At 62.3% G+C, this 55,025-nt stretch carries 56 protein-coding genes (2 of these 56 cut by a window edge); 23 read left to right on the forward strand and 33 right to left on the reverse strand.

Going from position 1 to position 55,025, the window contains the following annotated elements; all coding sequences use genetic code 11:
- The 9 genes from rnc to folK form a co-directional block, all read right to left on the reverse strand.
- Window positions 1–107, reverse strand: partial view of a ribonuclease III gene (rnc, locus tag ABEB22_RS03035; protein ID WP_339114326.1) — the beginning only. The gene continues 580 nt to the left of window position 1, outside the view; 107 of the gene's 687 nt are visible here — the first part of the coding sequence; the start codon lies at window positions 105–107; its stop codon lies beyond the left edge, outside the window.
- Window positions 104–892, reverse strand: coding sequence for a signal peptidase I (lepB, locus tag ABEB22_RS03040; protein ID WP_339114325.1), 789 nt, complete (start codon window positions 890–892; stop codon window positions 104–106). The genes rnc and lepB overlap by 4 nt, the downstream gene beginning before the upstream one ends.
- Before the next feature lie 56 nt (window positions 893–948).
- Window positions 949–1,374, reverse strand: a complete 426-nt coding sequence (gene acpS / locus ABEB22_RS03045; protein ID WP_339114324.1) for a holo-ACP synthase — start codon at window positions 1,372–1,374, stop codon at window positions 949–951.
- Window positions 1,371–1,814, reverse strand: coding sequence for an ABZJ_00895 family protein (locus ABEB22_RS03050; protein WP_406870791.1), 444 nt, complete (start codon window positions 1,812–1,814; stop codon window positions 1,371–1,373). The genes acpS and ABEB22_RS03050 overlap by 4 nt, the downstream gene beginning before the upstream one ends.
- Before the next feature lie 18 nt (window positions 1,815–1,832).
- On the reverse strand, window positions 1,833–2,576 hold the full coding sequence (locus ABEB22_RS03055; protein ID WP_406870792.1) for a pyridoxine 5'-phosphate synthase: 744 nt from the start codon (window positions 2,574–2,576) through the stop codon (window positions 1,833–1,835).
- Window positions 2,577–2,654: 78 nt separating this feature from the next.
- The gene (locus ABEB22_RS03060; protein WP_406870793.1) at window positions 2,655–3,404 is read right to left on the reverse strand and encodes a DUF2062 domain-containing protein; all 750 of its coding nucleotides are present in this window, start codon (window positions 3,402–3,404) and stop codon (window positions 2,655–2,657) included.
- A gap of 76 nt (window positions 3,405–3,480) precedes the next feature.
- A complete protein-coding gene (locus ABEB22_RS03065; protein ID WP_339114320.1) occupies window positions 3,481–5,598 on the reverse strand; it encodes a bifunctional (p)ppGpp synthetase/guanosine-3',5'-bis(diphosphate) 3'-pyrophosphohydrolase in 2,118 nt (705 codons plus the stop codon).
- A 34-nt stretch (window positions 5,599–5,632) separates the two neighbouring features.
- Window positions 5,633–5,995 (reverse strand): DNA-directed RNA polymerase subunit omega, encoded by a 363-nt coding sequence (gene rpoZ, locus ABEB22_RS03070; RefSeq protein ID WP_339114319.1) that lies wholly within the window; start codon window positions 5,993–5,995, stop codon window positions 5,633–5,635.
- A gap of 73 nt (window positions 5,996–6,068) precedes the next feature.
- Window positions 6,069–6,653, reverse strand: coding sequence for a 2-amino-4-hydroxy-6-hydroxymethyldihydropteridine diphosphokinase (folK, locus tag ABEB22_RS03075; protein WP_339114318.1), 585 nt, complete (start codon window positions 6,651–6,653; stop codon window positions 6,069–6,071).
- Window positions 6,654–6,803: 150 nt separating this feature from the next.
- Between folK and ABEB22_RS03080 the strand changes: the two genes are divergently transcribed.
- The gene (locus ABEB22_RS03080; RefSeq protein ID WP_339114317.1) at window positions 6,804–7,358 is read left to right on the forward strand and encodes an NYN domain-containing protein; all 555 of its coding nucleotides are present in this window, start codon (window positions 6,804–6,806) and stop codon (window positions 7,356–7,358) included.
- Window positions 7,359–7,463: 105 nt separating this feature from the next.
- Window positions 7,464–7,913: a YqaA family protein gene (locus tag ABEB22_RS03085; RefSeq protein WP_350936206.1), complete on the forward strand. Its 450-nt coding sequence runs from the start codon at window positions 7,464–7,466 to the stop codon at window positions 7,911–7,913.
- On the opposite strand, the gene ABEB22_RS03090 is transcribed toward ABEB22_RS03085, so the two are convergent.
- From ABEB22_RS03090 to ABEB22_RS03100, 3 genes are read right to left on the reverse strand one after another with little or no spacing between them, the layout of a single operon-like run.
- Window positions 7,910–9,226 (reverse strand): MATE family efflux transporter, encoded by a 1,317-nt coding sequence (locus ABEB22_RS03090; RefSeq protein WP_406870794.1) that lies wholly within the window; start codon window positions 9,224–9,226, stop codon window positions 7,910–7,912. The genes ABEB22_RS03085 and ABEB22_RS03090 overlap by 4 nt on opposite strands.
- Window positions 9,227–9,238: 12 nt before the next feature.
- A complete protein-coding gene (locus ABEB22_RS03095; RefSeq protein ID WP_339114314.1) occupies window positions 9,239–9,745 on the reverse strand; it encodes a PaaI family thioesterase in 507 nt (168 codons plus the stop codon).
- Complete coding sequence (locus ABEB22_RS03100; RefSeq protein WP_339114313.1) at window positions 9,742–10,164, reverse strand: PaaI family thioesterase; 423 nt, start codon at window positions 10,162–10,164, stop codon at window positions 9,742–9,744. The genes ABEB22_RS03095 and ABEB22_RS03100 overlap by 4 nt, the downstream gene beginning before the upstream one ends.
- A gap of 187 nt (window positions 10,165–10,351) precedes the next feature.
- Between ABEB22_RS03100 and ABEB22_RS03105 the strand changes: the two genes are divergently transcribed.
- The 3 genes from ABEB22_RS03105 to ABEB22_RS03115 all read left to right on the forward strand — a co-directional run bounded on the left by ABEB22_RS03105 (window position 10,352) and on the right by ABEB22_RS03115 (window position 11,746).
- Window positions 10,352–10,720 carry a MerR family DNA-binding transcriptional regulator gene (locus ABEB22_RS03105; RefSeq protein ID WP_406871115.1) on the forward strand — a complete coding sequence of 123 codons (369 nt, stop codon included), beginning with the start codon at window positions 10,352–10,354 and terminating at the stop codon, window positions 10,718–10,720.
- Window positions 10,721–10,934: 214 nt separating this feature from the next.
- Window positions 10,935–11,333, forward strand: coding sequence for a MerR family DNA-binding transcriptional regulator (locus tag ABEB22_RS03110; RefSeq protein WP_339114311.1), 399 nt, complete (start codon window positions 10,935–10,937; stop codon window positions 11,331–11,333).
- 200 nt (window positions 11,334–11,533) lie between these two features.
- Window positions 11,534–11,746, forward strand: coding sequence for a hypothetical protein (locus tag ABEB22_RS03115; protein WP_339114310.1), 213 nt, complete (start codon window positions 11,534–11,536; stop codon window positions 11,744–11,746).
- Window positions 11,747–11,815: 69 nt separating this feature from the next.
- On the opposite strand, the gene ABEB22_RS03120 is transcribed toward ABEB22_RS03115, so the two are convergent.
- Together ABEB22_RS03120 and ABEB22_RS03125 are read right to left on the reverse strand one after the other, a co-directional pair.
- Entirely contained in the window at window positions 11,816–12,415 is a 600-nt protein-coding gene (locus ABEB22_RS03120; RefSeq protein ID WP_406870795.1) for a Hint domain-containing protein, read from the reverse strand.
- 257 nt (window positions 12,416–12,672) lie between these two features.
- Complete coding sequence (locus ABEB22_RS03125; RefSeq protein ID WP_406871116.1) at window positions 12,673–13,326, reverse strand: sulfotransferase family 2 domain-containing protein; 654 nt, start codon at window positions 13,324–13,326, stop codon at window positions 12,673–12,675.
- Between the two features lie 138 nt (window positions 13,327–13,464).
- Between ABEB22_RS03125 and ABEB22_RS03130 the strand changes: the two genes are divergently transcribed.
- Window positions 13,465–14,484 carry a hypothetical protein gene (locus tag ABEB22_RS03130; protein ID WP_406870796.1) on the forward strand — a complete coding sequence of 340 codons (1,020 nt, stop codon included), beginning with the start codon at window positions 13,465–13,467 and terminating at the stop codon, window positions 14,482–14,484.
- 47 nt (window positions 14,485–14,531) lie between these two features.
- Here ABEB22_RS03130 and ABEB22_RS03135 read toward each other — a convergent pair whose 3' ends face one another.
- From ABEB22_RS03135 to ABEB22_RS03155, 5 genes are all read right to left on the reverse strand, one after another.
- Window positions 14,532–16,049 (reverse strand): SPOR domain-containing protein, encoded by a 1,518-nt coding sequence (locus tag ABEB22_RS03135; protein WP_406870797.1) that lies wholly within the window; start codon window positions 16,047–16,049, stop codon window positions 14,532–14,534.
- 68 nt (window positions 16,050–16,117) lie between these two features.
- Entirely contained in the window at window positions 16,118–16,750 is a 633-nt protein-coding gene (gene upp / locus ABEB22_RS03140) for a uracil phosphoribosyltransferase (RefSeq protein ID WP_339114305.1), read from the reverse strand.
- 57 nt (window positions 16,751–16,807) lie between these two features.
- Window positions 16,808–18,043, reverse strand: coding sequence for a phosphopentomutase (locus tag ABEB22_RS03145; RefSeq protein ID WP_339114304.1), 1,236 nt, complete (start codon window positions 18,041–18,043; stop codon window positions 16,808–16,810).
- Window positions 18,043–19,350, reverse strand: coding sequence for a thymidine phosphorylase (locus tag ABEB22_RS03150; RefSeq protein WP_406870798.1), 1,308 nt, complete (start codon window positions 19,348–19,350; stop codon window positions 18,043–18,045). The genes ABEB22_RS03145 and ABEB22_RS03150 overlap by 1 nt, the downstream gene beginning before the upstream one ends.
- Complete coding sequence (locus ABEB22_RS03155; RefSeq protein ID WP_339114302.1) at window positions 19,350–19,742, reverse strand: cytidine deaminase; 393 nt, start codon at window positions 19,740–19,742, stop codon at window positions 19,350–19,352. Before ABEB22_RS03155 ends, ABEB22_RS03150 begins: the two co-directional genes overlap by 1 nt.
- Window positions 19,743–19,948: 206 nt before the next feature.
- On the opposite strand from ABEB22_RS03155, the gene ABEB22_RS03160 reads away from it, so the two are divergent.
- The 3 genes from ABEB22_RS03160 (at window position 19,949) to ABEB22_RS03170 (ending at window position 26,081) form a co-directional block, all read left to right on the forward strand.
- On the forward strand, window positions 19,949–22,225 hold the full coding sequence (locus ABEB22_RS03160) for an NADP-dependent malic enzyme (protein WP_339114301.1): 2,277 nt from the start codon (window positions 19,949–19,951) through the stop codon (window positions 22,223–22,225).
- A 235-nt stretch (window positions 22,226–22,460) separates the two neighbouring features.
- Window positions 22,461–24,356 carry a propionyl-CoA synthetase gene (locus ABEB22_RS03165; RefSeq protein WP_406870799.1) on the forward strand — a complete coding sequence of 632 codons (1,896 nt, stop codon included), beginning with the start codon at window positions 22,461–22,463 and terminating at the stop codon, window positions 24,354–24,356.
- Between the two features lie 339 nt (window positions 24,357–24,695).
- Window positions 24,696–26,081 carry a sigma-54-dependent transcriptional regulator gene (locus ABEB22_RS03170; protein WP_406870800.1) on the forward strand — a complete coding sequence of 462 codons (1,386 nt, stop codon included), beginning with the start codon at window positions 24,696–24,698 and terminating at the stop codon, window positions 26,079–26,081.
- Window positions 26,082–26,085: 4 nt separating this feature from the next.
- Here the strand turns inward: ABEB22_RS03170 and ABEB22_RS03175 are convergent, their stop codons facing one another.
- Window positions 26,086–26,847 (reverse strand): NAD kinase, encoded by a 762-nt coding sequence (locus ABEB22_RS03175; protein WP_406870801.1) that lies wholly within the window; start codon window positions 26,845–26,847, stop codon window positions 26,086–26,088.
- Between the two features lie 182 nt (window positions 26,848–27,029).
- On the opposite strand from ABEB22_RS03175, the gene glyA reads away from it, so the two are divergent.
- The gene (gene glyA / locus ABEB22_RS03180; RefSeq protein ID WP_350936229.1) at window positions 27,030–28,322 is read left to right on the forward strand and encodes a serine hydroxymethyltransferase; all 1,293 of its coding nucleotides are present in this window, start codon (window positions 27,030–27,032) and stop codon (window positions 28,320–28,322) included.
- A gap of 96 nt (window positions 28,323–28,418) precedes the next feature.
- Here the strand turns inward: glyA and ABEB22_RS03185 are convergent, their stop codons facing one another.
- Entirely contained in the window at window positions 28,419–28,790 is a 372-nt protein-coding gene (locus ABEB22_RS03185; protein ID WP_406870802.1) for a hypothetical protein, read from the reverse strand.
- 97 nt (window positions 28,791–28,887) lie between these two features.
- On the opposite strand from ABEB22_RS03185, the gene ABEB22_RS03190 reads away from it, so the two are divergent.
- Window positions 28,888–29,649, forward strand: a complete 762-nt coding sequence (locus ABEB22_RS03190) for an alpha/beta fold hydrolase (protein WP_406870803.1) — start codon at window positions 28,888–28,890, stop codon at window positions 29,647–29,649.
- Here ABEB22_RS03190 and ABEB22_RS03195 read toward each other — a convergent pair.
- The 4 genes from ABEB22_RS03195 to ABEB22_RS03210 all read right to left on the reverse strand — a co-directional run bounded on the left by ABEB22_RS03195 (window position 29,646) and on the right by ABEB22_RS03210 (window position 32,269).
- Window positions 29,646–29,984, reverse strand: coding sequence for a hypothetical protein (locus tag ABEB22_RS03195; protein ID WP_406870804.1), 339 nt, complete (start codon window positions 29,982–29,984; stop codon window positions 29,646–29,648). The genes ABEB22_RS03190 and ABEB22_RS03195 overlap by 4 nt on opposite strands.
- Before the next feature lie 68 nt (window positions 29,985–30,052).
- On the reverse strand, window positions 30,053–30,907 hold the full coding sequence (locus ABEB22_RS03200; RefSeq protein ID WP_406870805.1) for a metallophosphoesterase family protein: 855 nt from the start codon (window positions 30,905–30,907) through the stop codon (window positions 30,053–30,055).
- Window positions 30,904–31,875: a diacylglycerol kinase family protein gene (locus tag ABEB22_RS03205; protein WP_339114292.1), complete on the reverse strand. Its 972-nt coding sequence runs from the start codon at window positions 31,873–31,875 to the stop codon at window positions 30,904–30,906. Before ABEB22_RS03205 ends, ABEB22_RS03200 begins: the two co-directional genes overlap by 4 nt.
- 82 nt (window positions 31,876–31,957) lie before the next feature.
- Window positions 31,958–32,269 carry an antibiotic ABC transporter gene (locus ABEB22_RS03210; protein WP_339114291.1) on the reverse strand — a complete coding sequence of 104 codons (312 nt, stop codon included), beginning with the start codon at window positions 32,267–32,269 and terminating at the stop codon, window positions 31,958–31,960.
- Window positions 32,270–32,578: 309 nt separating this feature from the next.
- Here ABEB22_RS03210 and ABEB22_RS03215 point away from each other — a divergent pair, with 309 nt between their 5' ends.
- From ABEB22_RS03215 to ABEB22_RS03230, 4 genes are all read left to right on the forward strand, one after another.
- Entirely contained in the window at window positions 32,579–33,718 is a 1,140-nt protein-coding gene (locus tag ABEB22_RS03215) for an efflux RND transporter periplasmic adaptor subunit (RefSeq protein WP_406870806.1), read from the forward strand.
- Between the two features lie 12 nt (window positions 33,719–33,730).
- The gene (locus ABEB22_RS03220; RefSeq protein ID WP_406870807.1) at window positions 33,731–36,799 is read left to right on the forward strand and encodes an efflux RND transporter permease subunit; all 3,069 of its coding nucleotides are present in this window, start codon (window positions 33,731–33,733) and stop codon (window positions 36,797–36,799) included.
- 212 nt (window positions 36,800–37,011) lie between these two features.
- Window positions 37,012–37,422: a hypothetical protein gene (locus tag ABEB22_RS03225; RefSeq protein WP_350936243.1), complete on the forward strand. Its 411-nt coding sequence runs from the start codon at window positions 37,012–37,014 to the stop codon at window positions 37,420–37,422.
- Window positions 37,423–37,609: 187 nt separating this feature from the next.
- On the forward strand, window positions 37,610–37,771 hold the full coding sequence (locus ABEB22_RS03230) for a hypothetical protein (RefSeq protein ID WP_339114287.1): 162 nt from the start codon (window positions 37,610–37,612) through the stop codon (window positions 37,769–37,771).
- Here ABEB22_RS03230 and ABEB22_RS03235 read toward each other — a convergent pair whose 3' ends face one another.
- Entirely contained in the window at window positions 37,772–39,385 is a 1,614-nt protein-coding gene (locus tag ABEB22_RS03235; RefSeq protein WP_406870808.1) for a GMC family oxidoreductase, read from the reverse strand.
- 211 nt (window positions 39,386–39,596) lie between these two features.
- Between ABEB22_RS03235 and ABEB22_RS03240 the strand changes: the two genes are divergently transcribed.
- From ABEB22_RS03240 to ABEB22_RS03250, 3 genes are all read left to right on the forward strand, one after another.
- Window positions 39,597–40,907, forward strand: a complete 1,311-nt coding sequence (locus ABEB22_RS03240; RefSeq protein ID WP_406870809.1) for a 3-deoxy-D-manno-octulosonic acid transferase — start codon at window positions 39,597–39,599, stop codon at window positions 40,905–40,907.
- Window positions 40,908–41,003: 96 nt separating this feature from the next.
- Complete coding sequence (locus ABEB22_RS03245) at window positions 41,004–41,483, forward strand: NUDIX hydrolase (protein ID WP_339114284.1); 480 nt, start codon at window positions 41,004–41,006, stop codon at window positions 41,481–41,483.
- A 145-nt stretch (window positions 41,484–41,628) separates the two neighbouring features.
- Window positions 41,629–42,069: a DUF1178 family protein gene (locus ABEB22_RS03250; RefSeq protein ID WP_339114283.1), complete on the forward strand. Its 441-nt coding sequence runs from the start codon at window positions 41,629–41,631 to the stop codon at window positions 42,067–42,069.
- A gap of 10 nt (window positions 42,070–42,079) precedes the next feature.
- Here the strand turns inward: ABEB22_RS03250 and ABEB22_RS03255 are convergent, their stop codons facing one another.
- Window positions 42,080–43,591 carry a pyruvate kinase gene (locus ABEB22_RS03255; RefSeq protein ID WP_406870810.1) on the reverse strand — a complete coding sequence of 504 codons (1,512 nt, stop codon included), beginning with the start codon at window positions 43,589–43,591 and terminating at the stop codon, window positions 42,080–42,082.
- A 211-nt stretch (window positions 43,592–43,802) separates the two neighbouring features.
- Between ABEB22_RS03255 and ABEB22_RS03260 the strand changes: the two genes are divergently transcribed.
- Both ABEB22_RS03260 and ptsP read left to right on the forward strand, forming a co-directional pair.
- On the forward strand, window positions 43,803–45,065 hold the full coding sequence (locus tag ABEB22_RS03260) for an aspartate kinase (protein ID WP_339114281.1): 1,263 nt from the start codon (window positions 43,803–43,805) through the stop codon (window positions 45,063–45,065).
- Between the two features lie 56 nt (window positions 45,066–45,121).
- Entirely contained in the window at window positions 45,122–47,362 is a 2,241-nt protein-coding gene (ptsP, locus tag ABEB22_RS03265) for a phosphoenolpyruvate--protein phosphotransferase (protein WP_350936253.1), read from the forward strand.
- Between the two features lie 77 nt (window positions 47,363–47,439).
- Here the strand turns inward: ptsP and ABEB22_RS03270 are convergent, their stop codons facing one another.
- A complete protein-coding gene (locus tag ABEB22_RS03270) occupies window positions 47,440–48,210 on the reverse strand; it encodes an EcsC family protein (protein WP_406870811.1) in 771 nt (256 codons plus the stop codon).
- 58 nt (window positions 48,211–48,268) lie between these two features.
- The gene (locus ABEB22_RS03275; protein ID WP_339114278.1) at window positions 48,269–48,769 is read right to left on the reverse strand and encodes an N-acetyltransferase; all 501 of its coding nucleotides are present in this window, start codon (window positions 48,767–48,769) and stop codon (window positions 48,269–48,271) included.
- Window positions 48,770–48,871: 102 nt separating this feature from the next.
- Here ABEB22_RS03275 and ABEB22_RS03280 point away from each other — a divergent pair, with 102 nt between their 5' ends.
- Genes ABEB22_RS03280 through ABEB22_RS03290 form a run of 3 tightly spaced genes read left to right on the forward strand, consistent with a single transcriptional unit; the run spans window position 48,872 to window position 50,910 of the window.
- On the forward strand, window positions 48,872–49,474 hold the full coding sequence (locus ABEB22_RS03280) for a flavin reductase family protein (RefSeq protein WP_406870812.1): 603 nt from the start codon (window positions 48,872–48,874) through the stop codon (window positions 49,472–49,474).
- 10 nt (window positions 49,475–49,484) lie between these two features.
- On the forward strand, window positions 49,485–50,351 hold the full coding sequence (locus ABEB22_RS03285; protein WP_339114467.1) for an S-methyl-5'-thioadenosine phosphorylase: 867 nt from the start codon (window positions 49,485–49,487) through the stop codon (window positions 50,349–50,351).
- Window positions 50,352–50,379: 28 nt separating this feature from the next.
- Window positions 50,380–50,910 carry an adenine phosphoribosyltransferase gene (locus ABEB22_RS03290; protein ID WP_339114276.1) on the forward strand — a complete coding sequence of 177 codons (531 nt, stop codon included), beginning with the start codon at window positions 50,380–50,382 and terminating at the stop codon, window positions 50,908–50,910.
- Window positions 50,911–51,047: 137 nt separating this feature from the next.
- On the opposite strand, the gene ABEB22_RS03295 is transcribed toward ABEB22_RS03290, so the two are convergent.
- The 4 genes in view from ABEB22_RS03295 to thrC are tightly spaced (at most 23 nt apart) and all read right to left on the reverse strand, a layout consistent with a single transcriptional unit that may run on beyond the window.
- The gene (locus tag ABEB22_RS03295; RefSeq protein WP_406870813.1) at window positions 51,048–52,451 is read right to left on the reverse strand and encodes an FAD-binding oxidoreductase; all 1,404 of its coding nucleotides are present in this window, start codon (window positions 52,449–52,451) and stop codon (window positions 51,048–51,050) included.
- Window positions 52,452–52,474: 23 nt separating this feature from the next.
- Window positions 52,475–53,059 (reverse strand): GNAT family protein, encoded by a 585-nt coding sequence (locus tag ABEB22_RS03300; protein ID WP_339114274.1) that lies wholly within the window; start codon window positions 53,057–53,059, stop codon window positions 52,475–52,477.
- Window positions 53,059–54,318, reverse strand: a complete 1,260-nt coding sequence (locus ABEB22_RS03305; RefSeq protein WP_406870814.1) for a M16 family metallopeptidase — start codon at window positions 54,316–54,318, stop codon at window positions 53,059–53,061. The genes ABEB22_RS03300 and ABEB22_RS03305 overlap by 1 nt, the downstream gene beginning before the upstream one ends.
- Window positions 54,315–55,025, reverse strand: the 3' portion of a protein-coding gene (thrC, locus tag ABEB22_RS03310) for a threonine synthase (protein ID WP_406870815.1). Its footprint extends 687 nt past the window's final position; only the last 711 of its 1,398 coding nucleotides appear in the window; the start codon falls outside the window, past its right edge; the stop codon is at window positions 54,315–54,317. The genes ABEB22_RS03305 and thrC overlap by 4 nt, the downstream gene beginning before the upstream one ends.

A 55,025-nucleotide genomic window follows, 5' to 3' on the forward strand; every position in this document is an offset into this window, starting at 1 on the left:
TTGGTGGAGATCGACGCATGGGTCAATGCACGAATAATCAGCTCGGGCTTATCAAACTGATGCCCGAGCCGATCCATGAAGTCTGTTATGTCGCTTGAGATTTTCACTCGATTGCCTTGAAGAAACGATCCGGACGCCAGGTCCAGAAGAAGAAGAGCGACCGCCCTGCCGAAGAGAACATAATCCGGTCGGCGCGACCGATCAGATATTCCGCAGGCACGAAGCCCACACCGCCTGCGCGCACCGGCACGCGGCTGTCTTCGGAATTGTCGCGGTTATCCCCCATGAAGAAATACTCGCCTTCGGGGACGGTGAAGACTTCGGTGTTATCCACAAATCCCTGGGTGGTGATGTTGAGGATATCATGCGTCACGCCATTGGGCAGGGTTTCGCGCTGGCGCTCCTTGACGCAGGTGCCGCCCGTGCCCACCGGATCATTGGCGCAGCGCGGGGTCAGGCCCTGCGGACCTTGCGGCTCCTTGATCTCGGTAAAATCGGGGGCGCTTTCCAGCTTCACGGCCTTGTCGTTGATATAGAGCACACCGTCGCGCACTTGGATACGGTCGCCCGGCAGGCCGATCAGACGCTTGATGAAATCGACGCCTTTGGTCGGATGGCGGAACACCACCACATCGCCGCGCTGTGGGTCATGCGCGAAGATCCGGCCATTGATCGGGCAAGCCGAGAACGGGCAGGAATAGCGCGAATAGCCATAGGCCATCTTGTTCACGAACAGGAAATCGCCGATCAGCAGCGTATCCTTCATCGACCCCGACGGGATCCAGAAGGGCTGGAAGAAGAGCGTGCGGAACACGCCCGCGATGAGCAAGGCCCAGAAAACCGTCTTGATCGTCTCGATGATGCCGTTCTGGGGCTTCGACTTGGCTGCCATGCGGGGCGTGCTCCTTTGTAGCTTGCGCCCTTCCTTCGCGCGATGTGCGGGCGCTGTCAAGAAAGGCCAGCGCCGGAAGGGGTAGAAAGCGGTCGTGCTTCGATCACAACAAAGGCCTGTGCCCAGGGATGGTCATCCGTCAGGGTCACATGGATCACCGCCTCGTGACCGGCAGGCGTGATCTGCGCGAGCCGCTCGGCCGCCCATCCAGTGACCTCCATCACCGGCTGGCCGGTGGGCAGGTTGGTCACCGCCATGTCCTTCCACGAGATCCCCATCCGCAGCCCCGTGCCAAGCGCCTTCGAGCAAGCCTCCTTGGCCGCCCAGCGTTTGGCATAGGTGCCCGCGATATCGGCGCGGGCCTCGGCCTTGGCCTGTTCGACTTCCGTGAACACGCGATTGCGGAACCGGTCCCCGAAACGGTCGAGCGTATTCTGGATCCGTTCTATATTGGCCAGATCACTTCCGATACCGATGATCATGTCTTTGCCTGTCTGGCGGCGCGTTTCGCCTGCGCCTTCAGCGTCGATTTGGCAATATTCCGGAAAATGAAGCGCGAGGCGACCGCTGTCAGCACGAAGATGGCGCCCAAGGCGGCCAGCACATAGACCGCGAATTGTGCAAGCGTCAAGCCGGTGAAGCTCTCGGGCACGAGCCAGTAGAAGGCCGCGCCTGCAAGACATTGCAACACCATAACGACCATCCCCGCCTGCAGACCGAAACGCCATGCGTCACCTTTTGTCGGAAGGCGTTCGTGCTTCTGCGCATAGCATTGGCCCTCGACGAAGGCCGCGATGATGACGGGGATGAGCGCGATTGATCGGGCTTCGATATAGATGCCCGCCATGGAGAGCCCTGTTAGCAAGACGCCCAGACCGAGCATCGTGGCCACAAGAACCAGAATATATCTTTTGAAGTTCATACGTTTCTCATCGACCCCTCAACCGCGGGCCGCATCCATCAGATGGCGCATATGCTCGACAGCCGGCCGCAGACCGAGGAAGACAGCCTCGGCAATCAGGAAATGCCCGATATTGAGCTCCTTGATCTCCTTGATCGCGGCAATGGGCGAGACGGTGTCATAGGTCAGCCCGTGACCCGCATGGACCTCGAGCCCCAGCGAATGCGCATAGGCGGCTCCGGCGGCCAGCGCCTCGAGTTCGAGATCACGCTCGGCAAAACGGCCCGTAAAATGCATATCGCAGTAATGGCCGGTATGCAGTTCGATCACCTGCGCGCCGATCTTGGCCGAAGCCTCGATCTGGGCCGGCTCGTGGCCGATGAACATCGAGACACGGATACCGGCATCGACCAGAGGCTTGAGATATTCGGTCAGGCGCGCCTGATCGGCGGCGACATCCAGCCCGCCCTCGGTCGTCACCTCCTCGCGCTTCTCGGGCACGATACAGCAGGCATGCGGGATATGGCGCAGGGCGATGGCCTGCATCTCGGGAGTGGACGCCATCTCGAAGTTCAGGGGTGTGCTCAACTCGGCCCGCAGCGCCTCGATATCGCTGTCGCGGATATGACGGCGATCTTCGCGCAGATGCGCCGTAATGCCGTCAGCCCCCGCCTCTTCGGCCAGTTTAGCCGCACGGACAGGGCTCGGATAGGACGAGCCGCGGGCGTTACGGATCGTAGCGACGTGATCGATATTCACGCCAAGACGGAGTTTCTTCGACATTTATGGGCCAACCTTCAAGGCAATCAACTTGCCCCGAGTATGGCCCGTCTCACGGGCGGATTGAACCCCAATATGACGTCAGCTCTCGCGCTTTGCGGCCTTGTCGCTGGCGCGGCGTTCGGTACGCTCGCGCGAGCGGGCGGCAAGCTTGGCGCGGGCCTGTTCGAGCCGCTCCTTGAGCCGCGCGCGACGACGGTTCTGATAGGCCGAGATGAAGGGCAACGTAACGTAATACATCACGATCCCTGCGATCAGCCCCGGCAGAAGCCCGCCTACCAGATAGGGCAGCCAGACATCCTCGAAGAACTGTCTCAGCCCGCCCCATTCGGTCTGCGCAGGCGTGAAGACCGAATAAAGGTTATGCACCAGATCATGGCCTGCCCGGGCAAATACCTCGCCCAGCGTGGTCGCGGCCTGCGGATCGGGCGAGAGGATTGATCCGCCCTGCCCCAACTCCGTCTGATGCGGATGGTCCTCACCCAGAATGAACCGCCCGAACTGGGTGGCCGAGACGGCGATGATCGGGAAGGTCAGCGGGTTGCCGAAAAATGTGCCGAGGATCGAGGCGATGATATTGCCCCGCAAAATCCACGCCAGAGCCGCAGCGCCGAAGAAATGCAGTCCGAAGAAGGGCGTGAAAGAAATGAACACCCCAGCCGCAATGCCCCGCGCGATACGCTGCGGGCGGTCCGGCAGGCGGTTGATGCGGTGTTTGACATACTGGAAGGCACGCGACCATCCCGTACGCGGCCACAAAGCATCCCGCGCGGCGATCAGGACAGGTTTTTTATCACGCCGCTTGAACACGTTGAACTTACTTCCCTTCATCCGCTGACACTGGCTGTGCGCGGATTACCACGCAACCATCAAGGCCCGCTTACAAGGTAGACGCAACCGCCAATCGTCAGGGCTTATGCGATAAATCGCGCCAGCGTTCCACCTGTGCCACATCTGTTTCGGCTTCGAGCGCTGTCAACAGGCGGTGGAGATGCTCCATATCCCGCAACTCCACCTCTATGATCAAAGAGTAAAAGTCCGGTTTCCGGTCCACGAAATTCAGATCCGAGATATTCGCCCGTTGCTGGCCGATCAGGGTGCAGATATGCCCCAGCACACCTGCATCGTTCGAGATCGTGACCTTCAGCGAAGCGGTATAGACCGGCGGATGCTGGCCGCCCTGCCAATGCAGATCGACCCAGCGCTCGGGTTCGCTCTCCACATCCTCCAGCGCCGGGCAGTCGATCGAATGGATGACCACGCCCTTGCCGCGATAGGTGATACCCACGATCCGCTCGCCCGGAAGCGGCTGACAACAGCCTGCGCGGGTGAAGCTCTGATCGGCGCCGAGGCCGATCACGGCACGCGTCGGCTCGATGGTCTCCTCGCGGCGATGGATCAGTTCAGGGTAAAGGACGCTGATCACCTCGCTCGAGGTGATCTCCGCCGACCCCAGCCGCGCTAGCACCTCGGTCTCGTCGGTCAGCCCCAAAGCCTTGGCGGCGGTGCGCAGCGCCTTGTCGGAGACCTTGCGCCCCACATGCTCGAAGGCCACACGCGCAAGCTCGGAGCCCAGTTTGACAAAGCGGGTCCGGTCTTCCTCGCGCAGGGATTTGCGGATGGACGCCCGCGCGCGTCCCGTGCCCACGATATCGAGCCATGTCGCCTGCGGGCGCTGGCCGGAGGCCGTAATCACCTGAACGGATTGGCCATTTTTCAACCGCGTCCACAAAGGCACGCGGATACCGTCAACCTTCGCGCCCACGCAGGAATTGCCGATCCGTGTGTGGATGGCATAGGCGAAATCGATGGGGGTGGCGCCTTTGGGCAGCTTGACCACATCGCCTTTTGGGGTGAAGCAGAAGACCTGATCGGAATACATCTCCAGCTTGACGGTCTCGAGGAATTCCTCGTGATCGCCCTCGCCGAAACGCTCGGTCAGGGTCGCGATCCACTGCGCCGGATCGACCGCGAACGGGTTCGACGAGCGCGCCCCGTCCTTATAGGCCCAGTGGGCGGCCACACCCGATTCGGCAACCTCGTGCATCTGGCGGGTGCGGATCTGGACTTCGACACGTTTGCCATCGCGCCCCGATACGGTGGTATGGATCGAGCGGTAGCCGTTGGTTTTGGGCTGGCTGATATAATCCTTGAACCGCCCCGGCACAGCGCGCCAGCGATGGTGGATCAGCCCAAGCACGCGATAGCATTCGGCCTCGGTCTTGGTGATAACCCGGAAGCCGTAGATGTCGGACAGGCGCGAGAAGGCGAGCTGTTTCTCCTCCATCTTGCGCCAGATGGAATAGGGGCGTTTGGCACGGCCAAACACATCGGCGTCGATTTTCGCCTCTTCGAGCAGCAGACGGATGTCGCCCGAGATCTTGGGGATCACATCCCCCGTCTCTTTCTGCAGCCCGACAAAGCGGCGGATAATCGAAGTCCGCGCCTCGGGGTTGAGCACCTTGAAGGCCAGATCCTCCAGCTCCTCGCGCATCCACTGCATCCCCATACGCCCTGCCAGCGGCGCATAGATCTCCATGGTCTCGCGGGCTTTCTGGGCCTGCTTCTCGGGCTTCATCGACTTGATCGTGCGCATGTTATGCAGACGATCCGCCAGTTTCACGAGAATAACCCGCAGATCCTTCGACATCGCCATGAACAGCTTGCGGAAGTTTTCCGCCTGCTTGGTCTCGGAAGAGGACAGCTGCAGATTGGTCAGCTTGGTCACGCCATCGACCAGCTCGGCGATAGGCTCGCCAAACAGCCCTGCGACCTCCTTGTAGGAGGCGCGGGTGTCTTCGATCGTGTCATGCAAAAGGGCGGTGACGATGGTCGCATCGTCGAGGCGCATCTCGGTCAGGATCGCGGCGACCGCAACCGGATGCGTGAAATAGGGCTCGCCGGACCGGCGGAACTGCCCTTCGTGCATCTGTAGCCCGTAGCTATAGGCGGCACGGATCAACCCGTCATCGGTCTGCGGGTTGTAATTGCGAACGAGCGCGATCAGGTCTTCGACATCGATCATTTACGCTCGTTCCGCATTTTCTCGTAAGTTCAGATTACTCGCGGCCTTGCGCTTCCATCAGCGCGCGCAGCATCCGCTCTTCGTTCATGTCATCATCGGCGGGCTTGTCTGCCGTGGCGGGCTCGCCCGACATCAGCTGTGCCATCTGATCGTCTTCGGGTTCGTCGACTTCGATCTGGGTCTGGTTCGCCTCGATCAGACGCTCGCGCAGATCATCTGCGGATTGGGTCTCGTCGGCGATTTCGCGCAGGGCGCAAACCGGGTTCTTATCGTTGTCACGATCAACCGTCAGGGCAGAACCAGCCGCAATCTCGCGTGCACGATGGGCAGCAAGCATCACCAGTTCGAAACGGTTCGGGACTTTGTCAACGCAATCTTCAACCGTCACGCGGGCCATATGTCACTCCAGTCGGATCTCGGGGAATGTCTGAACCGCCTACATAGGCAGAAACGTCACGATTGACAAGCGCTCATTCACACAACTGCGCCGGATCGAAGGCCGTGAGCCCCTCGGTCTGCGCGGCAGGCAGCTCCGCGATCATCTGACGGACCGTCTTCAAGGTCAATGGATGACGCCAGTTCGGGGCGACCTCGGCCATGGGAATCAGCACGAATCCGCGGTCTTCAAGACGTGGATGGGGCAGGATCAACTCCTGCGGGGTGGCGATCTGCTGCTCTTCGAAGGGAAGCCCTCTCCAGTGACGCAACGTCATTTCTTCCGGCAAGACCCTGTCACCATAGGCGATCAGGTCCAGATCGATCACCCGCGCGCCCCATCGCACCAGTCGCGTCCGTCCCAGCTCCGCCTCAATTTCATGCAATAAATACAATACGTCATAAGGGCTGCCGGATACCTCGAAACATCCACAGGCGTTGACAAAATCCGGACCGCTTCCCGCCGGATAGGCAGGCGACCGATAAAAGCGAGACATTGCCGATGGGCGAAGTGACGCATCACATAAGCGCTTGAAGGCTTCCTTGATTGCATCAGATGGGCTACCGAGTGCAGAAGGAACATTGGCCCCAAAGGCGATGATAATCGTGTTACTATCCATTTAGACAGATACCCATGATCATATTGCATTGCTATCTGACAGCGATATCACTCGCGAAGTCTAATGAGTAGATGAGTTTCGAGCATCTAACCACACCACTCTAGATGCTTTTGGTTGTAGCGAGTGTGAAATAGAAAGGAATTTGATTTCATGTTCTACAAAGACGAACGGCTTGCGCTGTTCATTGACGGCTCGAATCTTTACGCAGCGGCGAAATCGCTCGGGTTCGACATTGATTACAAGCTCCTGCGTCAGGAATTCGAACGTCGCGGGAAGCTGGTACGCGCCTTCTATTACACCGCGCTGCTGGAAAACGAGGAATACTCCCCGATCCGCCCGCTGGTCGACTGGCTGCATTACAACGGCTATGCGATGGTAACCAAACCCGCCAAGGAATACACCGATTCCATGGGTCGCCGGAAGGTGAAGGGCAATATGGATATCGAGCTGGCGGTCAATGCGATGGAGCTTGCGCCCCGTCTCGACCATGCCGTGCTCTTCTCCGGTGATGGCGATTTCCGCCCGCTGGTCGAGGCACTACAACGTCAGGGCGTGCGCGTCTCGGTCGTTTCGACAATCCGTTCGCAACCGCCAATGATCGCGGACGAGCTGCGCCGTCAGGCCGATAATTTCATCGAGCTGGATGCGCTGCGCGATGTTGTCGGCCGCCCCCCGCGTGAGCCGCGCGAAGACGACCAAAGCTGAGCCGGACCACCACTCACGGAACCAGTTTGACGGGCGAGGCATTTCCATGCCATCGCCCGTTTCAGTTTAGCGGCCTCACCTGACCGCCATCGACAGGACCATTGCATGTTCGATCTCACCGCCTCCCTTGCCGGCCTGTTCTTCTCCGGCCTGCTGGCGGCGACCCCTATCCCTGCACAATCCGAAATCGTGTTTGTCGCAATGCAGACGGCTGATGCCGCGCCGATCGGCCTGATGATCGTGATTGCGGGCATCGGGAATACGCTTGGCGCGCTGATTACCTATTACATCGGTGCGGGCGTCACCCGCTGGCGCGACCGGAAATGGTTTCCCGCCAGCGAGAAACAGCTCGAGCGCGGGCATCGCTGGTTCGAGCGCTGGGGCAACTGGCTGCTGTTTCTCAGCTGGGCGCCGGGCGGTGATCTGATCTGCCTTATCGCGGGCATCTTGCGGAAATCGTTATGGCAGTTCATTCCGATCGTGTTTCTGGCCAAGACCGGTCGCTATGCCGTTGTCGCGCTCATTGCCGCCAAGACGATGGAGATCGTCCACTAACTCGTGGCCACCCGCCGCTCGAGCCCCGGATAGAGCCCGCCCAAAGTGAGCGCGCGCAGGAAATTCAGCACCATCAGCGCGCCCCAGAGCCCGTGATTGCCCCAGAGCGGCACCATCACATACAGCAGACTGGCATAGATCGTGACGGTCACGATCATCGCATTGCGCATCGCCCGCGTCTGGGTCGCCCCGATGAAGATCCCGTCAAGGATATAGCTGCCGACACTCACCAGCGGCATCACCACAAGCCATGGCAGATAATCCCGCGCCACGCTGCGCACCTCTCCGGCCTGTGCCATGACGTCGATGAGTTTCCCGCCCGCAACCGCGAAGACCAGCCCCAGCGCCAGCGAGAAGCCAAGCCCCCAGATTCCGCTGATCCCGCCTGCGCGACGCAGCCGCGCCACGGAGCCCGCGCCCACCGCTTGCCCCACAAGGCTCTCGGCAGCAAAGGCGAAACCGTCCAGTGCGAAGGACGTAATCTGCAGGAACTGCAAGAGCACCTGATTGGCCGCCAGCGCCACATCCCCCCGCCCTGCCGAGAGGAACAGGAAGGTGGTAAAGCTCGCCTGCAGCAGCACGGAACGGATCATGATATCGGTATTGACCCGGAGAAGCTTCATGAGTTCGACCCTGTCGAAGAGCCGCGCAATCCGCATTGCGGCAGGCACGAAAGCCCCGCGTGCCAGCCAGAGCGCCCCGAGCGCACCAAGCACCTCCGAGATCAGCGTCGCCCATGCCACGCCCTCGACGCCCCAGCCAAGCCCCAGCACGAAGAGGAAATCCAGCCCCACATTCAGCGCATTCATCGCCACCTGTATCAGCAGGATCGAGCGGGTGCGTTCCAGCGCGATCAGCCAGCCGATCAACCCGTAAAGCCCGATCGTGGCGGGCGCCCCCCAGATGCGGATCGCGAGATAGTCACGCGCAAGGCTCTCGACCGCGTCGCTGGCAGGCGCCAGACGGAACGCCAGTTCAAAGAGCCATCCCTGCAATGCGATCAGCACCAGACCCGCGACCAGCGCGATCAGGAGCGCGCGCAAGAGCCCTGCGGCGGTTTCCACCCTGTCCCCGCGCCCATGCGCCTGAGCCACGAGCCCCGTCGTGCCCATTCGCAAAAACCCGAAGACCCAATAAAGCGAGGACAAGATCACCGCCCCCACCCCAACAGCCCCGATCGGCGCGGCCTCACCCAGCTGCCCCACGACCGCCGTATCGACAAGCCCCAGAAGCGGCACCGTCACATTGGAGAGGACCACCGGCAGGGCGATGGCCAGAACGCGGCGATGCGTGATCGCTTGGGAACCTGTCACGGAGGGCGTCTCTTATCGGGCCAGATCGGCAGGTTCGGGCATCAGGAAATGGCCCGTTGCCTGTGCGAAGGGACGCGCGCGGTTATCCTGCCACGCCTCGACGAAGACGCTGGCATAGCGCCGCCCCGAACGGGTGACCCTTGCGCGCGCATAGGCATCGCGCGGCAGACCGGGCCGCAGATAATCCATCGTGATATCGATGGTCTTGGGCATCGGCGGGATACGGTCGAGCGTGACCTTCTCCTTCTCGAATTCCGGCCAGAGCGTGGACCAGCTCAGCTCGATGATCGCGGTGATCTCCATGAAGGCCGCCGTTGCACCACCATGCAATGCAGGCACCGAGGCATCCCCGATGAGGCTGTCCTTATAGGGCAGGATCGCGGTCAGCTCGTCTCCACGGCGGTCGAACTCGACGCCGAGGAAATTGATATAGGGCACTGCCGCCACCAGCTGGCGTAGCGCCTCGTCGCGGCGTTTCTTGATGACCTGAACGGGTTCGGGGGACAGACGGGTTTTCATTGGGCCGCCTCCTCGGGCAGATAGACCGTGAAAGCTGCGGTCGCCTGCGCCACAGGCACATCATCGGGCCCGCCACTCTCGTCGCGGGCGATCGCGCGCACGAACGCCACACTGCGCGAGATGCGGTAAACCTCGGCCGAGGCGGTGATCGTCTGCCCCGGAACGGCCGGGCGCATATAATCGATCCGCAGATCGAGCGTCGCGGTGCTCTGGGGGTTTGCGGGATGGGCCATGACCGCCGTTGCACAACAGGTATCCATCAGCACGGAAACCGCGCCCCCATGAACAACGCCGGTCTCCGGATCTCCGATCAATTTTTCGTTATATGGCAACGCCATACGTGCCTTCCCTTCGGAGACCTCGACCATCCGCATATCCAGAGATTTGCAGTGGGGAAGGCCCTCAAGGAAAGAATTCATCAAAAAATTGCTGCTTTTGCCATCATATGTTGGCTTATTATTATCGGTCATGGACTGTCTCCATCTTTTTCTCGCGGACAGTATCTGCCCCCGCGCGCCCAATACAAGGGCCTTCACCTCCGGGATGCTACCGCTGATTGCGGTTGAAATAACGGCCAGTGCTGTTAGCGTATCGCCACTGAGACGAATGGGGAGGCGTATGCTCAACCTGAAGGAAATGTGTGCAAAATTCGACGTCACTCCTCGAACGCTGCGCTATTACGAATACATTGAACTGCTCGCGCCCATGCGTGAGGGGCGTAAAAGGTTCTATGGTCCAAGGGAAGTCGCAAGGATGACGATCATCCTGCGCGGGAAACGGTTCGGCTTCTCTCTGGAGGAGCTGCGCCAGTGGCTCGAGATATATGATACCGACGGAACGGACGAGCAAAGACGTGTCTTTCTGGAGCTTTCCGAGCGTCAGTTGGTGGTTCTGGAACAGCAGCGCAGCGAGCTGGACAAGACGATTGACGAGTTGAGGAACCTGCGCGAACAAGCGCTTACCCAGAGTAAGTAACATGAAAGAAACTTGATCTTTTACCCTTGGGAAGGCATATCGCCTCTAGGTGGTGCTCCGGCTTTCACCTTATATTCAAAGCCTTTTATATGTCACGACATTCTGTCCAGTCGGGCATAACGCGCTGCACCACAAGCGCATTTTTTTCAAATATCGAGTAACGCATAGGTGGAAATTTCTCTGCTACCTGTGCATTAGACTGTGTGAGGCACGGATGGAAAATGAAGTAATGACGATCCGCGAGATGTGCGACGCCTTCGAGGTAACCCCGCGCACACTCCGGTTCTATGAGAGCAAGGAACTCCTGTTCCCGATACGAGAAGGCCAGAAGCGGCTCTTTACCCGCCGCGACCGGGCCCGTCTCAAGCTGATCTTGCGGGGGAAGCGTTTTGGCTTCAGCCTCGAGGATATCCGGCAGCTGCTGGATCTCTACAGCATCGGCGACAATCAGGTGACCCAGCTAACCGAAACACTGAAGCTCGCGCGCGTCCGCCTGCAGGAAATGCAGCGGGAACGCGACGAACTGGCCGCGGCGATCAACGAGCTGGATGCGGAAATCTCGGCAGGCGAAGGCAAGCTGCAGGAACGCCGCGCGGAGAGCTCGGCCGCCTGAGCTGGCCTGCAAGACAAGACAAAGGTAGGGGCGCCGTCCACCGGTCCGACCCATTTTCCACGGCCGGCCGCCATCCACTCTGGCAAAGCCGAAAGCCCAGGATCACCGGACCCGCCCCTACCACTCCGGCCTTCTTCTGTCCATGCACTCAAAATCTTGCCATATTCTCCGGTTAACGAGAGAAAAACAGCAGGATCGCAATGCCCAAACGCCTCAGACTAACCCGCCGCTTCCCTGCCGCCATGACCAATGACGGCTATCGCCGCCTCCAGCGTTTTGCGCAGGAGGCGGGGCTGTCGCAGGACGAAGCGCTTACATTCATCTTCGAGAATTTCAGTTCGGTTTTCCGAGAGGATAATCTGTCGGCCCGCCTGAGCCTGTTCAAGGCGGAACTGGTCGAGCGCAAAGCCTGATCATCAGCAAAAGGCATGCCGGAGGGAGGTGGCAGCCTTGCCCTCCGGCATAAACCAACGCCGCGCTTTTCAGAGCGCGGCGTCATCCTCTTGGCCGGCTTCATCCCCTTCCTTGAGCGCGTCAATCACGGCACGCGCCGCCTCGACAGGAAGGGAGATATAGGAGGGCAGATTGCCCCCGATCAGCTGTTCTAGCCCTGCGGTCGAAGTGCCGCCGCAATGCACCAGCCCCGCCCCGTTAACATAGATGACCTCGTCATCGGCAAATTGCAGCGTGTAGACGGACAGGCGCTGTGCAGTATCGGCCCGCGCGATACCGCGATAGCCGGTGAGCGCATGGGCAGGCACCAGAACGAAGGGATCGCCAAACGCATCCTCGGCCATATCGCTCTCGATCATCACATATTGGTTTGGCTGCAAGACGATCGCATCGCGATTACCCAAAGCCTGTGCCGGAACCGCAACGAGCTGTCCGTGATCGGGACAATCCGCGCTCCCCGCCAAAGACAGCGACCGTGCGATCCGGCGCAAGGGTCGATATCCATGATCGAACGTCATGACCTCGTCATCGGCCTGAAGCGTCTCGACCGCGCGCCACCCGAATTTGGTCAGCACCAATGTCCCTTCACAGAGCCCTTCTGTCTTGCCTTCCGAAGATGCGGCGAACATCTGCCGTGCATTTGGCCGCGTGTCGAAGGCAGACCGCACAGCAGGATTTTTTACTTCCGAACCAGTTCTCAACCCAAACACAACCAAACTCCATCGCTAAGTCCCTCAACTCCGAGGGGAACTGACGCTAGTTTCAACCTTGCGTAGTGGAAATACGACGGCGCAATTAAGGTTAATTAAAGGCGAAACCTTACGGAAACCCTTCTCTTTAAAGACAAAAGCTTCGAAATGAGGCATCCATTTAGAAATTCAGTCCGTTAACGATTAAATTTATAGTTGAATTGCGCGATATCCTCGGCGCAGATCTCGGCCACAAGATCGACCGAGGAAGAATCATAATACCGACGGTAATCCGCCTCGCGCTCGGAACGGTTGGCGACAGGCAAGACGCCAAGCGCAAACCCCAAATGCGCCTCCAGCGCCGCTACATCCTCGACAAAATGCTCGAGCCGGATGAAGCTGCTACAGCACAGCCCTCCATCGGGCAGCCGCATATAGCTGGCGTAGGAATGCGCCTGAAGGCTGCGCCGGATCAGCGGTTGGGCAAGAAACGCCCCGAAACCATAGGTCTTTGCCGCATACACCGCCCCATGGTCGAATCCCTGCCCCCGCAGCCAGTGATAGTAGCTCACCAACCTGTCCCACGGGTTGCGCACCAGCGTGAAGGTAAAATACCGGCGCGCTTCCTCGGGCGTATAGAGACCGATCCCGTCCGACAGTGTGGCATGTTTCCACTTCCGCCCCGCCATCCGCATCCCGTCCACACGCTTGCGGCGACGCAGGGCCTTGGGCGTGTCCCCGATCATCAGATCATCGGCCATCGCCCGCGCCTCCAGCGCGAGCGCAAGCGCCGTGCCTGCAGTCTTGGGAATATGGACGAAGATATAGCGGCGGCCATGCGAGACGATCATTCCCCCAATCTGCCGCACAATGCCGGCTTTGGGCAATGGGATTCGCCTCCTTCCCATAAGACACGGCAATCAACCTGATTGACCCTGCACCGCGTTCGTCTATCTTTAATGGCAATGATAAGAACAGAAACGTAGCAGATGGTTTCCCTACCGAAATATGATCGCCTCGAGGCGACTGGTCGCTGGACACAAAGTGCCGAGGCCGCTCCGCAAGAGGTCATCCTCTCTTTCGGTCGCGCCTCTCTGGTCCTGTCCGAGGTCAAGGAAACCCGCTTCATCTCGCATTGGTCGCTGCCGGCAATGGTCCGGATCAATCCGGGCAAGCGTCCCGCCATCTATGCGCCCTCCGAAGAGACCGATGAACGCCTCGAGATCGAGGAAGAAACGATGATCGACGCCATCGAGCGCGTCCATCAAGTGATCGCCGCGCGCAAACCCCATCCTGGACGGCTGCGCGGCGTGCTCTATGCCAGTCTCGCGGTGGCTGTGCTGGGTGGGGGGGGCTTCTGGCTCCCCAGCGCACTGATCAGCCATGCGGCCTCCGTGGCCCCGCCCCCGACACGTCAGGAGATCGGTCAGCATCTGCTACGCGATCTCGTCAAACGCACAGGCGCCCCCTGTGGCGGCGAGGCAGGCAACGAAGCCCTGCGCAAGCTGGCCGCCCGCATTCCCGGCACCGCAGGCATTGCCGTTCTGCCCGAAGGTGTGAGCGGTGTGCGCTGGTTGCCCGGCGGGATCGTGATCATGGGTCAGGATCTCTTGGAGAAATACGATACCCCCGAGGTGGCCGCAGGCGCGATCATCACCGCCGAGGTCGATGCTCAGGCGCATGATCCGCTGCGGCGGCTGCTCGATTGGGCGGGGATCGGCGCGGCGTTCCGGCTCCTGACAACGGGGGCATTGGGGAGCGATGATCTGACGGGCTATGACAGTGTGATGCTGAATCAATCCGCACCACTGCCCGACAGCACCGCGCTGCTGGCGGCCTTCAAGACGGTCGGCGTCTCCTCGACCCCCTATGCCTATGCGCTCGATCCCTCGGGCGAAAAGGTGCAGCCCCTGATCGAGGCAGATCCGTTCAAGGGCGCCCCTGCCCCGATGCCGCTTCTCGATGACAGCCAGTGGGTCGCATTACAGGATATTTGCAACACCGAATGAAAAAGCCGGCCTCACGGGGCCGGCTTTCTTACAGATCGGTCGAACCCTTAGCGGATATAGGCGTCGCGAAAACCGGCCTGACGGGCCGTGCCCAGAGCACCGGAAATGGAACCGCCATCGAAGGGACCCGCATAGACGATCACCAGCCCTTTGGACGTGCGGCTCGAGGCCACCGGCAGGCCGCTGGCCCGCAGGCGGGCCTTGGCCGAGGCCGCATTCGAGGCATCCGCATAGGCCCCAACCTGCACGAAGCGCCCCGAGGCGACCACCTTGCGCGTTTTCGGCGCGGGTGCGGTGCGCGGGGATTTTGACGAGACAGAGACCTGCACGGACGGCTGGGGGGCTGCATAGGCCGTAGGATAGGGGATCAGCTTGGCGGGCACGGAGTCATCCCAGAGCTGACGCATCTGCGCATCGCCCGAGGTCGTGCGCGGCCCGCGGAACGGGTTCAGGCGACCATCATCGAAGGCGGGCTCGTATCCACCCGGGTTCGAGGAGGAAATCGCCACCGGCGCGAGGCTTACCGGCGCATTCGGCGTCTTCACATAGACCTCGCGCGGGATCGCATAGGGCGAGCTGGCGGCATAGGCTTGCTGCGAACTGGCCCCGACCGTCACGGTCTCGGTGCTGCTCGGCACCGGTGCGGGCAGACGGGTGGTGTTATGGTTGATCTTGGCGCGCGACGGAACCGGGGCGTTTTGTGCCACCGCCACACCACCGGCGACATAGGGCGACTGGTAACCGCCCGACGGGTTGCTGCTCGTCCGGACTGTCAGGTTGCCGACATTCGCGGTGTTGATGAAGCTGGCCGGATCCTGCACCGGAGCGCCACAGCGCAACACGGAGCGCCCATCGCTGAGCATATAACGGGTGGCCTGGGCGGGGCTGTTGGGGCAGCTCGTCGTCGCGCCTGCCACCACCTGCGTGCTGGCAATGGTCACCGCAGGCGCGGCGCCCTGCACCATATAGGGCGAGACATAGCCGGAGGCCGGTGCGCTGCTCTGTGCCACAATCGTGGTGGCGACGCGGCTCGGCATGGCGTTCTGGGCCGTGGCAACGGGGGCGGGCACCTGACCTGCGGCAGGCACGGGCTGCGCTGTCGCAACCGCACGTCCGATCCGCGGCGGAGTGGTGGTCAGCGCGATGGTGGGCATCGGCGCATTCCGCCCGCCGGTATAGCCTGCCAGAGGATCGGACGCGGGCTTGGCGGCGGGTTTCGCGGCAGGCGTGCTGGCGGCCATTTTCGGCGCGGGCGCGGGTTTCTCCACGGGCGCAGGCGTGGCCTCGGGCGCGGATTTCGCGATATCGAGAACCTTCTCATTGCTGCCGAAAGTAGGTTTGTAGTTACAGATCGGCGTGCGGTCACGATTCACGCGCGGCACCCAGCGCACCACATTGCCAAAGCCACCCCGCACGAAGACGCAGCCCTGACTATCCACATATTGCCGCCCCTTGTAGGAGGCAGGAGGAAGTTCGGCGGGGGCGCTCTCTTGGGCAAAAGCGGCTCCGGCCGTGCCCAGAACCGCTAGGATCACAGTGCTCGTCAACAGGCGGCCCATACGCATATTCCATCCTCGAGGTAGAAGTTACCTAAAGATGAATGAGGACGGGCCGCAAGTAAAGCTCAAACGGCTTATTTGGTGCCAAAGATACGGTCACCCGCATCCCCTAGACCCGGCACGATATAACCGTGGTCATTGAGGCATTCGTCGAGCGCCGCCGTCACAACCGGCACATCGGGATGGGCTTCCTTCATGCGGGCCACGCCTTCCGGGGCTGCCAGCAGGCAGAGGAAGATGATGTTCTTGGCACCCTTCTTCTTGACCAGATCGATGGCGGCGACCGAGGAATTGCCCGTGGCCAGCATCGGATCGACCACGATGGTCATGCGCTCTTCCAGAAGGTTCGGCAGTTTGGAGTAATATTCCACCGGCTGGAGCGTCTCGGGGTCGCGATACATGCCCACAAACCCTACGCGCGCGGCGGGGATCAGCTCGAGGATCCCGTCCAGAAGCCCGTTGCCCGCGCGCAGGATCGACACCAGTGCCAGCTTCTTGCCTTCGAGGATCGGCGCATCCATCGGCTGCATCGGGGTGTCGATGCGCAAGGTGGTCAGTTCCAGATCGCGGGTGACCTCATAGGCCAGAAGCAGGCTGATCTCGCGCAGCAGCTGGCGGAAGGATGCGGTGGAGGTATCGGCCTTGCGCATGAGCGTCAGCTTGTGCTGGACGAGCGGGTGATCGACGACGGTGAGATGCTGGCCCATTGGCCTCTCCTTCTTGTGGCTTTCCCTGCGGAACGGTTCGGTCTGTCCCTTATGCTATCAAACGGGACTGTGCAAAAGGAAGCTGTTCCCCGTTTTTTGCATAGCTGGCACGGAAAGGCCCAGATGGCCGGCAACCGAGGCCGCCACATCGACAAACCCCACCTGCCCCAGCGCCCGCACCCCGAGCCCCGCCGCGAGCACGGGCACCCGCTCGCGGGTATGGTCGGTGCCCGCCCAGGTCGGGTCATTGCCATGATCGGCGGTGAAGATCGCCAGATCGCCCGGACGCAGCGTCTCGAGGAAGCGCGCCGCCCCCCGGTCAAACCATTCGAGCGCCCGCGCATAGCCCGACACATTGCGCCGATGCCCCCAGAGACTGTCGAATTCGACGAAATTGGCAAAGGTCAGACTGCCCTCTTCCGCCTCTGTCCCCAGCCGCACCAGATGATCCATCAGATCGGCATCATTCTTGCCCTTGTGCAGATGGGCAATGCCACGATGGCTGAAGATATCGCCGATCTTACCAATTGCATGGGTCGTGCGGCCCGCATCGTGCGCCCAGTCCAGAAGCGTGGGGGCGGGCGGAGCAATGGCGAAATCGCGGCGGTTGGGTGTACGGATAAACCTGCCTTCGCTGCCGGTGAAGGGCCGCGCGATGACCCGCCCGATTTTCATCCCGTGCAGACGCGGGGCGATGTCGCGGCAAAGCTGCAGAAGACGCTCGAGGCCGAAGGTCTCCTCATGCGCCGCAATCTGGAAGACGCTATCGACAGAGGTATAGCAGATGGGCCAGCCCGTGCGGATATGCGCGTCGCCCAGATCCTCGATGATATTGGTGCCCGAGGCATGGCAATTGCCCAAGATCCCTTCCGTGCCCGCGCATCGCGCCACGAAGTCCACCAGATCCGGCGGGAAACTGTCCTGTTTGTCGGGGAAATAGCCCCAGTCCCATGGCACGGGAACACCCGCCAGCTCCCAATGACCCGAAGGAGTGTCCTTACCCTTGGAGATCTCGCTGGCCGCGCCCCATGCCCCTTGCGGTTCGGCCCCAAGCCCGGGGGCCACCTCGCCCGAGGCGAGCCGCACCGCCGCCCCCAGCCCCAACCGGTCGAGCGTTGGCATCCGCAGCGGGCCAGAGCGCCCGTCTTCGGCACGCCCCTGCGCACAGGCCTGCGCGATATGGGCGAGCGTATTGGCGCCGGTATCGGGTGTGCCATCATTGAAAAACGCATCGGCATCGGGGGCACCACCAATCCCCACACTGTCCATCACGATCAGGAAGGCGCGGGTCATCAGGCAAGCCTCTCATGGATCAGCGGTGGCTCTTCGGGGCGGCTGTCGCTCAGCTGATAGGCGGCCTGCACCCGCGCAACCGCGCGTTCGGCGGCCTCGGGGGTGGCGGCATGAACCATCGCCAGCGGCTCGTTCGGCTCGCGGTCCTCGCCGATCATCGCAAGGCTCGACAGGCCGACGCCCGGATTGATGCGATCGCCCGCATTCATCCGCCCGCCGCCCAGCTGCACCACCGTCTCGCCCAAGGCGCGCGTGTCGATCCGCGCGATATAGCCACGGTGCGGTGCCGGCACAGGACGCATTACCGGCACAGAGGGAAGCCGGTCGAGATAATGTTCGACGAAATCATTGGGCCCGCCAAGCCCAGCCACCATCCGCCCGAAGACCTCGGCCGCGCGCCCGCTCTCGAGTGCGGCATCAATCCGCGCCGATCCCTCATCGGCTGTCTTGGCCAGCCCCGCAAGCAGCAAAGCCTCGCCACCTAGGGCCGAGACCACATCCCACAGCGCCTCATTGACCTGATTGCCGGTCAGCGTTTCCATCACCTCGATGATCTCGAGCGCATTGCCGGCCGCGAAGGACAAAGGCTGGTTCATATCGGTGATCAGCGCCGAGGTGCGGCAGCCCGCGCCATTGGCCGTATCGACCAGCGCCTGCGCCAGACCGAGGGACTGGTCATGCCCCGCCATGAACGCGCCCGAGCCAGTTTTTACATCCAGCACCAATGCATCAAGCCCCACCGCCAGCTTCTTCGACAGGATCGAGGCGGTGATCAGGTCGATGCTTTCCACTGTGCCGGAGATGTCGCGGATCGCATAAAGGCGCTTGTCTGCGGGCGCGATCCGGTCATTGGCGCCGATAATCGCACAGCCGACCGCGGCCACCAGATCGCGGAAGCTTTCTTCGTCGGGATTGACCGTATAGCCCGGAATGGCCTCCAGCTTGTCGAGCGTGCCGCCCGTATGGCCCAGACCCCGTCCCGAAATCATCGGCACATAGGCGCCGCAGGCCGCAAGCGCCGGTGCCAGCAGGAGCGAGGTGCAATCACCCACACCGCCTGTCGAATGTTTGTCGACCACCGGCCCGCCCAAATCCCAGCGCATGACGCGGCCGCTGTCGCGCATGGCCTCGGTCAGCGCCACCCGTCCCGAGGTGCCGATCCCGCGACACAGGACAGCCATCGCAAAGGCCCCTGCCTGCGCATCTCCAACCGAGCCGTCCACCAGCCCGCGAGTGAACCATTCAGCGGCCTCCACGCTCAGGCCACAGCCATCGCGGACCGTCTCGATCACACGGCGCGCATCCATCAGGCGTTGTCCATATGGCTCTTGTCGAATTGGCCGGGCAGCAGATCGCCGATTGTCGTCTTCAGCGTGGCACCCGACAACGTGCCCAGCGTAACCGGCGTGTCTTTGGCGCCGAATTCGGCCAGCTTCTGGCGGCAGCCGCCACAGGGCGGGACGGGCGTCGGACTATCGGCAATGACAGCGACTTCGGCCAGCTCGGTCTCGCCTGCCGCGACCATTGCCGCAATCGCGCCCGCTTCGGCGCAGGTGCCTTCGGGATAGGCCACGTTCTCGACATTCACGCCCACATAGACCGTTCCCGAGGCCGTGCGTAGCGCCGCCCCGACCTTGAAGTTGGAATAGGGCACATAGGCATTTTCGCGCACCTTGCGCGCAGCATCGAGAAGCGTCATCCCATCATCTCCGGGTCAGCAGACTGTTTGACCGGACTCTGCGCCGAGTAGACAGGCGATGCAAGGCCCCGCCTCCCCGCACAGACGGCCCGCCCCCACGCCGAAGTGATGCGGCCCGCGCGAGACCTGCGACAATTCGCCCCAACAGCCATTTGACCCCACGAGAAAATAGTTTAATACCAAACCAACTCTCATCGGAGGCAAGAATGGAAGACATCCGGTCCGACAAGCCGCGCCATCCGGCGCTCGACTACCACGAATTCCCCAAGCCCGGTAAGCTGGAGATCCGCGCAACCAAGCCCATGGCAAACGGTCGCGACCTTTCCCGTGCCTATAGCCCCGGCGTGGCCGAGGCCTGCCTCGAGATCAAGGCAGAGCCGAAAGATGCCGCCCGCTACACCGCGCGCGGCAATCTTGTGGCCGTGGTCTCGAACGGCACCGCCGTTCTGGGCCTTGGCAATATCGGCGCGCTCGCCTCGAAACCCGTGATGGAAGGTAAGGCGGTTCTGTTCAAGAAATTCGCCAATATCGACTGTTTCGATATCGAGCTGAACGAATCCGACCCCGAGAAACTGGCCGAGATCGTCTGCGCGATGGAGCCCACTTTCGGCGCGATCAACCTCGAGGACATCAAGGCCCCCGACTGTTTCGTGGTGGAAAAGATCTGCCGCGAGCGGATGAATATTCCGGTCTTCCATGACGACCAGCACGGCACCGCCATCGTGGTGGGCGCGGCTGTCACCAACGCGCTGAAGATCGCGGGCAAAAAGCCCGAGGATATCAAGATCGTGTCCACCGGTGGCGGGGCTGCGGGCATTGCCTGCCTCAACATGCTGCTCAAACTCGGTGTGAAGCGCGAGAATGTCTGGCTGTGCGACCTTCATGGTCTGGTCCATGAGGGCCGCAACGAAGACATGAACCCGCATAAGGCCGCCTATGCTCAGAACTCCGACCTGCGGACCCTCGACGAGGTGATCGACGGTGCGGATCTGTTCCTCGGCCTGTCGGGTCCGGGTGTCCTGAAGCCCGAGATGGTCGCGAAGATGACCAAACAGCCGATCATCCTCGCGCTGGCCAACCCCACCCCCGAGATCATGCCCGAAGAGGTGCGCGCAGTGGCGCCCGATGCGATCATGGCCACGGGCCGGTCGGATTATCCGAACCAGGTCAATAACGTGCTCTGCTTCCCCTTCATCTTCCGCGGTGCGCTGGATGTGGGTGCGACCGAGATCAATGACGCGATGAAGATCGCCTGCGTCGAAGGGATCGCTGAACTGGCGCGTATCACCACCTCTGCCGAGGCGGCCGCGGCCTATCAGGGCGAAAAGCTGACCTTCGGGGTGGATTATCTGATCCCCAAGCCCTTCGATCCGCGTCTGATGGGCATCGTGGCGACCGCTGTGGCAAAGGCCGCGATGGAAACCGGCGTGGCCGAGCGCCCGCTGCCCGATATCAAGGCCTACAAGCAGAAGCTCGATAGCTCGGTCTTCAAATCCGCCCTGCTCATGCGTCCGGTCTTCGAGGCCGCGGCCCAGGCCTCGCGCCGGATCGTCTTTGCCGAGGGCGAGGACGAGCGCGTGTTGCGCGCGGCGCAGGCGATGATCGAGGAAACCACCGATACGCCGATCCTGATCGGCCGTCCGGAGGTCATGCAGATGCGCTGCGAACGGGCGGGCCTCACGCTGGATCTCAACCAGACCGAGATCGTGAACCCCGAGAACGACCCGCGCTACCGCGATTACTGGGGCACCTATCACGAGCTGATGGCGCGCCGTGGCACCACGCCCGATCTGGCGCGGGCGATCATGCGCACCAATACCACCGCGATTGCGGGCGTGATGGTGCATCGTAACGAGGCGGATTCGATGATCTGCGGCACCTTCGGCCAATATGGCTGGCACCTGAAATATGTGCGCGAGATCCTTGCGCGCGGGGGCCTGCATCCGGTGGGGGCGCTGTCGCTGATGATCCTCGAGGACGAGCCGCTGTTCATCGCCGATACGCATGTGCACCATTCGCCCACGCCGCTCCAGATCATGGAAGCGGTGATCGGCGCGGCTCGCCATGTGCGTCGCTTCGGTCTGGAGCCGAAGATCGCGCTCTGCTCGCATAGCCAGTTCGGCAATCTCGACACCGACTCGGGCCGCCGGATGCGCGAGGCGATGGATCTGCTCGAAGCGCATGAGGTCGATTTCTGCTTCGAGGGCGAGATGCATGTGGACGCGGCACTCGACGCATCGGTCCGCGAGCGCCTGCTGCCCAGCTCGCGTATGCAGGGCGCCGCCAACGTGCTGGTCTTTGCCAATACAGATGCGGCCTCGGGTGTGCGTAACATCCTGAAGATGAAGGCCAACGGGCTCGAAGTCGGCCCGCTCCTGATGGGCATGGGCAACAAGGCCCATATCGTGACGCCGTCGATCACCACCCGCGGTCTTCTGAACATGTCGGCCATCGCGGGCACGCCGGTCGCGCATTACAGCTGATCGGCACCGGTTTCCGGAAAGCGGGGCGCTCTCGGGCGTCCCGCTTTTTCATGCGCTTTGCAAATATCGACAGAATTTACAGGGCCCACCTTCCCCTTCGTCAATTTGCAAATTATTCTCGTATTTCCGCGCATGACTATGCAAATATTTTCGGCAAAGGCGCAACTTCAGCGGTAACATTGTTGCTAGGGTTCGTCCTGCATCCTACCAAATAGGGAGGTAGGAGGAGGAACCCATGAATTATAAAGAGGTCTATGAGGGCTGGAAGGCGGATCCGGACGGGTTCTGGATGCAGGCCGCCCGCGGCATCGACTGGGAGAAACGCCCGAGCAAGGCCCTGTTCGACGAGAAGGCCCCCGTTTATGAATGGTTCAGCGACGGGATGGTGAATACCTGCTGGAACGCCGTCGACCGCCATGTGGAGGCAGGGCGCGGCGATCAGATTGCGATCCAGCACGAAAGCCCGATCACCCATTCGACCAAGGGTATCACCTATAAGGAATTACAGAACCGCGTTGCCTCGCTTGCAGGGGCCTTGCGGATGCGTGGCATCGAAAAGGGCGACCGCGTCATCATCTATATGCCGATGATCCCCGAAGCCGTGATCGCCATGCTCGCCGTGGCACGGCTGGGCGCGATCCATTCGGTCGTCTTCGGGGGCTTTGCCGCCACCGAGTTGGCGGTAAGGATCGATGATTGCACCCCCAAGGCGATCATCGCCGCCTCCTGCGGGCTCGAGCCCAATCGGGTGGTCCATTACAAGCCGCTGCTGGATCAGGCGATCGATCAGGCCGCCCATAAACCCGAATTCTGCGTCATCCTGCAACGCGAGCAGGAGGTCGCCAAGCTCGTCGACGGGCGCGATTTCAGCTGGCACGGTTTCCAGTATGGCGTGCGCCCTGCCGAATGCGTACCGGTCGAGGGCAACCATCCCGCCTATATCCTCTACACTTCCGGCACCACCGGCCAGCCCAAAGGCGTGGTGCGCCATACGGCGGGCCATCTGGTCGCGCTGCAATGGTCAATGAAGGCGATCTACAATATCGAGGCGGGCGACAGGTTCTGGGCGGCCTCGGATGTGGGTTGGGTCGTGGGCCATAGCTATATCTGCTACGGACCGCTTCTGGCAGGTGCCACCACGGTGGTGTTCGAAGGCAAACCCGTGGGCACGCCGCATCCGGGCGTCTTCTGGCGCATCATCCAGAACCAGCGGATCAAGAGCTTCTTCACCGCGCCCACAGCCCTTCGCGCCATCCGCCGCGAGGACCCCGATGGCGAATGGATCCGGCGCTACAAGCTGCATGACCTGCAGGCGATCTTCCTAGCCGGCGAGCGGGCCGACCCCGCGACGGTGGAATGGGCGCAGAAACATCTGGGCGTGCCGGTGGTCGACCACTGGTGGCAGACCGAGACCGGCTGGGCAATCGCGGCAAATCCCATCGGCATCGAGACCCTACCCACCAAACCGGGCAGCCCCTCGGTGCCGATGCCGGGCTATGACATCCATATCCTCGATGATGAGGGCAATCCCATGCCGCAGGGCGAGCTGGGCGCGATTGCCATCAAACTGCCTCTGCCCCCCGGAACGCTGCCCACGCTGTGGAATGCCGAGGACAGGTTCCGCAAAAGCTATCTGGAACATTTCCCGGGCTTTTACGAGACAGGCGATGCGGGCTATATCGATGCGGACGGTTATGTCTATATCATGGCCCGCACCGATGACGTCATCAATGTGGCGGGCCACCGCCTCTCGACCGGCGCGATGGAGGAGGTTCTGGCCTCCCATCCCGATGTGGCGGAATGCGCGGTGATCGGGGTCTCGGACGCGCTGAAGGGCCAGATGCCGCTCGGGTTTTTATGCCTCAATGCGGGCTGCGGGCGGGCACATAACGAGATCATCCGCGAATGCCTCGGCCTCGTACGCGAGAAGATCGGCCCCGTAGCGGCCTTCAAGACCGCCTGCGTGGTCGACCGGCTCCCCAAAACGCGCTCCGGCAAGATCCTGCGCGCGACGATGGTCAAGATCGCGGATGGCCAGCCCTACAAGCTTCCCGCCACAATCGATGATCCAGCGGTCCTGACCGAAATCGAAGAGGCGCTGCACGGTCTGGGACTGCCCAAAACCGCCTGAATCCTCTGCCAGGCACCGCGGGACCTACCCCCGGTGCCTGCATATCCACCCGATGCTGGCCTGATAACCTTTTTCAAAGATCCGTGCGCTAGGACTGGGAAACATAGAGTCCTTTTAAGCGCACATGATCAAATCAGACCTCTTTCTCGCAGCCTCCCCCCGCCGGACAGATTTTCGGAAGGATGCGGCGTTTGATCTGCCCCGGACGCAACTCAACCTAAGGCGGAAAGGTAGTCCGCAGGGCATCCTTGAGGCAATTAGGTTTATGAACCTCGCGATTGTTACGATAAAAGAAACAGTATCCTGTATCACTTGCCCATTAGCCGAAGAACAGCCGGTATGATGAATTCTGCTCCTGTGCCCCTTCCCGACCCCAACCCGATCCCTGTTCTGGTTGTCGAGGATATTGCCAGCGTGCAGCATGTCTATATGGCCCAGTTGCAGAAGATGGGGCTGGTGCCCCATTCTGCCGAGAATACCAGACAGGCAATGGCGCTATTTGCCCAGCACCCCTACCCGCTTGTCCTTCTGGATCTGATGCTGCCGGATGGCGACGGGATGGATCTGATCGCGCAGATGCGCGCAGAAGCTCCCCATACCCAGATCATCGTCATCACCGCCGAACGCATGGCAGAGCGCGCGGTGACAGCGATGCGCGCTGGCGTGTTCGATTACCTGACAAAACCGGTGAGCGAGCCGCGCCTACAGTCCGCGATAAACCGCGCGCTGGCGCAAATCCGCGGCCAGCGCGCCAGTGGCAGCCCGTCTCCGGGGGCGGTGGGCGCCTTTATCGGTCAGTCCGAACAGATGGCCGCGCTTTACGACCGTATCCGGCAGACGGCGACCTCGGATGCCTCGGTCCTGATCGTGGGCGAATCCGGCACCGGTAAGGAAATCTGTGCCGAGGCCATCCACCGGCTATCTCCGCGCGCGGGCAACCCGTTCGTGGTCTTCGACTGCTCGGCCATCCGGGCTGACCGCTTTGAATCCGAGCTGTTCGGCCATATGCGCGGGGCGCTACCCGGTGCAATCTCCGATCATGCGGGGGCTGCCATCCGCGCCGATGGCGGCACGCTGTTTCTCGACAAGCTGACCGAGCTCGACCCCGCGCTTCAGGGCAAATTACTGAGGTTCTTGCAGAACCAAAAGGTCCGCCCTGTCGGCAGTCCGACCGAGAGACAAGTTGATCTGCGCATCGTCAGCGCCTCGGACATCCCGCCGCAGGACGCCGTAGAGCAGGGCAAACTGCGTGCTGATCTGCTCTACCGGCTCTGCGTTGTGGCACTTCATATCCCGCCCCTTCGCGAGAGACGCGAGGACATTGGCCCGCTGGCCGAACATTTCCTTCGGAAATTCGCTGCACAGGAACAGCGGGGCTTCACCACCATTCCGGAGCAGACATTGCATCGCCTGCAAACCGCCCTCTGGCCGGGAAATGTGCGCGAGTTGATGAACATGATCCGCTCGGCCGTGATCCTCAATGACGGGGATGCGCTGACGCTCGACATGCTGCCGCAGATCAGCGAACCGCCCCCGCAGAATGATACGCCGCTCGACGCGCTGGCAGCGTTCGATGGGGAAAGCCTTGCCCAGATCGAACGGCGGATCATCGAATACCGGCTCGCCCGGAATGATCAGTCCGTGCCGCAGACAGCGCGCGGGCTGCAAGTGGCGCCCTCGACGCTCTACCGCAAGCTGGAGACATGGCGCGCGACCGAAGAATGAGCGTTCAGGCGAATTGCTCGTTCATCAGCCGCTCTTCCAGACCATGCCCCGGATCGAAGAGGATACGGTGCGAGATGCGGCGCTCCAGCTCGATCTCGACCCATTTGACCGGATGCACCGAACGGGAATCGGCATCTGCCATCACAGGCCGCTTCATCGGTTCCAGCACCTCGAACCGGACCTTTGCCTGATCAGGCAGAATCGCCCCGCGCCATCTGCGGGGCCGGAAGGACGCGATACCGGTCAGCGCAAGCACCCCTGCCCCGATCGGCAGGATCGGCCCATGCGCCGAATAGTTATAGGCCGTCGATCCGGCGGGCGTGGACAGGATCGCCCCGTCGCAGATCAGCTCGCTCATCCGTACGCGCCCGTTCACCGAGATCCGGAGTTTCGCCGCCTGCGGACCAGCACGAAGAAGCGAGACCTCGTTGATTGCCAACGCCTTGTGGATCTCGCCATCCGCGGTCTGGGCAGTCATCGAGAGCGGATGGATCACGGCCTCTTCCGCAGCCTCCAGCCGCGCCTCGAGATCCTCGAAACCATATTTATTCATCAAAAAGCCGACCGTGCCGCGATTCATCCCGTAGACGGGCAGATCCAGCCCCTCATGCAGGGTCTGCAGCATGAACCCGTCGCCGCCCAGAGCCACCAGCACCTCGGCCTGTGTCACCGCGCACTGGCCGTAATGCGCGGTAAGCGCCTTGAGCGCTGTCTGCGCAACCTCGCCACGCGATGCGGTGAAATGGATTTTATTGCGAAAGCGCACGAGCCTTCTCCTTCATTCGACCCGAAGATAGATCAAGCACGGGCATGAAAGGCAATACAATCCCGACCGCAAGTCCTCCCCCTGCCGCCATTCGTCGCATATTTGTCGCCTATAGCGCTTTCCGCCAGAGATTTTCTGCGATAAACGGTGCACGAAAATTCCTTACCCGGGAGATCCGAGAGATGACCGAACAGCGTGATGCAGGCTTCTTCACCGAAAGCCTTGAAACCCGTGACCCCGAGCTGTTTGGCTCGATCCGCAACGAGCTTGGCCGCCAGCGCGACGAGATCGAACTGATCGCCTCCGAGAACATCGTCTCGGCAGCGGTGATGGAAGCCCAGGGCTCGGTTCTGACCAACAAATATGCCGAAGGCTATCCGGGCAAGCGCTATTACGGCGGCTGCGAGTTCGTCGATGTTGCCGAAAACCTCGCCATCGAGCGCGCAAAGCAGCTGTTCGGGTGTGAATATGTCAACGTCCAGCCGAACTCGGGCTCGCAGGCCAACCAGGGTGTGTTCACCGCCCTGCTGCAGCCGGGCGACACCATTCTGGGCATGTCGCTGGATGCAGGCGGCCACCTGACCCACGGTGCCAAGCCCAACCAGTCGGGCAAATGGTTCAACGCCGTGCAATATGGCGTGCGCCGTCAGGATGAGCGTATCGACTATGACCAGATCCAGGAACTGGCCAACGAGCACAAGCCGAAGCTGATCATCGCCGGTGGTTCGGCCATCCCGCGTCAGGTCGACTTCGCCAAAATGCGCGAGATCGCCGACTCGGTTGGCGCTCTGCTGATGGTCGATATGGCGCACTTTGCCGGTCTGGTCGCAGGCGGTCAGCACCCCTCGCCCTTCCCCTATGCCGATGTGGCCACCACCACCACCCACAAGACCCTGCGTGGTCCGCGTGGCGGCATGATCCTGACCAATGACGAGGCGATCGCCAAGAAGATCAACTCGGCCATCTTCCCGGGCATTCAGGGTGGTCCTCTGATGCATGTGATCGCGGCGAAAGCCGTGGCCTTCGGCGAGGCGCTGCGCCCCGAGTTCAAGGTCTATGCCGAGCAGGTCGTGAAAAATGCGCAAGCTCTTTCGGACGAGCTGATGAAAGGTGGCCTGAACATCGTCACCGGCGGCACCGACACCCATGTCGTGCTGGTTGACCTGCGCCCGAAAGGCGTGAAGGGCAACGCGACCGACAAGGCTCTGGGCCGTTCGCACATCACCTGCAACAAGAACGGCGTGCCCTTCGACCCCGAGAAGCCGACCGTGACCTCGGGCGTCCGTCTGGGCACCCCCGCAGGCACCACCCGCGGCTTCAAGGAAGAAGAGTTCCGCCAGATCGGTCGCATGATCGTGAAGGTCGTGGACGGTCTGGCCGCTAATGGCGAAGACAATAACGACGCGGTCGAGGCCGAAGTGCGCGAGGAAGTCGCGGCACTCTGCGCCAAGTTCCCGCTCTACCCGAACCTCTGATCCGGTTCGAACCAACCGAAAAGGCCCCGGAATTCCGGGGCCTTTTCCATATCCGCGCTCAGGATCGCCAGGCGGCCCGCAGCGGGGCCGGCCCTCTCAAAGCTGCCCGTGGACTATGGCATAAGCCAGCATCGCGCCACCGGTGAGCACGATAAGGAAAACGATCCCCGTGATCACCTTCAGCACCCCCTGCACCAGCCTCTGCTCCGCCCCCAGAGGCTCCAGATACTTGATACAGATACGATAATTCCGGTCGGTCTTTTTCTGATCGACCTGTTTCATCAACTTGGGCGCCCCCATCATCGGCTCGAGCCTCGCCAGCTCGCGGGCGGCCACCCGCACACGGCGTGGCAGCGCGCGGGCACGGTGGTTGATCCGTTCGCCAAGGCTCGCCCCCTTGGCCCCCAGCCGCTTGGCCAGCAGCCTAGACACATGATCCACTTTGTCTTGAAATTCGGCAGGGTTCATCGCGGGCTCCTTTGCAGGCAAGCTAGCCCTGCGACCGCATGGGGACAAGCGTTGAAACCTCTGGCATTGCGCGGGCCCGCGCGCTAGCAATGGGCCCATGTTGAACGTGCTCTCCCAAGGTAGCCCCACTGGCAAGCCCCCGCTTCTGATCGTCCACGGTCTTTTCGGATCCGCCCGTAACTGGGGGGTCATCCAGAAACGCCTGTCGGACGGGCGCGAAGTGCTGGCTGTAGACCAGCGCAATCACGGCGACAGTCCTCAGTTGGACAGCCAGAGCTATTTCGATATGGCCGGGGATATCGCGCAAGTGATCGAGGCGCATGGCGGCAAAATGGACGTGCTAGGCCACTCGATGGGCGGCAAGGCGGTGATGGTGCTGGCGCTCACGCGACCGGAGCTGATCAACCGGCTGATTGTAGCCGATATCGCGCCGGTGGGTTATGCCCATTCACAGAACTCCCTGGTGCGCGCGATGAAGGGCCTCGATCTGGAGGGGCTGACACTGCGCTCGGAGGCCAATCGCCGCCTATCGGAGACCGTTGCCAGCGAGCCCGTGCGTGCCTTCCTGCTGCAATCGCTGGATCTGAAATCCGAGCCTGCACAGTGGAAACTGAACCTTGATGTGCTGGAACGGGAGATGGACAAGATCGTCGGCTTCCCCGATGTGACAGGCTCCTTCAACGGCGAGACCCTTTTTGTCTATGGCGGCGCTTCGGACTATGTCCGCCCCGAATTCCAGCCGAGGATCGACGCGCTTTTCCCGCAGAACAGCATGGTCAGGCTCGAGGGCGTCGGGCATTGGCTCCATGCCGAGAAACCGCGCGAGTTCGAGGACATTATCCGCGAATTTCTGGATTAAGCCCCACACTCAAGCCGGAACCTCGCCTCGCCCGTATCCCCGGGCAGCGAGGGGGATCTGAGCGGGCCACTCGAGGGGCTGGTCACCTTGCAACCGGTCGTCGCTTCGGCCGCGCGACGCATAAGGGGCGGCACCCGATCACGCTCGCGCAATGTCAGATACCCCATGCGGATCACCTCGGCATCGCCTCCGCGGTCAAACACCACAAAGCGGATACCGTCGAGCGTGATCTCGTGGCGTTCGGCATTGAAGAACTGGGGGGCGGGTTGGGCACCACAGCCTTGCAGGAGCATCACACATCCTGTGACCACACAAGCAGCAAATTCTCTACGCATGGTGCCCTCCCCTCTTTGACGGAGTAGGCATAGCATGGCCGGATGATGGTTAAGGCTTGGTAAACAGCTTACGGGGCAAAGGCCACCGACCGGATCATATCGTGGGAGGTCGCCTCGATCGGGCTTGGAGAAGCGACCTCCGACCAATCCTGCGCGGTCTTGCGGAAATGCCGCACGGCCTCCGGCGCAAACTTTCCCTCAGAACTCGAAAGATAGCGCGTGATAGACACCTCGCCCGCCGTCTGGTGTTCCAGCAGATTGAACATATTGGGAGTGCCCCGCAGCCGCGTCGACAGCCCCGTTCCCGCCTGCACGAACAAAAGCCCGGGCGCCGCGTGGAATGGCGCGGCAGATCCCTCGTGAAGATGTCCCGACAAAACAATATCCGCACCGCATTTCGACAGCCGCCTGAGCGCGTGGGAAGCACCCTCCATCAACTTCTTGTCGGTCTCCGGCCCATGTTCGAGCGGATGATGCATCACAACGATTCGCAGAGCATCGCGCGGCACTGCAGAAAAGCTGCTGCACACGCGGCGGATGGTATGCGGGCCGATCCGTCCGCGCTGCCATTTGAACCGGTTGACGGTGTTCACGCCGACCACATGCACACGCGCGTCGCGCCATTCGGGCTCCAGCTCGCGGTCGATCGCCTGCCGGTAACGCCGCCACGGCGTAACAAAGCGCACCAGAACATTATCCAGCGGCGTATCATGGTTGCCCGGAACCGCCAGCACGGGCGCTTTGATCCGGTTCAGGAAAGCGCGCGCCTGCGCAAACTGATGGCGCCGTGCACGCTGGGTAAAATCACCCGAAACGATCACCAGATCAGGGGCAAGCTCGTCGATCTTGCGCAGAAGAGGCCGCTCCAGCCGTGGATCGGTCTTTCCGAAATGGAGATCGGAGAGATGGATGATACGTCTCATGTCTCCTCGCTCTCCTCGGGAATAACAATGGTCAGCGGCTCGGGGTGCATACGGAATTCGAAAGGCGCGTTCATCCGTGCCTTTTCGCCATCAAAGGCCAGCAGCGCGCGACGTTTGTCGAGCAGGCTGACGGTAAACTCGCGGCAGCGCAGCACATCGTAATCCCGACCCTCCTGCACCTGCCGCGTCACCAGCCGCCATGCCAGACGGAACAGCTCGCCACGGGTCTTGCCCTTGGCGATGAGAACGGCGAATTTGTCATCGGTGATCGCCCGCACGCCGCGCAATCCGAAGAAATCCAGCTGATAGGCCGAGCGCGCCACGAAAATCAGTGGGGTCGAGCGGGTATCGTGCAGATCCTCGGTCCGGAACTCAACTTTCATAGGTTTCTGGAATTTCAGGAAAGTGCGGATCACCGACCAATAGGCCACCAACCGGTGCCGACCCCAGCGCGCATAGATCGCCTCGCGCGCTTTGAGGATCTTGGGATAGATCCCGAGCGAGGCATTGTTCAGGAACACCTGTCCCTCGACAGTGCCAACCCTGATCTGGCGGGTATCGCCTTTCAGGATCTGGCGCGCGGCTTCGGTCGCATCCTCCGACAGGCGCAGACCGCGGGCGAAAAAGTTGAACGTGCCCAAAGGCAGAACCGCCATCGGGACGTTCTTGCCCAGCATCGCCTGCGCCACGGCCATGACGGTGCCATCCCCCCCTGCGGCCACGATCAGTTCCGCGCCATCAGCAATCGCGCGGTCCACGGCTTTCGAAACTTCCTCATCCGGCGCCCAGCGATAGAGCTTGGCCTCATCGCCAAACACTTCCAGAGCGGCTTCAATGGGTTCTCGCGCCCGAGAATTCTGGCCGGATTTGGGGTTGGCGACCACATAGATGCGCCGGAATTGCGCAGTATCGACAGCCAACGGCTCGGGACTGCGAACCTCTTCTACATCAACCTGAGACAGTGACATGCGTGCGAACTCCTGTGATTACAGGGTGAACGCGAAAACGCCCCACGGGTTTCATGGGGCGTTCAAATTCATCGACGCGGTTTCAGAAGACCTGCGCGGGGCCCAGCTTGGATAGGCGCTGCACATTATCCGAGGTATGACGGCTATATTCCTTCACCATCGCACGCATTGCCTGATCCATGGTGCCCCCTGCAAACACGGTGCGGGCGGCGGCTTCGGTCGCGCCGAAACCTGCATCGATTTTCTCGGTAACCATTCGGGTCATTTCATCGGGCGCGGCATGCCAGAGCCCTGCCATTCCCGCCATGCGCATGGCGATCACGGCCTGCGCTTCCCAGCCAAGCCACGCAGTTTCAAGAGGCAGTGAGGCCGAAGCCGTGGGATCGAAGAACATGGGTCACCTTTCTACACCAGACGGGGCCGGCGCAATGCTGCACCTGCAGCATGGCATATTGCTCCCTTACCGTCCATTAACGCGTTTGAGACGCGGTCAGTTACACACGTTTGCGCAAACATGGAAAAGAAACAGCGCCGATACAGCATTTACCTTGCGTCAGTGTTATTTGACCCACAGTTTCTTTCCCCTATGGCACACGAAAACTTTAAGCTTGCTCAAAGAAACGTGACAGGGATAAGAAGACCTAACTGAACCCAATAGTTCAGTTCGATGCTTATTATTCCCCGCAGGCTAATCGGAGCCACCATGTTCAGACGACTCCTCTCCCCTACCATTGCCATTATCCTTCTGATCGTGGTCGCCGGTGGCATCATCGGTTTCAACCTGTTCCGCGAGAAAATGATCGGTCAGTTCTTCGCCACGATGCAGGCTCCGCCCGTCGTGGTCTCTGTCACCGAGGTCCGCCCCGTCACATGGACACCGGGGATCGAAGCCATCGGCACCGCCAATGCCGCCGAAGGCACCGATCTGGCGGTCGAGGCCGCAGGGATCGTGCGCGAGATCAACTTCACCGCCAATGCGGAGGTCAAACAGGGCGATCTTCTCGTGCAGATCGACGACCGTCAGGAGCGCGCCGATCTGGCAGCGGCTCAGGCCTCGCTCGAACTGGCGCAGACCTCGCTTGAACGGGCGCAGAAACTCAGCGACCGCGGCGTTTCGGCCGTCTCCACACTCGATAGCGCGATTGCCGATGCCACCACTGCCCGTTCCAGCGTCGAGAAGCTGAAAGCCGCGCTTGAAACCAAACGGCTTCTGGCCCCCTTCGATGGCACGATCGGTATTCCACAGGTGGATCTGGGCGAATATGCCACCGTCGGCACCACCTATGCCACGCTGCAAAATGCCTCGAAAATGCATGTCGATTTTACCCTCTCCGAGCAGCAGGTCCGCAATGTCTCGGTGGGTCAGGATGTGCAGGTGACCTCCGAAATCGGCGGCATCACCCGCGAGGGTAAGATCGTCGGGATCGAACCCAAGATCGATGCCAATTCCCGTCTGGTCGGGGTGCGAGCGATGATCCCCAACGAGGACCGCGCGCTGACGCCCGGCCAGTTCCTGCAGGTGCGGGTGATCCTGCCGACCGAGGACGGGGTCATCGCCCTGCCGCAAACCGTCATCACCTCGAGCCTCTATGGCGATAGCGTCTATGCGGTGCGCGACGAGCAAAGCGATGGCGAGACACGCCAGATCGCCAAACAGGTCTTCGTGAAACTGGGCCGCCGTTCGGGCGATATGGTCGAGATCACCGACGGCGTGACGGCGGGCGACAAGATCGTCAATGCCGGCCAGAATCGTCTCAATCCGGGGGCGACCGTCACCATCGACAATTCCGTCACCCTGCCCGCCGATCCGGGTAGCGATATCGCGCCCGACGCCTCGAAATAAGGACGACGGATCATGCATTTCACCGAAATCTTCATCCGGCGGCCCGTGCTGTCGATGGTCATCGGCGCCTTCATGCTGCTGATCGGGGCGCAGGCCTTCTTCAACCTGCCGGTCCGTGAATATCCCGAGGTCGACGAGACCGTGGTGACCATCACCACCACCTATCCGGGGGCGGCGCCCGACCTCATTCAGGGCTTTATCACCGCGCCGATCTCGGCGGCGGTGGCCACCACCGAGAATATCGACTTCGTCACCTCCTCCTCGCGGCCATCGGTCTCGACCGTCTCGGTCAATATGAAACTCGGTGCCAATCCCGATGTGGCGCTGACCGAAGTGCTGGCCAAGGTCCAGCAGGTGCGCTCCGATCTGCCCGATGGCGCGGAAGATCCGCAGATCGTCAAGGGCACGGGGATGACCTTCGCACTGATGTATCTGGCCGCGACCAACCCCAATATGACGCAGGAGCAGCTGACCGAATATCTCGACCGCGTCATCCGGCCCCGTATGTCCACCATTCAGGGCGTGGCCGAGATCCAGATCATCGGCGGCTCGACCTATGCGATGCGCGTCTGGATCGACCCGAAAAAACTCGCGGCACGCGGCGTGACCGCGGCAGAAGTGCTGCAGGCCATTCAGGCCTCGAACTTCCTGTCGGCCCCCGGTGCGACCGAGAACGATTTCTATACCCAGTCGATCACACTCAAATCCACGCTGTCCTCACCCGAGGCGTTCGGCGCACTGCCAATCCGTGGCGAAGGCGATAGCGTCATCCGGTTGCGCGATGTGGCACGGGTGGAGCTGGCCTCGGACGAATCCGGCGAGATCGTCAGCTTCAACGGTCAGTCGGGCACCTTTATCGGCGTGATGCCGACGCCTGCGGCCAACCCGCTCGACACGGCTCAGGCGGTGATCGACGCGCTCCCCGCCATCAACGCCTCCCTGCCCGAGGGCATGGAAATTCAGAACGTCTACGACTCCACCGAGACCATCTCGGCCTCCATCGAGGAGGTGTTCCACACGATCGCCGAAGCCGTGATCATCGTGGTGCTGGTGATCTTGCTGTTCCTCGGCTCGGTGCGCTCGGTTCTGATGCCCATCGTCACCATCCCGCTCTCGCTCGTGGGGGTGATGGCGGTGCTTCTGGCGCTGGGATACTCGATCAACCTGCTGACATTGCTGGCAATGGTTCTGGCCATCGGTCTGGTGGTGGATGACGCCATCGTGGTGGTGGAAAACATCCACCGCCATATCGAGGACGGCATGAAGCCGATCCCCGCCGCTGTCAAAGGCATGCAGGAGATCACCGGTCCAGTGATCGCGATGACCATCACGCTGGCCGCCGTTCTCGCACCGCTGGCCTTTACCGGCGGCCTCACGGGGGCGCTCTTCACCGAGTTCGCCTTCACTTTGGCCGGATCGGTGATCCTGTCGGGCATTATCGCGCTGACCATCACGCCGATGATGTCGGGGCGGATCCTCAAATCGGGGCATGCAGGCGGTTTCCAGGGCTTTGTGGACCGCATCTTCGAAAAGCTCGCGGGCTTCTACGAGCGCCGCGTGACCGGATCGCTGAACATGCGCTGGGTCACGCTGCTGATCGTGTTGGTGCTCGTAGGTACCACCGGCTTCATGTTCACCAAAACCTCCACCGAACTGGCCCCCGAAGAGGATCAGGGCGCGCTCTTTGCCATCATGAAGGGCCCCAAATACGCGACCGACCGCTATACCTCGGCCTATATCAAGCAGGTGGACGAGAACACAAAGGACATCCCCGAGGTGCGGCAGAGCTTCTCGATCGCGGGCTTCGGCGGCGATGACGGTCAGGGGATCGAGATCTGGCAGCTCAAGGACTGGGCCGATCGCGATCGTTCGCAGGCCGAGGTCCAGCAGGATATTCAGGCAGGGCTGAACAGATCGCCGGGCCTTCAGGGCTTCGCCTTTGCGCCGCCTACCCTGCCGGGGGCCGGTGGTGGCCTGCCGATCTCGGTCATCATCCAGTCGGTCAACAGCTCGTCCCGCGTGGCCGAAGTCTCGGCGGAGATCACCCAGAAGGCCATGCAGTCGGGCAAGTTCATCATCGTGCAGAACTCGCTCAGCTATGATGCGCCCGAGGTGCAGGTGACCATCGACCGTGACCGCGCCGCCTCGCTCAATGTGCCGATCAGCCAGATCGGGCAAACGCTGGGCCTTCTGGTGGGCGGTGGCTCTGTCGCGCAGTTCGACCGCGATTCGAACAGCTATGACATCATCACGCAAGTGCCGCGCAACTTCCGCCAGAACCCCGAGGAGCTGGGCAATTACTTCGTGCGCGCCTCGACCGGCGAAATGGTGCCGCTCTCGGCGCTGGTGAAGATCGAAGGCGGCGTGCGTTCTGCGGCCATCGAGCAGTTCAACCAGCTCAATTCTTCCACCATCACCGCCCTCCCCCTGCCCACGGTTTCCACCGGTGAAGGTCTGGCAGAAATCCAGAAAATCGCCAACGAGACCATCCCCGACGGATTCTTCATCGATTATTCCGGCCAGTCGCGGCTGGAGGTCACGCAGGGCAACACCATCGTCATCGCCTTTGCGGCGGCCATTCTGGTGATCTATCTGGTGCTGGCCGCGCAATTCGAGAGCTTCCGCGACCCCTTCATCATCCTGATGACGGTTCCGCTGACGATCTTCGGGGCGCTCCTGCCGCTCAATATCGGGCTCGGCACACTCAACATCTACTCCCAGGTCGGCCTGATCACCCTTGTGGGCCTGATCACCAAGCACGGGATCCTGATGGTCGAGTTTGCCAACCAGCAGCGCGAGGAGCACGGGTTGATGCGACGCGAGGCGATCATCGCCGCCGCTCGCACCCGCCTGCGCCCGATCCTGATGACCACCGCCGCCATGGCGCTTGCGGTGATCCCGCTGGTGATCGCCGAGGGCGCAGGGGCTGCGGCCCGTCAGGCGATGGGGGTCGTGATGTTCTCCGGTCTGATCATCGGCACGCTCTTCACCCTCTTCGTGGTGCCGATGTTCTACACCTTCATCTCGCCCTCCGATCAGGCATGGCGCAAGGCCCGTGAACGGAAGATAGCCGCAGGCTGAGCCATAAGACAAGCCACTCAGGAAAGGCCCCGATGATCAGTCATCGGGGCCTTTTGAACTTAATAGTTCAGTTTCAAGGGGCGTTTATGTTTTTTTCCGCACATCAAAAGGATAGTTTTGGGGAATTACCTATTGAGGTGCACATTGCTAGATATCACTCATCAAGAACACGCCGGATGGCACTGACCCGGCACATCACTGGAGATAGAGATATGAAAACCATTCTGACCACCGCCGCCCTGATCGTTGCAGCAACCGCAGGTATCGCTTCGGCTCAAAGCAATGACGCACAGCTCGCAGCCCTGCTGAACGTGAACGGCGCCGAATTCACCACCGCCGAGCTGAACAACATCAACGAAGCCCGTCGTGATGGCGATGTCGAGAAAGCCAACTACTTCCTGAACCACGAGAACCGTGCGGATGCCTCGGCAGGCAGCCACGGCAAAGCACAGCTGGCCGCACAGCTGGGTGTGAACGCTTCCGACTACACGCTCGCCGAGCTGGTCACCGTCGACAGCGCGCGCCGCGACAACAACATCCAGAACGCCGATTACGTTCTCAACGGGACCTCGCGCACCTCGGTCGCACCGATCGCGACTCCCTATATCGGCACCGGTCGCTAAGCGGACCATGCGCCCCGGCCTTCGGGCATAGGGCAACACGAACGGCTATCGGGAGAGATCCCGGTAGCCGTTTTCCATTTATCCGGGCAACGCCCGATTTGGCCCAGCGCGGGCGGATCGCCCCAAGAACAGACTTGCCGGATATGCCGCGCTCTGGCAGGGAGATAGAAGCCAAGGAGACCAGATCATGGATTACAGCAAATCCGGCAATGCGCCCTCTGACAAGAATGCGCCGCGCCACGCCGAACATAACGCCAAGGGCAGCGACAAGAACCCCTTCGGTGGCAAGGCGGATAAAGCCGCCCTGCTGGCCCGCATGAAGGCCGCAGCCAAGAAGACCGAGAAGTAATCACTCGGCCGCCATACTGCCCGCGCGTGCATCCTCGAGGATCATGCGCGCGGCTTTCTCGGCGATCATCATGGTCGGTGCATTGGTATTGCCCGAGGTAATGGTCGGCATGATCGAGGCATCGGCAATGCGCAGCCCCTCGACCCCGCGCACGCGTAGCCGCGTATCGACTACCGATTCGTCATCAATCCCCATTCGGCAGGTGCCGACGGGATGGAAGATCGTCGTTCCGATATCCCCCGCAGCCCCGATCAGCTCCTCGTCGCTCTGATAGCGCATCCCGGGTTTGTATTCCTCGGGGTTGAAACGGGCAAAGGCGGGCTGGCTTGCCACATGGCGCACCTGACGGATCGCCCGTGCCGCAACCAGCCGGTCCCCTTCGGTCGAGAGATAGTTCGGCGCAATCACCGGATGCTCGCGGAAATCGCCCGAACGTATATGGATCGAACCACGGCTTTCGGGGCGCAGGTTACACACGCTGGCCGTCATGCCGGGGAAGGGGTGCACCGCATCCCCGAATTTATCAAGGCTCACCGGCTGGACGTGATATTCCAGATCGGGCGTGGCTTTCTCGGGCGAGGATCGCGTGAACACCCCCACCTGACTGGGCGCCATCGCCATCGGCCCCGAGCGCTTGAGCGCATATTCCGCCCCGATCATGGCTTTGCCCCAAAGGGTCGAGGCCATCGTGTTCAGACTTTTGACGCCTTGCACCTTATAGACCAGCCGCAACTGCAGATGGTCCTGCAGGTTCTCCCCCACATTCGCGCTTTCAATGCGGGGGGTGACACCCATTCCCGCCAGTGTCTCGGCCTTGCCGATCCCCGAGAGTTCAAGCACCTGAACGGACCCTACCGCCCCTGCGGACAGGATCACCTCATGGGCAGATACCTCATGGCTCTGGCCCTGCCGATGATAGACCACGCCTGTGACCCGACGCCCCTCGAGGCGCAGCCTCTCGACCTGTGCACCGGTGCGGATCTCCAGATTGGGGCGCGATTTTACGGGGTTGAGAAACGCCCGCGCGGCAGACCAACGCCAGCCACTACGCTGGGTCACATGGAAATACCCGCCGCCTTCATTGGTGCCGGTGTTGAAATCATCACTTCGCGGAAAGCCCGCCTGCTCCGCCGCCTCCAAGAACGCATCCAGAACATCCCAGCGCACACGCGCCTTTTCCACCCGCAGAGGCCCTCCCGCGCCATGCAGATCCGAGGCCCCGCGATAGAAATCCTCCTGCTCCATGAACAAAGGCAGGACATCATCCCAGCCCCAGCCTGTGCATCCCAGCTGGCGCCAGCCGTCATAATCGGCCGCCTGCCCGCGCATATAGATCATCCCGTTGATCGACGAGCACCCGCCAAGGATGCGCCCACGCGGATAGAGAAGTTCGCGCCCGTTCAGCCCTGCATCCGGCGCGGTCTTATAGCCCCAATCGGTGCGCGGATTCCCGATGCAATACAGATAGCCCACCGGAATATGCACCCAATGGTAGTTATCCTTGCCACCCGCCTCCAGAAGCAGAACACGGTTGCGCGGATCCGCGCTCAGGCGGTTGGCCAGCACGCAGCCCGCCGAACCCGCCCCGATGATCACATAATCGAAATTGTCCATAATACTCCTCCCTGTTAATCCCTGTAAAATAGCAGAAGCACCCGTTCGGATGCGCTTCCTTCCCCAAGGAAAGCTTCGCAACGGATCGGGCGCTTGGCAAGCCCGCTGCGGATGGGGGCGATGTCGTTGCCGCTATAACCCTGCGTCCGGTAACCTTTGGCCCCAAGGTCGCGTCATCTTGGCTTGCATCTGCGGTCGTGGCAGGTTTTGGATGCCGCGCACCCCCTGCCTGTTCGAGGATCTGCCTTTGCTGCGTTACCGCCTGCTCCTGTCCCTTGCCCTACCCTTGCTGCTTGCCCATCTCCTCTGGGGCTGGGCGCGCGGGCGGCAAAGCCGCACGGGGCTGGCGGAGCGGCTGGGTGGCCTGCCATCCGGCCCGAGCCAGCCCCTCCCCCATACAGCCCGACCGGTCTGGCTGCATGCGGCCTCCAATGGCGAACTCACCTCGGCCCGTCCGGTGCTCGACTGGCTCGTGACGCAGGGCCATAGCCTGCTCATCACCACCAACTCTGCTACCGGACAGGATCTCGCACGAAACTGGCGCGAGGCCGGCAGCCTGCCGCCAGGCACACGGATCGTTCTGGCCCCTCTGGACGCGCGCTGGGTGCTGCGCCGCTTCCTGCGCCATCACCGCCCCTCGGCTCTCATCGTCATCGAAAATGAGATCTGGCCCAACCGTTTCGCCCTCATGCAAGAGGCGAACCATCCCTGCCTGATGCTCGGAGCGCGGCTGTCGGAGGGCTCGGCGCGGTTCTGGCAGCGCCTCTCCCCCGGCAACGTCCTTGCAGGGCTAACGGCCGTCTCTGCACAGGAGGCCGCTTCCGAGGCACGCTTCCTGCGCTTGGGAGTCCTTGCGACCCACCTCCTCCCCCGGATTAACCTCAAAACGGCTGTCGTCCCCCAGAACCTGCCACCGCTCGCCCCCTGGCCCGCAGACTGGACCCGCCAAAACACATGGCTTGCGGCCTCGACCCATGAGGGCGAGGAAGAACTGATCCTCGAGGCCTTTTCCACAGCCCTTGCATCCCGCCCCGAGCTGCGTCTGATCCTTGCGCCGCGCCACCCGCGCCGCGCTGCAGAAATCACCCGCATGATTACCACCCGTGGCTTTACCCTCGCGCGCCGCTCGCAGGGGGAGCCGCCCTCAGGGCCGGTCTATCTGGCCGATACGCTGGGCGAGATGGGCCATTGGTATGGCCGATCCGCGGCCTGTTTCACCGGAGCTTCCTTCGTTCCCAAAGGCGGCCATACCCCGTTCGAGCCGCTGGTCTATGGCTGCGCCCTGTTCCACGGTCCGCATTTCGAGAATGCGCGCGAAGCCTATGAGCGGCTCGATGCCTGCGGCGGCGCCCGCCTTCTGCCCGATGCAGATGCGTTGGCACAAGCAATGGCCACCCTCACCCAGCCCGACTTCCGTGCGATGTCGGACGCTGCCCGTTCGGGTCTCCCCGAGACCGATCCTGCCTATTTAAGCGGCTTTCTCACGCAGCTTGCCCCCTTAATACCACCTCCAGATGTATAAATTCATCTATATGTCATTGGCGGGTCACCGGAATGCGCTAGATTTGTGGAAAAGGCGCAAACACCGCCCCCTCCCAACAGGCAGCCCGCAGACCCAATGAAACTCGACCGCAAGCTCAGTCTTCTCGAACGCACAGCGCTTGGCAAATCGGCGCAGGAAGCAGCCCTTTGCCTGCGCATGAAGGCCGGACGGCTGCAGGTGCTGATGATCACCTCGCGCGATAGCGGCCGCTGGATCCTCCCCAAAGGCTGGCTGATGAAAGACTGTGCCGCAGGCGAGACCGCGCTGTGCGAGGCATGGGAAGAGGCGGGCGTTGTGGGCCGGCTTTGCGAGGATGGCCCCGTCGGCCATTACACCTACCAGAAGCTCTTCGAGGACGGCATAACCCGCCGTTGCAATGTCGATCTGCATGTGGTCCGCGTGATCCGTTTGGAGGCAAAATTCCCCGAAAAAGGCCAGCGCCGCCGCAAATGGATGGACATCTCCAAAGCCGCGACATCGGTCATGGAACACGATCTGGCGCGCCTGCTGCGGGAATTGCCCGACCAGCTCCCTGACCGGTTGCCGCAGCTATAAATCTTGCGTTTACTGCAATCATGCTTAAGTAAACCCGAGCACGAAAGTGCAGGCCCTCGATCGGGGCCGTTCAATCGGGAAGCTCCGCTCCGTGCCGGATCAGCATTGGCCACAGGGCGCGGGCGGGGTGTTTTAGGGTAGATCCATGATCCGCTACACGCTGAAATGCGCAGATGGACATCAATTCGACGGCTGGTTCGCCTCCGGAGAGGCCTTTGACACGCAATGCGCCAAGGGACTGGTCACCTGCGCGGTCTGCGGCTCTGCCGATGTGTCGAAGTCCCTGATGGCCCCGTCGGTGCAATCTCCCCGCAAAATGGCCGCCGCCCCAGCGCAAAAAGCCCCCTCGCTGAGCGCTCCGGCCAGCGAGATGGAAGCGGCCATGGCCAAGCTGCGCGAGCATATCGAGAAAAACTCGGATTATGTCGGCGATGATTTCGTGCGCGAGGCCCGTGCCATGCATGAGGGCGATGCTCCCGAGCGGGCGATCCATGGTGAGGCCAAGCCCGACGAGGCCCGCGCGCTGCTGGAAGACGGGATCGGCATCATGCCCCTGCCCTTCGCGCCGCGCCGCAAAACCAACTAGCCCCAGCCCGCTATGCGGACCAGCGGACGAAGCCTCCAAGCCGCGCGCTGGTCCTCGTCATGAACCGCTCGGCCCGCAGCAGGACCTCCGACATTTCCCCGATCGCGCGAATTGTATGCGGCCCGTGCTCAAGCATAACGCAATCGGCCGGATGGCTCAGCGCTGCCTCGTTCCACTCGGCACGGCTCTGACGCCCCTCCTGCACCAGCCGCTCCATGAGGCCGGGCGCCCAGAGCACCGGCACCTCTGCCGCACGGCACAGCCAGAAGATCGTGTCCTGCACCTCGCTCAGCCGCGCATAGCCCAGCTCGAGCGCCAACTCGGGGCGCGAGATCATCACCCCCACCCCGCAGCGCCCGCCGGTGGCCACGATCAGATCGGGAAGGTTGTGCCATGCCTGCGCTGTCTCGATGCGCAGAATGATCACCGGCCACGGCCCCTCCGGCTGGAGCCGTTCCAGCTCTGCGAAGAACGCCTGCACCGCCTTCGGGGTCTGCAACGAGACGCTGAGATTATCGGCATGGCGCAGGGCCACCTCCAGCGCGGGCAGATCCTCCGGCCCGAGCGGTGGTAACTCCGGCTCGGCGCCGGCAAGACTGACCGGCATCCCCGGTTTGAGCCGTGCGCCCCGTGGAGGTGTCGCGGTCACCTCTACCCGCACCCTGTCGGGACCGCTACGGACGACCTCTCCCTGCAACTTGCCCCCGTTAATCCGAATCACACACCCCTCTGCCAGCGCCTCCCAATGGGCGGGCTGGCTGAGCGTGATACGGGGAACATCGCCCTTGACCAGTTTTTCGACGACCTCGAACCGGTCGCCGATGCGCAACCGGCCATGGCCGCCGATCATCCGCGCCACTCGGCAGTGCGGCCCGGCAAGGTCGATCTGCACCGGCACCCGCCGACCCAGATCCTGCGCGACCTCGCGGGCCATCTGTGCCAGCCCGCTCCAGTCCTCCGGCCCGCCCGAGGACAGATCGATGCGCAGCGCATCGGCGCCTGCCCCGATCAGGTGTCGCAGATAGCTCTCGGCAGTGCGCGGCTCGCCGCCCTCCGGCGGGGTGGTGATGCAGTTGATCCCGAGGCTCGCCATGATCCGTGCATGTGGCGCGTGCCGACGGGCGCCAAACATCTGCCCGCGCCGCGCGGCAAGCCGTGCAGGCCCCGCAGCAAAGACCTCGACCGGCGGATAATCAGCCACGGCCTGACCGGAAATCAGCGCCAGAGACGCCAGAACCGCATCGATCGAGGCCCGCAGATGCGGTTCGGCACGGTTGAGCGAGGAAATCCCGAAAGAGGCGAAAGGCGCCTCGAACGGGGCCAGCTCGCCCGGCGCAAGCGAGAGGTAATCCGCCAGATTGCGGGCTGAGGGGTAGAATTCGGGACGTTTGATCCAGTCATCCCACAGGTCCATCTGCCCCTGCGCGCGCTCGTCCATCGCCATCCGCAGCCCCGTCAGCGCCGTAGACAGCCCCGTCGCCTGCGCTTTGCGCTCTTCCATCTCGCGTTCGTGCAAGCTCATAGGCTCCTCCTCCCGAGACAGGACACATGCCAAGGATCCGACGGCACCGGTCTATCAAGGCCGCCGCGCCCTCGCTACCGCCCCACAACGACATTCTTATGACAGAAGCGATGGATCACCATATCGCCACTCTTGCGCAGGGGTAGCGCTTGCTTTAACCGAAACCCGAACTCCCGGCACAGGGACCGGGCAGCGAAGCGAGGGGGAAGATATGCCGCTTCTCGTCATGAAATTCGGTGGCACTTCGGTGGCCGATCTCGACCGCATTGCCAATGCGGCCGCTAAGGTCCAGCGCGAAGTTGAGCGGGGCTATGACGTCATCGTAATCGTGTCGGCTATGTCCGGCAAGACCAACGAGCTTGTGGGCTGGGTCGAGAAGACCGCGCCCCTCTACGACGCGCGCGAATATGACGCCGTCGTGGCCTCGGGTGAGAATATCACCGCCGGTCTGATGGCGCTGCGCCTGCAGGAAATGGGCGTGCCCGCGCGCAGCTGGCAAGGCTGGCAGGTGCCGATCAACACGACCTCGGCCCATAGCGCCGCGCGCTTCAAATCGATTCCGCGCGACAATATCGACGCGAAATTCGCCGAAGGTATGAAGGTCGCTGTCGTGGCCGGTTTCCAAGGCCTGTCGGAAGAAGGCCGCATCACCACGCTGGGTCGTGGTGGCTCGGATACCACCGCCGTGGCCTTTGCCGCCGCCTTCGATGCCGAGCGTTGCGACATCTATACCGATGTCGACGGCATCTACACCACCGACCCCCGCGTCTCGGGCAAGGCCCGCAAGCTCGACAAGATCGCCTTCGAGGAGATGCTGGAACTGGCCTCGCTGGGCGCGAAAGTCCTGCAAACCCGCTCGGTCGAGCTGGCAATGCGTTTTAATGTGCGCCTACGGGTGCTGTCCTCCTTCGAGGATACCGACGAAAACTCCGGAACCCTGGTCTGCGGCGAGGAAGAAATCATGGAATCGAAAGTCGTCTCTGGTGTCGCCTTCTCGCGCGACGAGGCAAAAATCACGCTGTTCACCATTCACGACCGTCCGGGCGTGGCGCAGGCCATCTTCGGCCCGCTGGCCGATGCCGGTGTGAATGTCGATATGATCGTGCAGAACATCTCGGAAAAGGACTATGACGACACCTATGCCGGTGCTGTCACCGATATGACCTTCTCGCTGCCGATCAATCAGGTCGCCCGCGCCCAGAAGGCGATGGAAGAGGCCAAATCCGCAGGCAAGATCAACTACGACCAGCTGATCATCGATACCGAGGTTGCCAAGGTGTCGGTCGTGGGTATCGGCATGCGCAGCCATGCAGGCGTCGCCGCCAAGATGTTCCAGGCGCTTTCCGCCGAAAACATCAACATCAAGGTCATCTCCACTTCGGAAATCAAGATTTCCGTCCTGATCGACCGGAAATATATGGAATTGGCCGTGCAGGCACTCCATGATGCGTTTGAACTGGACCAGAAAGGCTAACGCCTTTCTACCCTGTTTCGGGCGTAACTATCGAACCAAAGGATCGGCCTTTTCTCATGGCGGAACGCAGTGATAGCGACAGTCGGAACCTGTTGCGCCGTTTGCGCGACGTCCTGGCCGAGCCTGGCAACGGTCAGGACAGGCTGGACCGGATCACCTCGCTGATCGCCCATTCCATGGGCACCGAGGTGTGTTCGATCTACCTGTTCCGTGACCCCGAGACGCTGGAACTCTGTGCCACCGAAGGCCTGAAACCCGAAGCTGTGCACCAGACCCGGATGCGTCTGGGCGAGGGCCTCGTGGGCCGCGTCGCCCGTGTCGGCAACCCGATCAACACCCATGACGCCCCCTCTGCCCCCGGTTTCCGCTATATGCCCGAGACCGGCGAAGAGATCTATTCGAGCTTCCTCGGCGTGCCGATCCAGCGGGTGGGCGAGAAACTGGGCGTGCTCGTCGTGCAGTCGAAAGAAGCGCGCGATTACAAGGATGACGAGGTCTATGGCCTCGAGGTCGTCGCCATGGTGTTGGCCGAGATGACCGAGCTGGGCGCCTTTGTGGGCGATGGCGAGGGGATCGGGCACAGCCATCGTTTTCCGGTGATGTTCCGCGGCTCCTCCGGTCAGGAAGGCGCCTGCGAGGGCCGCGTCTGGCTGCATGAGCCGCGCGTGGTGGTCACCAATCCCGTGGGCGACGATCCCGATCACGAGAAACAGCGGCTCGAAGACGCCGTGGGCGCGCTTCAGGCGCAGGTCAATGACATGATCTCCGGCTCCGGCGATATGGATATGGACCACCGGCAGGTGCTCGAGACCTACCGGATGCTGGCCAATTCGCGCGGCTGGATGCGGCGGATGACCGAGGATATCGCGCTTGGCCTTTCGGCCGAGGCCGCGGTCGAGAAGGAACAGTCGCAGAACCGTTCGCGGCTCGAACAGGCGGCTGATCCCTATCTGCGCGAGCGCCTCTCGGATCTTGATGATCTCTCGAACCGGCTCCTGCGCCTCCTGACAGGGCAAGGCACCCATACCGGCGCCGAGCTGCCCGAGAACCCCGTTCTGGTTGCCAAGAATATCGGCCCTGCGGAACTCCTTGATTACGGACGTGGGCTGAAAGGCGTGGTGCTGGAGGAAGGCTCGGTCGGCAGTCACGCGGCCGTCGTGGCGCGGGCGCTGGCCATCCCTCTGGTGATCCATGCCAAGCGGATCACCACCGAGGCACTCAATGGCGACCCGATTCTGGTGGATGGCGATCAGGGCGTGGTGCATCTGCGCCCCGAAGACCCCGTGGCCAATGCGTTCCGCGACAAGATCGCGATGCAGGCCGAGGCCCAGAAACGCTATGCCGATCTGCGCGATCTGCCCGCCGAGGATCGGCAGGGCACACGGATCAATCTGGTGATGAATGCGGGGCTTCTGGCCGATCTGCCCTCGCTGCAAAATAGCGGCGCCGAGGGTGTGGGCCTGTTCCGCACCGAGCTACAATTCCTGACCCGCTCGCGGGTGCCACGCCGCGACGAGCTGGCCCAGCTCTATAACCGCGTGATGGATGCAGCCCAAGGCAAGCCGGTCAAATTCCGCACGCTCGATATCGGCTCGGACAAGGTCCTGCCCTATATGAAACCGCAAGACGAGCCCAACCCCGCGATGGGCTGGCGCGCGATCCGTGTGGGGCTCGACAAGCCCGGCGTCTTGCGGATGCAGCTGCAGGCGCTGATCCGCGCCGCCGGCACGCGCCCTCTGGAGGTAATGTTCCCCTTCATCGCCTGCCCGTCAGAGTTCTATGCCGGACGTGATGCGCTGTTGCGCCAGCGCGACCGCGAGGCCGCCCTTGGCCGCCCCGTCCCCGAATGCCTGAAGATCGGCGCCATGCTGGAGACGCCGTCGCTGGGCTTTGCGCCAGACAGTTTCTACCAGACCTGCGATTTCATCTCGATCGGCGGCAATGATCTCAAGCAGTTCTTCTTTGCGGCGGATCGAGAAAACGAGCGTGTGCGGCGGCGCTATGACACGCTGGATGTCAGCTTCCTGACCTTCCTCGAGCGGATCATCGTGCGCTGCGAGGCCACCAATACAGTGCTGAGTTTCTGCGGCGAGGATGCGGGCCGCCCCGTGGAGGCGCTGACCTTCGCGGCGCTGGGGCTCAGGACGCTCTCGATGCGGCCAGCCTCGATCGGGCCGATCAAACACCTGATCCGCCGCGCCGATCTGGCCGAGCTGCGCCAGATCGTACAGCGCGTGCGCAATGAGGGGCATAGCTCTGTGCGTAATGCGGTGACGACCTATCTGGCCCATCTGTAAGGCAGGAAGGGGCTCTGCCCCTCTCGGGGCCTGACGGCCCCGCTTCACCCCGGGATATTTAGGGACGCTGGAAAGGTTCAGCGTTTGCGGCTGATCCGCGCGACCAGTTCCTCGCGCAGGAGGCCTTCGTCGATCTGCGCATCGCGGGCGAGGCGCTTGAGACCGAAATGCACCCGCGCCACATCCTGATAGTAGCTGGTGAAGGTATAGTTGACCGCAGCGCCCGCCACAGCGCCCAGAAGCGGCGCCGCCTGGGCCGCGAGTTTCTGGCCCAGAACCGCCGACAGGCGCGGGGCGACCTTGGAGATCAGTCCCTGCATGGACGAGCCTGTCAATGTCACACGTGTGGCGATCAGACCGACATCGGTGCCGTCATCCTCTTCGAGCGGACCGGCGGAGGCGAAGATGCGCAGGCATTCGGTCTTCACCTCATCAGAGGCCGGATCGAAGCCGTGTTCGGCCGCGATCCCCTGAATGGAGCGCAGGAGCATGGTGATGGTCAACGGCAGTTCTGCGGCCGCGCCGGGCAGGCCCGCAAAGCCTCCCGCCGCCCCCATCGCCGTCGTCAATGCCCTGTTGAGCCAGTCCGGCTTGTCCTCGACGACACCGCGCGAGCGGCCTGCCGCGGCCAGAGCCGTCTGGAGCGCCCTGGCCGTGATTCCCTCCAGACCACCACGCACGGGGCTCGGGAGTTTATTCAGAAGCGTCTCGGCAGAGCCGCCGAGATAGGACAGGAGCTGCATGCCCGGCCCGGAGGCCGAACGGTAGCGCCGCGCCAGCCCGTCCAGCTCGCGCATCACGCTGTGATCGGTCAGGGGTTCGAAGATTTCGGCGGTAGTCTGAGACATGGGCATACTCCCTTTCCGTTCAGATATGGAGCGGGCAGGCGCGAGTGCAAGAGGCCGGTCAGGCGCCCGGGGAAGGGGTCGTGAATTTCTCGACCTCGCCGGTCACGCCTTCCCATGCGCCGGGCACCAGTTCCAGCGCAAGCACACGGTCGGGGTTGGTGGGCGGCGGCATGATCACGTCATCGATCTTCCAGAATCCGAAGCGGCGGTAATAGGGCTCGTCCCCGACCAGCAGCACCCGCTCCCAGCCAATGCGTCGCGCCTCGTTGAGGCTTTCATGCATGAGCATTCCGCCCAGGCCTTCGCCCTGACGGGTGGGGTGGACGGCCACAGGCCCCAGAAGCAGGCAGCGATGCCCCGAGACCAGGATCGGCCAGTAGCGGATCACCGCGGCCAGAATGCCGTCCTGCCGCAATGTAAGGCAGAGCTGGCTGACTTTGGGCACGTTATCGCGCAGCCGGTAGGAGGAAAGCGCGGTCCGGCCGGGCGCGAAGCACAGGTCATAGAGCGCCTCGACTTCCCACCAGTCGGCCTCGTTTTCTTCGTCGAGCTGATACATCGGCCACGCCCCATGCGATCTGATCCCCGAACACCAAGGCTGGGGCTTTCCATTCCGCCTAGCACGCGGCAGTGTCAGGTTCAAACCATAGGAGGCATCGAAATGTTCTATCGTCCTGCTCAGGGACACGGCCTGCCGCATGATCCGTTCAGCGCCATCGTCTCGCCCCGCCCCATTGGCTGGATCTCGACACGCGGCAAGCTGGGCGACAATCTGGCGCCCTATTCCTTCTTCAATGCCGCCGCCTATACGCCCCCGCAGGTCGTGTTTTCCTCGCTGGGTGCGAAAGAGGATCGCGACGGCACCAAAGACAGCCTCGCCCAGATCCGCGAGAGCGGGGTGTTCTGCGTCAATCTGGTAGAGCCCGCGCTGGTCGAGGTGATGAATGCCAGCACCGCGCCCTATCCGGCGGGGGTGGACGAGTTCGCGGCCTGCGGCATCGAGAAGGCCGAGTGCAGCGAGATCGACTGCCCGCGTGTGGCGCAGGCGCCTGCCGCGTTGGAATGCCGGTTTGTGGGCGAGATGCCGTTACTGGGTATGGCAGATGTGCTTGTCCATGCCGAGGTGGTGGGCGTACATCTGCGAGAGGATTGCCTGACAGACGGGATCTACCATCCGCCAGGCTGGGTCAGCCGGCTGGGCTATCGCGGGGATTATGCCACCGTGACCGATACATGGGAACTGCTGCGCCCGCGTTTGAAGTAAGGAAAACATGATGGACAAGGTAATCGGGATCATCGGCGGCTCGGGGCTTTATGACATTGCGGGGCTGGAAAACCGCAAATGGCAGGCGGTCGAGACACCTTTCGGCACCCCGTCGGACGAGCTGCTGACAGGCGAGCTGGACGGGGTGCGGATGGTTTTCCTGCCCCGCCACGGGCGCGGCCATGTGCATATGCCCACCACGGTGAATTACCGCGCCAATATCGCGGCGATGAAGACCATGGGTGTGACCGATCTGGTGGCGGTCTCGGCGGTGGGGTCGCTGAAAGAAGACTATGCGCCGGGCGATTTTCTGGTGGTGGACCAGTATATCGACCGCACCTTCGCCCGCGAGAAAAGCTTTTTCGGGACGGGGCTTGTGGGCCATGTGCCGTTTTCCCACCCGACCTGCGCACGGCTTTCGGAGGTCTGTCTGGAGGCGGGGCGCGAGGCGGGTGGCACCATGCATAGGGGCGGCACCTATGTGGCGATGGAGGGTCCGCAATTTTCCACTCTGGCCGAGAGCCGCCTCTACCGGAGCTGGGGCGCGGATGTGATCGGGATGACCGGCATGCCCGAGGCCAAACTCGCCCGCGAGGCCGAGATCTGCTACGCCTGTATCGCGATGATCACCGATTACGACTGCTGGCACCCCGATCATGACGCGGTCGATGTGGCGCAGGTAGTGGCCACCGCCAAGGCCAATGCGCAACTGGCGCGCTCGGTCATCGCGGCGCTGCCCAAGCGCCTCAAAGGGCCGCAAAGCGATTGCGCTTCGGGATGTAACCGTGCATTGGACGGGGCGATCATGACGGCGCCCGAGTGCCGCGATCCCGAGATGAAAGAGAAACTGAACTGCGTGGCCGGTCGCGTCCTGTGACCCCCTCCCCGCCCGCACGGAGACACCCATGAAAACCGTCAAGGATTACATCCGCACCATCGCCGATTTCCCGCATGAGGGGATCCTGTTCCGCGATGTCACCACCCTCTTCGCCGACCCGCGCGGCTTCCGCATGGCGATCGACCAGCTCCTGCACCCTTGGGCAGGCCAGCCGATCGACAAGGTTGTAGGGCTCGAGGCGCGCGGGTTCATCCTTGGCGGGGCGATTGCCCACCAGCTGTCGAAAGGGTTTGTCCCGATCCGCAAGAAGGGCAAGCTACCGGGCCAGACTATCAGCCAGGCCTACAAGCTGGAATATGGCGAGGCGATCATGGAGATGCATGAAGACGCCATCCAGCCCGGAGAGCGGGTGCTGATCGTCGATGACCTTCTGGCAACGGGTGGCACCTGCGGTGCGGGGATACAGCTGATCGAGAAGCTGGGCGGCCAGATCGTGGGCTGCTCCTTCATCGTGGATCTGCCCGAGCTGGGCGGACGCCGTAAACTGGAAGCGATGGGGCAACAGGTGCAGGTTTTGTGCGAATTCGAAGGGCTTTGATCGCGCAGGGTTAAGGCTGCTAACCTTTTGTCAGGTTTTAGCGTGCTACACATATCGCGCAGACTGGTTCTGCTGCTTGCAAACACGTGAACCACTCGCAGAGCGCCTCGCCACCACCCATTGGGCGAGGCGCTTTTTCATTCACCCGCCACCACCACCGCGCCCGGGTTCATGATCCCCTTGGGGTCGAGCGCCGCTTTGACCGCGCGCATCACCGCCAGCTTGCCCGCATCGCCATAGCGCTCCAGATCGCCGGTCTTGATCCGCCCGATCCCATGCTCGGCCGAGACCGATCCACCGAAACTGTCGACCACCGCATAAACGCAATCCTTCACCGCGCCCTTGAGATGGTCATAATCGGCGCGGGTTTTACCCGCCGCAGGGAAGGCGTTGTAATGCAGGTTCCCATCGCCCACATGGCCGAAGCAGTTCACGCGGATATCGCCCAGCTCGGCCAGCGCCTCGCCCGCCGCCTTGATGAAGGCCGGAAGCGAGGGCAACGGCACCGAGACATCATGGCTGGAAATCGAGCCGATGCGCTTGTTCGCCTCGGGGATATTCTCGCGCAGCGCCCACATATCGTTCCGCTGCTGGCCCGATTGCGCGATGACACCATCGCTCACCAGATCGCCCGCAGCCTCGAAGAGCCCCGCCAGAGCCTCCTCGGCATCCATCCCCGCGGGCAGGCCGATCTCGCACAACACCATCCAGTCCGGCGCCTCGGCAAAGGGCATATGCACCTCGGGGCCGACCTGCGCCAGAAATTCCAGCCCCTGACGGGCGATCAGCTCGAACGCCGATACACAGCCCACCATCCGTGCCTCGGCGATCTCCAACAGCTCCAGCGCCGCTTCGGGGCTGGGCACCACGAAAAACGCCGTGCCGACCTCGGAGGGGCGCGGGAAGAGCCGCAGACTGGCCGCCGTGATCACACCAAGGCTGCCTTCGGAGCCGATCATCAGATCCTTGATGTCATAGCCGGTATTGTCCTTGCGCAGGCGCTTGAGTCCCGAGACGATCGTGCCATCGGCCAGCACCGCCTCGACGCCCAGACACAGCTCGCGCGTATTGCCATAGCGCAGCACATTCACCCCGCCCGCATTGGTCGCCAGGCAGCCGCCGATCCGCGCCGTGCCCTGAGAGGCCAGCGATAGCGGAAAGAGCCGCCCGCGCGCCTCGGCCGCCTCCTGCACCTGCGCCAGGGTCAGTCCCGCCTCGACGATCATCGTATGGGCATCGGCATCGCGGATACGGGTCATTTTCTCGAGGCTGAGGATCAGCGGGCGGATCTCGCCGGGCATGACTTGCCCCGACACCAGCCCCGTGCCCCCGCCATAGGGCACCACCGGCACGCTCTGCGCGTGACAGAGCTTGAGGATCTGCGACACCTCTTCGGTGCTTGCGGGCTTTGCCAGAAGCCCCCCCTGCCCGAACCAGCGCCCGCGCGGCTCTTCCAGATAGCGCGGCTCCGCCTCCGAGAGCGCCAGATCCGGTAGGAGCTCGGAAAGCTCTTCGCGGAAGATATCGTCGGCAGCGCGCATGGAATTTCCTTTATAATCTGGACTTAACCCACATCCGTCCGGCCACGGCGGTCGGGACGCAGGTTGGAATAGAGCACATGGTTGCGCCAGCGGCCGTTGATTTGCAAATAGGCCTGCGCCACACCTTCATATTTGAAGCCGGATTTCTCCAACACGCCGCGCGATGCCGCGTTTTCAGGCAGGCAAGCTGCCTCGATACGACTGAGATCGAGGATGGCGAAGGCGTAATCCACAACCCCTTCAATGGCTTCGCGCATAAAGCCCTGACGGGCATAGCGCTCGCCCACCCAATAGCCGATGGTTCCCGATTGCGCGGGGCCACGGCGGATATTGTCGAGGGTGATAGCCCCCACCACGCGCTCGTCGCCGCGCCGTATGAGGAAGAAGGGCAAGGCAGTGCCTGCGGCCTCGGCCCGTGCGGACCAGTAGACCCGATTGGCAAAGGCCTTGCGCGAGAGATGGTCGTTGGACCAGAGCGGCTCCCATTGGGTCAGGAAGTCGCGGCTCTCCTCGCGCAGGCTCGCCCAGTCGCGATAGTCGGAATGTTGCGGCAGGCGAAGCGTCAGCCGATCGGTTTCCACCTTCGGTTTACGGCGACGCGTCAGCATCAGGCAGCAAGCCTCCGTCGCAATTCCTCCAGATCGGGAGCACGATCAACCGGACCATAAAGGGCGAGCGCCGAATTGGGCTCGGCGATCAGCTTGGCCGCATAGGCGCGCACGGCCTCGACGGTAACACCATCGATACGGTCCGCCGTCTCCTCGAGATCGGGCACACGGCCCCAGACCGACAGATTACGGGCCATCCGCTCGGCGCGGCTTGACGGGCTCTCGAGCCCCATCAGCATACCCGCCTTGATCTGGGCCCGCGCACGGGCGACCTCGACCTCGGACATATCCTCGGCGGCGCGCTTCAGCTCGTCCACCGTCAGGGTGGACAGCTGCTCGACCTCCTCGGCGGAGGTGCCCGCATAGATCGTCATCATGCCCGTGTCCTCATAGGCACCGGCCTGGGAGAAGATCGTGTAGCACAGGCCCTTCTCTTCGCGGATCTTCTGGAACAGCCGCGAAGACATCCCGCCCCCCAGCGCCGTTGCATAGACCTGCGCCGCATAAAGATCGGTCGAGCGGTAGCTCGGACCCTCGAATGCCAGTGCGAAATGCGCCTGCTCGAGGTCTTTCGACTTGCGGTATTCGGCACCCTTCCAGCTCGCAGGCTGGATCAGCGCATCCTTGCGCGGGATCATATGGCCGAAGATCATCTCGGCCTGTTTGACGATGGCGTCATGATCCACATCCCCCGCCGCCGACAGGATCATCTGACCGGGGCCGTAATGCTCGGAAACAAAGCCTGCCAGATCGCTCTGGCCAAAGCCTGCGACCTTTTCCGCCGGACCGAGGATCGTGCGACCGATCGCCTGATCGGGATAGGCGGCCTCCTGCAGCCAGTCGAAGATGATATCGTCGGGCGTATCGAGCGCCTGCCCGATCTCCTGCAGGATCACACCGCGCTCGACCTCGATCTCGCGCTGGTCAAAGACCGGGTTCATCAGGATATCGCCAATGACATCGAGCGCCAGCGGCACGTCATTGCCTAAGACACGCGCGTAATAGGCGGTCACCTCGCGCGAGGTATAGGCATTGATATAGCCGCCCACATCCTCGATCGCTTCAGCAATCTGCAAGGCAGAGCGCGTCTTGGTGCCCTTGAACGCCATATGTTCGAGGAAATGTGCGATACCGTTCTGTTCGGGGCGCTCGTGACGCCCGCCCGCATTGACCCAGATGCCGATGGCGGCAGAGGCCATCGAGGGCATCCGCTCGGTCACGACGCGCAGGCCGTTGGGAAGGGTCGAGAACTGGATCATGCGCGGCGCTCTTTACGGATCAGGGTTTCCAGCGCGTCCAGGTCATTGGGCACACGGGTCACACGCTCCTCGCGGTCGAAGAGGTCCGCCATACGCGGCGGCAGATCGGGATGCACGCCCGACGCCTCGTTGACGGCGGCGGGGAATTTCGCCGGATGCGCGGTGGCCAGCGTGATCATCGGCGTTGCCGGATCGCGCTCGATCGCGTCCATCGCCACACCCACGCCCACGGCGGAATGCGGGCACAGAAGCTCTCCGGTGGTTTTCAGCGTCTTGGCGATGATCTCCAGCGTGCGGCCCTCGCCGACGGCACCGCTGTCGTAATGCTCGAGCAATGCCCCCATCGCGTTTTTCGACACGGTGAAGGAGCCCTGATTTTTCAGCTCGTCCATCAGTGCGGAAACTGCGGCGCCATCGCGGCCATAGGCCCAGAATAGCGCGCGCTCGAAATTGGAGGACACCTCGATATCCATCGAGGGGCTCATCGAGGGTTTCACACCACGTTTGGTGTAATCGCCCGCCTTGATGCAGCGGTCGAGAATGTCGTTCTGGTTGGTGGCGATCACCAGACGCTCGATCGGCAGGCCCATTTCCTTGGCAAGGAAGCCCGCGAAAATATCACCGAAATTGCCGGTCGGCACGGTGAAGGAGACCTTGCGATGCGGCGCGCCCACGGCCACGGCCGAGGTGAAGTAATAGACGATCTG

The sequence above is a fragment of the Thioclava sp. 'Guangxiensis' genome (assembly GCF_045348365.1).
Taxonomy (GTDB): Bacteria; Pseudomonadota; Alphaproteobacteria; order Rhodobacterales; family Rhodobacteraceae; genus Thioclava; species Thioclava kandeliae.

What these genes read in the sequence shown, in the direction of transcription:
- lepB (WP_339114325.1), bottom strand. Translation starts at nt 892, where the DNA reads ATGGCAGCCAAGTCGAAGCCCCAGAACGGCATCATCGAGACGATCAAG.
- acpS (WP_339114324.1), bottom strand. Translation starts at nt 1,374, where the DNA reads ATGATCATCGGTATCGGAAGTGATCTGGCCAATATAGAACGGATCCAG.
- ABEB22_RS03050 (WP_406870791.1), bottom strand. Translation starts at nt 1,814, where the DNA reads ATGAACTTCAAAAGATATATTCTGGTTCTTGTGGCCACGATGCTCGGT.
- ABEB22_RS03055 (WP_406870792.1), bottom strand. Translation starts at nt 2,576, where the DNA reads ATGTCGAAGAAACTCCGTCTTGGCGTGAATATCGATCACGTCGCTACG.
- ABEB22_RS03060 (WP_406870793.1), bottom strand. Translation starts at nt 3,404, where the DNA reads ATGAAGGGAAGTAAGTTCAACGTGTTCAAGCGGCGTGATAAAAAACCT.
- ABEB22_RS03065 (WP_339114320.1), bottom strand. Translation starts at nt 5,598, where the DNA reads ATGATCGATGTCGAAGACCTGATCGCGCTCGTTCGCAATTACAACCCG.
- rpoZ (WP_339114319.1), bottom strand. Translation starts at nt 5,995, where the DNA reads ATGGCCCGCGTGACGGTTGAAGATTGCGTTGACAAAGTCCCGAACCGT.
- folK (WP_339114318.1), bottom strand. Translation starts at nt 6,653, where the DNA reads ATGGATAGTAACACGATTATCATCGCCTTTGGGGCCAATGTTCCTTCT.
- ABEB22_RS03080 (WP_339114317.1), top strand. Translation starts at nt 6,804, where the DNA reads ATGTTCTACAAAGACGAACGGCTTGCGCTGTTCATTGACGGCTCGAAT.
- ABEB22_RS03085 (WP_350936206.1), top strand. Translation starts at nt 7,464, where the DNA reads ATGTTCGATCTCACCGCCTCCCTTGCCGGCCTGTTCTTCTCCGGCCTG.
- ABEB22_RS03095 (WP_339114314.1), bottom strand. Translation starts at nt 9,745, where the DNA reads ATGAAAACCCGTCTGTCCCCCGAACCCGTTCAGGTCATCAAGAAACGC.
- ABEB22_RS03100 (WP_339114313.1), bottom strand. Translation starts at nt 10,164, where the DNA reads ATGAATTCTTTCCTTGAGGGCCTTCCCCACTGCAAATCTCTGGATATG.
- ABEB22_RS03105 (WP_406871115.1), top strand. Translation starts at nt 10,352, where the DNA reads ATGGGGAGGCGTATGCTCAACCTGAAGGAAATGTGTGCAAAATTCGAC.
- ABEB22_RS03110 (WP_339114311.1), top strand. Translation starts at nt 10,935, where the DNA reads ATGGAAAATGAAGTAATGACGATCCGCGAGATGTGCGACGCCTTCGAG.
- ABEB22_RS03115 (WP_339114310.1), top strand. Translation starts at nt 11,534, where the DNA reads ATGCCCAAACGCCTCAGACTAACCCGCCGCTTCCCTGCCGCCATGACC.
- ABEB22_RS03120 (WP_406870795.1), bottom strand. Translation starts at nt 12,415, where the DNA reads ATGTTCGCCGCATCTTCGGAAGGCAAGACAGAAGGGCTCTGTGAAGGG.
- ABEB22_RS03125 (WP_406871116.1), bottom strand. Translation starts at nt 13,326, where the DNA reads ATGATCGTCTCGCATGGCCGCCGCTATATCTTCGTCCATATTCCCAAG.
- ABEB22_RS03130 (WP_406870796.1), top strand. Translation starts at nt 13,465, where the DNA reads ATGGTTTCCCTACCGAAATATGATCGCCTCGAGGCGACTGGTCGCTGG.
- ABEB22_RS03135 (WP_406870797.1), bottom strand. Translation starts at nt 16,049, where the DNA reads ATGCGTATGGGCCGCCTGTTGACGAGCACTGTGATCCTAGCGGTTCTG.
- upp (WP_339114305.1), bottom strand. Translation starts at nt 16,750, where the DNA reads ATGGGCCAGCATCTCACCGTCGTCGATCACCCGCTCGTCCAGCACAAG.
- ABEB22_RS03145 (WP_339114304.1), bottom strand. Translation starts at nt 18,043, where the DNA reads ATGACCCGCGCCTTCCTGATCGTGATGGACAGTGTGGGGATTGGTGGT.
- ABEB22_RS03150 (WP_406870798.1), bottom strand. Translation starts at nt 19,350, where the DNA reads ATGGATGCGCGCCGTGTGATCGAGACGGTCCGCGATGGCTGTGGCCTG.
- ABEB22_RS03155 (WP_339114302.1), bottom strand. Translation starts at nt 19,742, where the DNA reads ATGACGCTTCTCGATGCTGCGCGCAAGGTGCGCGAAAATGCCTATGTG.
- ABEB22_RS03160 (WP_339114301.1), top strand. Translation starts at nt 19,949, where the DNA reads ATGGAAGACATCCGGTCCGACAAGCCGCGCCATCCGGCGCTCGACTAC.
- ABEB22_RS03165 (WP_406870799.1), top strand. Translation starts at nt 22,461, where the DNA reads ATGAATTATAAAGAGGTCTATGAGGGCTGGAAGGCGGATCCGGACGGG.
- ABEB22_RS03170 (WP_406870800.1), top strand. Translation starts at nt 24,696, where the DNA reads ATGATGAATTCTGCTCCTGTGCCCCTTCCCGACCCCAACCCGATCCCT.
- glyA (WP_350936229.1), top strand. Translation starts at nt 27,030, where the DNA reads ATGACCGAACAGCGTGATGCAGGCTTCTTCACCGAAAGCCTTGAAACC.
- ABEB22_RS03185 (WP_406870802.1), bottom strand. Translation starts at nt 28,790, where the DNA reads ATGAACCCTGCCGAATTTCAAGACAAAGTGGATCATGTGTCTAGGCTG.
- ABEB22_RS03190 (WP_406870803.1), top strand. Translation starts at nt 28,888, where the DNA reads ATGTTGAACGTGCTCTCCCAAGGTAGCCCCACTGGCAAGCCCCCGCTT.
- ABEB22_RS03195 (WP_406870804.1), bottom strand. Translation starts at nt 29,984, where the DNA reads ATGCGTAGAGAATTTGCTGCTTGTGTGGTCACAGGATGTGTGATGCTC.
- ABEB22_RS03200 (WP_406870805.1), bottom strand. Translation starts at nt 30,907, where the DNA reads ATGAGACGTATCATCCATCTCTCCGATCTCCATTTCGGAAAGACCGAT.
- ABEB22_RS03205 (WP_339114292.1), bottom strand. Translation starts at nt 31,875, where the DNA reads ATGTCACTGTCTCAGGTTGATGTAGAAGAGGTTCGCAGTCCCGAGCCG.
- ABEB22_RS03210 (WP_339114291.1), bottom strand. Translation starts at nt 32,269, where the DNA reads ATGTTCTTCGATCCCACGGCTTCGGCCTCACTGCCTCTTGAAACTGCG.
- ABEB22_RS03215 (WP_406870806.1), top strand. Translation starts at nt 32,579, where the DNA reads ATGTTCAGACGACTCCTCTCCCCTACCATTGCCATTATCCTTCTGATC.
- ABEB22_RS03220 (WP_406870807.1), top strand. Translation starts at nt 33,731, where the DNA reads ATGCATTTCACCGAAATCTTCATCCGGCGGCCCGTGCTGTCGATGGTC.
- ABEB22_RS03225 (WP_350936243.1), top strand. Translation starts at nt 37,012, where the DNA reads ATGAAAACCATTCTGACCACCGCCGCCCTGATCGTTGCAGCAACCGCA.
- ABEB22_RS03230 (WP_339114287.1), top strand. Translation starts at nt 37,610, where the DNA reads ATGGATTACAGCAAATCCGGCAATGCGCCCTCTGACAAGAATGCGCCG.
- ABEB22_RS03235 (WP_406870808.1), bottom strand. Translation starts at nt 39,385, where the DNA reads ATGGACAATTTCGATTATGTGATCATCGGGGCGGGTTCGGCGGGCTGC.
- ABEB22_RS03240 (WP_406870809.1), top strand. Translation starts at nt 39,597, where the DNA reads ATGCCGCGCACCCCCTGCCTGTTCGAGGATCTGCCTTTGCTGCGTTAC.
- ABEB22_RS03245 (WP_339114284.1), top strand. Translation starts at nt 41,004, where the DNA reads ATGAAACTCGACCGCAAGCTCAGTCTTCTCGAACGCACAGCGCTTGGC.
- ABEB22_RS03250 (WP_339114283.1), top strand. Translation starts at nt 41,629, where the DNA reads ATGATCCGCTACACGCTGAAATGCGCAGATGGACATCAATTCGACGGC.
- ABEB22_RS03255 (WP_406870810.1), bottom strand. Translation starts at nt 43,591, where the DNA reads ATGAGCTTGCACGAACGCGAGATGGAAGAGCGCAAAGCGCAGGCGACG.
- ABEB22_RS03260 (WP_339114281.1), top strand. Translation starts at nt 43,803, where the DNA reads ATGCCGCTTCTCGTCATGAAATTCGGTGGCACTTCGGTGGCCGATCTC.
- ptsP (WP_350936253.1), top strand. Translation starts at nt 45,122, where the DNA reads ATGGCGGAACGCAGTGATAGCGACAGTCGGAACCTGTTGCGCCGTTTG.
- ABEB22_RS03270 (WP_406870811.1), bottom strand. Translation starts at nt 48,210, where the DNA reads ATGTCTCAGACTACCGCCGAAATCTTCGAACCCCTGACCGATCACAGC.
- ABEB22_RS03275 (WP_339114278.1), bottom strand. Translation starts at nt 48,769, where the DNA reads ATGTATCAGCTCGACGAAGAAAACGAGGCCGACTGGTGGGAAGTCGAG.
- ABEB22_RS03280 (WP_406870812.1), top strand. Translation starts at nt 48,872, where the DNA reads ATGTTCTATCGTCCTGCTCAGGGACACGGCCTGCCGCATGATCCGTTC.
- ABEB22_RS03285 (WP_339114467.1), top strand. Translation starts at nt 49,485, where the DNA reads ATGGACAAGGTAATCGGGATCATCGGCGGCTCGGGGCTTTATGACATT.
- ABEB22_RS03290 (WP_339114276.1), top strand. Translation starts at nt 50,380, where the DNA reads ATGAAAACCGTCAAGGATTACATCCGCACCATCGCCGATTTCCCGCAT.
- ABEB22_RS03295 (WP_406870813.1), bottom strand. Translation starts at nt 52,451, where the DNA reads ATGCGCGCTGCCGACGATATCTTCCGCGAAGAGCTTTCCGAGCTCCTA.
- ABEB22_RS03300 (WP_339114274.1), bottom strand. Translation starts at nt 53,059, where the DNA reads ATGCTGACGCGTCGCCGTAAACCGAAGGTGGAAACCGATCGGCTGACG.
- ABEB22_RS03305 (WP_406870814.1), bottom strand. Translation starts at nt 54,318, where the DNA reads ATGATCCAGTTCTCGACCCTTCCCAACGGCCTGCGCGTCGTGACCGAG.